A 57,671-nucleotide genomic window follows, 5' to 3' on the forward strand; every position below is an offset into this window, starting at 1 on the left:
TCTCTTTCAAATGGGCGCGTTTGTTCCAGCGAAATCCGCTCGGCTTCCGATCGTGGATAAACTGTTCACGAGAATCGGCGCAGGGGACAATCTCACAGCGGGAGAATCCACCTTCTTTGTGGAGATGAAGGAAACCGCGAACATTCTCAATCATTATACGGAAGATTCCTTGATTCTGTTCGACGAGGTTGGACGTGGAACATCGACATACGACGGGATGAGCATCGCCTGGTCGATTCTCGAATATCTTTCCTCGTTGCCGATAAGACCGAAGACGATCTTTGCGACCCACTATCACGAACTTACGGAACTTTCCCGTCTTGCGGGAATTTTCAATTTGTATTTGGAAACCTTGGAAAAGGACGACAAGGTTCTTTTTTTGAGAAAGGTAAAGATCGGTAAGGCCAAAAAATCATTCGGGATTTACGTGGCAAAGATCGCGGGAGTTCCCGAACCGATCGTAAAAAGAGCGGCCGAACTTTTAACGGATTTAGAATCCAAAAAGAAAGAGATCCGAATCCAGGAAGCGCAACCTTCCCTTTTTGCGGAGCCGGAAACAAAGAACGCGCCTTCCGTTACGGAAGAATCCATTCTTAAATTGAAACTGGAAGAGATGACTCCGATCGAAGCCTTAAAGACTTTGGAAGAATTTCAAAAGAAATTAAGAAAACAAAAATAAAAGAGAATCCATCGGAGCGAAATCGACCCAATTTAAGATCAGCTTTTTTAAACCTTCTTTCGCGTGAAAGCCGATTCCGATTCCCGCTTCGTTTAACATAAGCGAGTCGTTTGCTCCGTCTCCTACGGCGACCACTTGAGAAGAGGAAATTCCTTCCCGATCGCGGATCATCTTTAAGTATTCGAGCTTTTTATTTTTATCGACGACGTCTCCGACTACGTTTCCGGAAAGACGATCGTTCTCCCTTTCCAAAACGTTCGCATAAACTTCGTCGATTCCGTATCTTCTTTGAAAGATTTCGAGAATGTCGATAAACCCGCCCGAAAACACGGCGGTTCTACTCCCGTTTTCTTTCAGACCTTTGAGAAGATTTTCAACTCCGATGTTTAAGGAAAGTTTCGGATAAAGATCGGTAAAGATGGAAGAGGAAAGTCCCTTTAGATGGGCGCATCTTTTTTTCAAGGCCTCGTGAAAGTCCAGGTTTCCTTCCATCGCTTCCTTGGTTACGGACGCAACTTCTTCGTAAACGCCCGCAAGTCGCGCAAGTTCGTCGATCACTTCCTGTTGGATCAAAGTGGAATCCATATCGAATGCGAAAAAACTTTTCTTTTTCGCATCCAAAAGTTGACCCACTTGCAGAAGATCCGAATTCCTTTTTGCAAACGTTTCTCGTATGGAAAGAAGTTCCGATCGATCCAGTTTCCTTGGAATCTTCCATTCGATACAACTCCAAAGTCCTTGTGTGCGGACGGAAGCGGAAGAAAGCAAAAATCTTTCCTCGGGCTTTAAGGAAACGAAACTTCCCATTCCTAATAGGATTTCTTTTCGAATTTCTTCGGGGTTTTGAGTAAGAATTAAGAGCAAGAGAACCTTTAGAGATAGGGTAAAAGAATCGGTTTTAACTTATCGACCCAGATCTTATACGCGTTTTCGTTAAGATGGATCTTATCTTGTTCCAACCAAAATTCGGGGCGCAAAGCCGGTCGATCCTTTTCCCTGAGCCATTGCCAGTTGTCCAAAAAGACCACATTCTTATAGGATTGTGCGATCGAAACCCAGGTAAGATTGATCACCGGGGAAATACTATTTAAACTCTGCGTACGAACGGGTGGAATTCCCAAAATAACGATCTTCGTATTCGGAAGAGATTTATTGAGTTTATCCAGAATACGAACCAGATTGTTTTCGATCAGATAAAGACATTTTCCGTGAATCAGATCGTTTCCTCCGATCTCCAAAACGATCGCCTTCGGGTTCAAAACGACAACGTCTTCTTCCAATCTTTCCAGAAGAAGTTCTGTCATATCCCCGCCGATTCCACGATTGACCGCGCCCGGAAATTCCTTGGAAAGAATCTCGTTCGGAAATAACTGAATTAGGGAATTTCCTACGAAAACGACGTTTGCCGTTTTGATTCTCTGATTCTCTTCTCGATAGATCTTTCGCATCGTCGACCAGAGATTTCTGTATTGTTCGAATTTTTCGGAGGATCGATAACCGACCCCAGCCCAACATTCGAAGTTGGAGCTGGTATAATCCGTGTATGATTTTTTAATCAGGTAGGAACAGGAAGAGAAAAGAAAAAGCAAAGAAAGCGAAAAGAAATACTTTGCCAAAGACCTTTTACTGCTCCTGCGGTTCTTTCATGTGAAAACGTTTGTGCCAATCCGCGATCTGCGCTTGCAGATAATCTTCCGAGTCGCAAATTCTGAACTCGATCGGATTGTTGGAGGCGGTATCAATCAGCTTGGCTTCTATGTAACCGTTCTTCAGCTTATTGATTTCTATTTTATATTTCATCCATTAAACTCCAGTAATGTCAGATTTTTAGATTGACCCAGGCTTTCAACCGATTCTAAAAAAAACGAAATACCCTTTTTAAGACTCAAAAGAAGAATTTCTAACTCCGACATTTCCATATACTTTTTCAAATTTTTTCTTCGAATTTTCCAAATTGAAAGACGCATAACGTGCATCATCTTGTAAAATCGAAATTTTTATTTTTCGCCTAAGCAGTGTTTGAAACCGAACTCCGTTCTCCAAAATTCCCCCTCGGGACGCTGTCGAATCCGGAATCCGTGTAACAATCTACATTGTCTTCAGACTCAATTTAATAAAAAAAAGTTGCCGGGAAAGCGTAAAAAATACCAAAAACAGGTTTTTTTGGTCGTTTATTCGCACCACAAACTTAAGATTTTTTGAATTTATAGAGCTCCGGGAAATTTTTCTCCGAGTACAGAGAATCGATTTCGGAATCTTCGGGAAGAATTCCCCCGTCCGCGAGCTCCGGAACAAAACCGGCGTCTCGGATCATGGAAATTGTTTCCGTCATCTCCGAACCTTTCACGTTCAGATAACCTGCGGAGAACAAAGAATTTGCCGCAAATAATGCCGTCGCGGAAAGACTTCTGAGATGCCCTTCCCTTCCCGCCGCGATTCTGATTTCCGAGTCCGGATTTACCAAACGGAAAAGACAAAGAATTCTCACACAAAGTTCCGGCGTCAAGACGCTCGGGTTTTTGATCGCGTGTCCTTTTACGGGAATAAAAAAGTTCACCGGAATTGAAATCACTCGAAAGGATTTGAGTTCAAAGGCGACGTCCACGATGTCGCGCAGCGTTTCTCCCATTCCTACGATTACACCGCTACACATTCCGATTCCGGCCTTGGAAACGGAACCGAGCGTTTCCGCTCTTTGAGAATACGTATGTGTGTCGCAGATTTCGGGATAATGATTTTCCGAAGTGTTGAGATTGTGATTGTATCGATCGAGCCCGGCCGCTTTTAAAAGCTGAGCCTTGTCCTCGTCCAGAAGTCCCGCGGAAAGACAGACCTTCATTCCGAGTTCGTTCGTGATTCTTTGAATCGTAGAAGCGAGTTTTTCGGTGGTGGGTCGATTGGGTCCGGTTCCCGAAGTGACCATACAAAAACGATACGCGCCGTTTTCTTTCGCCTTCACGGCGTCTTCGAAGATTTCGGTTTCGGACTTCATCGGATATTCCTGAACACCGGAGTTCGCGTTCTTTCTTTGAGCGCAGTATCCGCAATCTTCCGGGCAGTACCCGTTTTTGATATTGTCTAAAATATGAATTCTTACTTTATTCTCGAAGTACCGATTTCTTTCCTGAAAGGCCTTGTCCAAACAAGTCGTTAACGGAACGGAACCGTTTAGAATCTCGAGGCCTTCTTCTCTTGTGACGACGCTCGGAACTTCGGAGAATATTTTTTCGGCTGTTTTTACTGTTGTGGACATTCTTCAGACAGGTTCAAGCGAGGGAGTTTTCTTGAAAAGTCTATTTCCCAAGGGAAATTTCGGACAGGGTTTCCCGGATCGCCGAAAAGATTTTTTCCAGGGAGGAATCTCGGATGATATACGGAGGGGTCAGATAAATCACATTCCCTAAGGGCCGAAGCACCACGCCCTTTTCCAAAAACTTTTTCTTAAGAATTTTATTTCCCGGATAACTATAACCGCTTTGGTTTCCGACCTCCAACTCGAGAACGCCGACCGCTCCCAAAACCCTACAATCACGAACCGCATTCGGAAATTCTTCCGCGATCTTTTTTAAACCGACTTTGAGTTTTGTTTCGAGTTTTGCGATTTGTTCGAGCCGATTCTCCCTAAAGAAAAGATCAATGGACGCAAGCGCCGCGGAACACGCGATCGGATTTCCGGTCATCGTATGTCCGTGATAAAAACCTTTTTCCGGGTCAGGCGTTACGAACGCGGAATGAATTTTTTCGGTCGTTAAGGTCACCGCGACGGTCGCCGCGCCCGCGCTCAAACCCTTTGCCATCGCCACAAAGTCCGGTTGGATCTTCGCCTTTTGATACGCAAAGAGAGAACCCGTTCTTCCGAAGCCTGTAAAAACCTCGTCCACCAAAAGTAAGGCTCCGTATTTTTTGGCGATCGCTTCCAATCTTTGGAGAACTTCCTCTTTGTAAAAGATCATTCCTCCCGAACCCAAGATCAACGGTTCGAGTACGATTCCGGCGACCGATTTCGGATTTTTTGCAAAGAAGGTTTCGATCTCTTCCACACATTCCACTTTGCAGGTCGACGGCTTTTTTCCAACCGGACAAAAACTGCAGTTCGGTGTTTGAAATTCTTCGGTGGGAAACATCAATCCTTCAAAGACTCGGTTGAACACGGAATTTCCGCCCACGCTCATGGTTCCGATCGTATCGCCGTGATAAGACGTATTAAACTTTATGAATATTTTGCGTTCGGTTTCTCCGATATTTTGAAAATACTGATACGCGAGTTTGATCATGATTTCGACTGCGGTCGAACCGTTGTCCGAATAAAGAACGTGAGAATACTTTCCTTCCGTGAGTTTTAAAAGTTCCGCCGCGAGATTTTCGGCCGGATCGTGCGTAAAACCCGCAAGAAGGACGTGGTCGAGTTTGTCCAATTGGTCTTTTACGGCCCCGATAATTTGCGGGTGATTGTGTCCGTGAATGCTGACCCACCAGGAAGAAATCGCGTCTATATAAGAATTTCCGAATGTGTCATACAAAAATTCTTCCTTGGCTCTTTCGATTCTTAAGGGAGAATCGGGTTCGTGTTGAAGCGTAAACGGATACCAGATCATACGAGTATTTTTTTGATCGTTTCCTCGGGATCAAACCGGAAAAGACATTCGTTTTGAAAACGTTCTCGGCCCATTCTTTCCCGAGAATTCAGAGTAAACATTCCCAAAGAATTGACCCCGCTCCATTCGGTGATGGTTCGAATATTGTCTTCCGTGGTTTTATCGGGAACGCCGATAAAGAATATTCCTTTCAAATCGATCTTTCTGCTTTGAATCGCTTCGATGGAAAGAAGGGTGTGATTGATGGCGCCCAAGGAAACGGGAGCAACTAAGATCATCGGGATTTCGGATTGTCGAATCAGTTCCGCAGTAAGAAAGTTTCGAGTCAGAGGAACGAGCAAACCGCCCGCCGCTTCGACGACGATCTTTTGATCCCGAATGCTGTAGAGATGTCTCGAAAGTTCGTCCGTATCGATCCTTGCTCCTTCGAGTTCGGCGGAATAATGAGGAGAACCCGCAAACGCGAAAGAATAATAATTCTTAAGAAAAAAAGTTTCGTGAAGTCCGCTCAGATTCATCACGGTTACACGGTCGCTGTCGTCTCCGGTTTGGATTGGTTTGAAATACTTCAGCCCCAAAGACTTTCCGTATTTGCAAAGAATCAAAGAACTCAAAATGGTTTTTCCGACGTCGGTTCCCGTTGCGCCAATAAAGATCGCCATTAATACACCGGCAAAAGAGAAATCAATTTTTCTAATATACTTTCGGACGTGTCCGAATGAATGCTGATCCGAAGTCTCGGAACGTTCACCGTCGGCGGGCGAATCGCTTTTACGTAAAGCCCGTTTTTACGACAAAGTTCGGCGGCGTTTAGAACGCTTTCTTCGGACGAAAAAAGAACGGGAACGATTTGAGACGCGGAAGTTGTCTTCGGATAATTTTTGGTTTCGAGCAAACTGCGAAAACGATCGGCCTTTTTAAGGAGATTCTCCCTTTGAGTTTGCATCGACTTTATGATCTCGACGGAAGTGGGAACCGCGTGAGCGATCGCGGGCATGGGAGCCGTGGAATAGATAAAGGTGCGCATCTTATTGATGAGAAAATCTTTTCCGGTCCCCGAGGTTCCGATCCAAGCGCCTTCGAGTCCCAAAGACTTTCCTGCGGTATATGTGATAAAATCGACTTCTTTGATTTTATCGGGACCGAGTAATTGTGAAACTCTTCCTTCTCCCTTTTGTCCGAAAACTCCGATTCCGTGCGCGTCGTCGAGTAGCAACGTAGCGTCGTATTTTTTCTTGAGATACAAAAGATCCTCGATCGGCGCGAGATCACCGTCCATGCTGAAGACCGTTTCGGATACGATGAGCTTTTCCTTTCGTTTCGATTTTTGAAGAAGCTCCTCGAGATGATTTAAGTTTAGATGTTTATAATACGTTTTTTCAGCGCCGGAAAGTCGAACTCCGTCGAGAATCGAAGCGTGATTGAGTCGGTCCGTGAAGATTTCCGTCTTCGCGTTCGCAATGCAGGAGACAAGTCCGAGGTTGGCCGCATAACCGTTCGCGACCCAAAGTGCTGTTTCCGTTCCGGTCCATTCCGCACAAGTGCGTTCCGCAATTTCAAAAGAATCCCTATGACCGCTCACCAAACGGGAAGCGCCGGAACCGGAACCGTATAGATCCAGACCTTCTTTTAAACTTTCTATTATCTTGGGATGTTTTGTAAGAGCGAGGTAATCGTTGGAAGAGAGATCGACCCCCGAAGGAATTTCCAGGGATCGAAATAAGAAATCCTTTTGCAGGGATTTCAAAACGAACGAGGCTTTCTGAAGAAACGTTGAAGGATTCAGATTCAAAAAACCTCGATCCGGTTTTAGAGCATTTCCTTCACTTCGTTTCTTTCGGAAACGAGTTCGTCGTGAGTGATTTTGAACTTCTCTTTTGCGAAGTCGTTCAAAGGAAGACCTTGGATGATCTCCACTTTCTTTCCGTCGGATTTCAATGGGAATCCGAAGATCAGACCCTTCTCGGCTCCATAAGAACCGTCGGAAACGATCGCAGCGGAGAAAGCATCACCGGGTGCGGTAGGAGTGATGATTCCACGAACGGTGTCCACAACTCCGTTTGCCGCACTCGCCGCAGAAGAAGCTCCTCTTGCTTTGATGATTTCGGCTCCTCTTTGTTGAACGTTCTTAATGAAATCTCCCTTTAACCATTCTTGGTCGGAGATCACATCGGTTACCGGTTTTCCGGAAATCTTCGCGTTGTAAAAATCCGGATATTGTGTGGAAGAGTGATTTCCCCAGATTCCCAAGTGAGTCACTTCTTTAACCGGAACTCCGGCCTTGCCAGCGAGTTGAGACTTCGCTCTGTTTTCGTCGAGTTTTGTCATCGCGAACCAACGATCCTGAGGAACGCCTTTCGCGTTGTTCATCGCGATCAAGCAGTTCGTGTTACAAGGATTTCCTACGACGAGAACTCTTACGTCGGAAGCCGCGTTCTTTTCGATCGCCTTTCCCTGATTTACGAAGATTCCGCCATTAATTTTAAGAAGATCCCCTCTTTCCATTCCCGCTTTTCTAGGAACGGAACCGACTAACAACGCCCAGTTGATGTCCTTAAAAGCCGTGTCCAAATCGGAAGAGACTGTCACTTTCTGAAGAAGAGGAAACGCACAATCCTCTAATTCCATAATTACGCCTTTTGCCGCTGGAAGCGCCGCTTCCAATTCAAGCATCTGGATTTCCACCGCAGTGTCCGCGCCGAACATTTGTCCGGAAGCGATTCTAAAAAGTAGAGAATACCCAATTTGTCCTGCAGCGCCTGTAACAGCGACCTTCACTGTCTTACTCATATTTGGCCGACTCCTAATTTCTAATTTTAATTTTTAAGTTCCTGATCGATCACTTTGGTAAACGCTTCTATGGGTTGAGCGCCTTCCACCATAATACCGTTGATGAAGAAAGCCGGGGTACCGCTGACTCCATATTTCTCGCCTTCCGCCATATCCGCTTCCACTTCTTTACGAACCTCGGAATCGTTCACACACTGACTGAAAGTTTTCATATCCAGACCGGCGCCTCTTGCGAGATCCAAAACTCTTTCTTTCGGAAGATTTCCGGAGTTGTCAAAAAGGACTTTGAAAAAATCCCAATACTTACCTTGAGGAGCCGCGCAGTTTGCGGCGATATGAGCGAACATCGCGTTCGGATGAAAAGAAAGCGGATAATCCCGGAACACCCAACGAATCTGATCCTTATACTTGGCTCTCAGTTGAACGTTTACGTCCTGACTTCTTTTGCAAAAAGGACATTCGAAATCGGAGAATTCCACGATCGTAACCTTTGCTTTTTCCGGACCGATGGAAGGATTGTTCCCTGTGAGAATCGTATCGTCGCGAAGCGGAGGAAGTTCCTTCACCTTTACAGAAATGTTATATTCACTACGAAGTTGTCCGAAGAGAGAATTTCTAAGTTCCTCTTTCTTTTGGGAAGTAAGATGGTTTTCAATTTCATTCTTCACCTGATCGAAAGACTTTCCTTTAAGCGCGGGGGAATTCTTATACTGATCGTAGATGGCCCGCATTTCTTCGAGGCTCGGAGCGGGAACGTTCGGTTCCATCAATTCCTTTTCGGAAACGTTACGCTCCTTTGCGGCAAGAGCCAAAACCTTCTTGCTTGCAAACTCGGAAAGAATTCGATACAAACGATCGTTAGTTTCCGCGTAGAATTTGCGCGCGATTCTCGGACTTTCTTTTTCAACGTCCTTGATCGTATAAGTCTTACCTTTGATCTCGGCGACTCCGTCCGGCGTGAAATAGGAAACGAGCGGAAGAATGGTAAATGCGATATAGATGATAAATGCGGCGGAAAGAATGAGCAGAGGTCTGGATTCCTTTGCTTTCAATTTCTCGATTATGTCTTGCATGGAAATATTGCTCCCGATGGCTTGAAAAACGGCGACTGGTTTCCCTTACTTGCCAGCTTAGAAAGGTCGGGTCCTCTGGCAAACGATAAATTCCGACCGTATTCTTGCGTTTGTATGAAATTCAAGATTCTTTACAAACCTGGGAAAATTTCGAAAAACCGGAGGCTCTTTGTAAAAAAATCCGAAAAAAAACTAAAGTGAATCCCCTATTACCGATAGTTTTAATAGAGATACTTTCGGATTGAAATCGAATCCGAAAGCCGATTTTAAAGGAGGTTCGGGTTTATGAATGTTTCCGGATTAACGATCCCATCTTTTTCGTTTTCCTGGCCCCAGACAAAAGAAGCAGAGCCGACTACGATACAAACACAAAACGCCCCCAAAGACGTAAGAATTTCGGATTCGATTCCGCAGACAAAAACAAAGCCGGAAAAGAACGAAATCAAACCGGAAGAGCTTGTCATGAAACCTTCTCCGGTATCCTTTGAAGAAAGAATGAATCAGGTCATCAGTCCAGAACAGATGAAAAATCTTCTTTCCATGATGGTACGTTCCCGTATGAGTGAAAACCCTACCGACCACAAAATCGATGTAAGACGATAGAGAAGAATTTTGTTTTTGATTCTCGCTCTTATCTACACGGTCGGTCTCGACATTCTTTTGATCTTCGCGGGCCTCGGTGCGTTCTCGGGTCTTGCCTTTTTATTTTTCCAGGAAGTCATTTATCCCGCGCTTAAAAAAGGAAGCGCCGGAGCCGGAACCCCTCCCGAAGAAGGAGACCGTTTCGTTCTTGTGGTTTCAGAAAGCCAGAGAAACGTGCGGTTCAGCGTGGGTCAAACCTCGGGCGATATCCGCACCTATTGCAACGCGATTTCGGACAATCATCTCGTATTCAACGTAAAAAAGGCGAAGGACACGGAAGATTACGAAATTCAAATATTACGAAATTCTCCCGTACTTTTCAAACCTCCCGCAATGCCGACCTTCTCCAAAATGGAATCCGCGGAAAAACTGGATAGTTACGAGGTCATCGGTAAAAAGGCCGATTTCCGGATTTCGGATAAGGTGGTTAAGGAAAGGATGACTCAGTATTTCGAGATCAGCCTTTCTTCGGAATTTTTTATCAACAACTTCGGAAAGGAAAGAATGAGGTTTATCTTTACGGTGACAAAAATTCATCCGGGTCTCAACCGAAGAACGCCGATCAAAAAGGGACTCTACGCTTTCGGAAAAGAAGAAAGAAGCGGCGGAGACGAGGAAGAATAAAAATTCTTCCTTTTCGTTAAACGAATCCGCTAACTCGTAGACGATCGAAATCCGTCGCGGATCAGACGTCGCTGTGAAAAATCTAAATCAGCGACACAAACTTTAGGAAATCTTAATATCTTTTACGGATTCGAAAATTCCGTCCTCTTCCACCTTGAGCGAAAGAATCTGACAATTAAAATGAGTTTTCTGGATGAACTCGGCGAGTTTTTCCTTGAGAATCTTTTCCGCACGAACCGCCTTGTTTCGTTCGGAAAATAAAAGAACCGAAGGACCGCTTCCCGAAAGAGAATAACCGATCAAAGATTTTTCCACCTGCGCTAGAAACGGATTCAGTTCGAACTCGGAATGCATTCGATACGGAGTATGAACCCGATCTTCTAAAGCGAGTTTCAAAAGAGAAACCTTTCCTGAATCCAAGAACTCCATCCAAGTCGCGATCCGACTCATGTTAAAAATCACGTCCTCTGTGGAATAAGAGCCCGGAAGAGTTTTACGAGATTGATGCGTGGAAGTTTCCAGATCGGGTACGATCAGAAAACAACGAACCTTCTTTGGAAATTTCTTTTTGACGTATTCGAGACGGTTTCCGTTGAAATACGCGAATACGAAACCGCCCAGATACGCGGGGATCGTATTGTCCGGATGACCTTCGATTTGACCCAAGTGAAACAAAAATTCGTTTTCGCTCGGAAGGGAAATTCTCGGATAAAAATTCTTATGCGCGAATCTCGCGGCGCAAACCCCGGCCACGGCCGCGCTCGCACTGGAACCGAGTCCGCCTTTCATCGGAAGATTCAAATCCATGACCAAGGAATACGGAAGCGCCGTAATCCCCGGAAGAAATTTTTGAAAATAAGATTGATACGAAGAAAGAACCAGATCTTCGTCCGGACCGAAGGGCAAAACGTCCATTCCCTTAACGGAGGTTTGAAATCCCTTTCCCGGAATAAACTGAAATTGAAACTGATTGTAAATTCGAAACGCGAGCCCGAACAAATCGAAACCCGGTCCTAAATTGGCCGAGGTTCCGGGAACCCGAATGGAATACTGTCGAATCGAAGTCATAACGTTAAAGCGAAACTTCCGCGCCGAAGTTCGCAAAAGTTACGACCAAGATTTCTCTCCAAATCAAATCGTCATTTGATTTTCGATTCCGGGGTTTTGATTTTAGAAAATCAAGGGGCGATTTTATAATTCCGAATTCTTTCTTTCGCGGAATTCTTGTGAACCGAATCGCGCCTTTGAAAAAGAGTTTTCCCGATCCTACAACGGTGAATTCTGCCTGATTATGCACTTTTCGTTTCTAGATTTGATCGTTCTGCTTTTATATGTGGCACTGGTTCTTTTTTCGGGATGGTTTACTTCTAGAAAAAAAGACAAGGATTCTTCCTCGTATTTTCTGGCAGGACGGGAACTTTCCTGGATTCCGCTCAGCTTTTCCATCGTCGCGACGGAAACTTCCACTCTTACGTTTTTAAACATACCGGGCCTCAGTTATTCCGGGAATCTTACGTTTCTCGGTCTCGGTTTGGGTTTTGTTCTCGGGAGAATTCTCGTGGCGGAACTTTTTATTCCGATGTATTATCAATCGGGTTTTATTTCCGTCTATGAATGGGTGGGAATCCGTTACGGAAAAGTTTCCCAGAAAACGGTCACCTTTTTGTTCAAGCTCACTCGGATCTTAGGAGACGGGGTGAGAATGTACGCGTCCGCGATTCCGGTTGCGATTCTTCTCGAAGTCTTTTTAAAACAATACGGTTCTTTTGAAACTTCCACGTTGCAAATCGAAATCTTAAGTCTTCTTCTCATTTCCGGAATCACCATTCTTTACACCGTTCAAGGCGGATTTCGTTCCGTCGTTTGGGTCGACTCGATTCAATTTTTGATCTACGTCGCGGGCGGAATCTTTTCTCTTTTTTATCTGGGTTCTCTTTTGTTCGAAAGAGGTTTCGACTTTGCGCTTCTCTTTCAAAAAGCGAACGAAACCAATAAGTTAAGAATTTTTGAATGGAGCGACGTTTCCTCCGCGTATTTTCTGCCGACCGCGATCATCGGGGGAATTCTTTTGACACTCGGAACCCACGGAGTCGACCAGATGTTCGTACAAAGAGTTCTCGCCTGCAGATCCGAAGCGGACGCGAAAAAAGCGATGATCTCCTCGGGAATCTTCGTGTTCTTTCAGTTCGTTTTGTTTCTCAGCATCGGGCTTCTATTATATTTTTATTATGAAGGTTCTTCGATTCCGAAAGACAAGGTTTTTTCCAAATTCATTTTGGAAGAGGTTCCTTCTCCGATTACCGGATTTTTGTTGGCAGCAATTTTGGCTTCCGCGATGTCCACTCTTTCCAGTTCGATCAACTCCCTTTCGTTGACTACAAAGGTGGATTTGAAAATCGAAAGATTCGGTTCGGGAACGTTGAGTCTTTTCTGGGGAATGATTCTTCTTTTAAGTTCGCTTCTTCCCTTATTTTTGACCACGGGTAAAACGGGTCTTGTGGAACTCGGACTTTCGATCGCTTCTTATACGGTCGGTCCGATCATCGCGATTTTCTTAAGCGGAAGAATACAATGGTTTTCTTATATGCAAAGTTTGAGGGATTCGTTCGCGTCTTTGGCGATCGGACTTACTCCGGTTTTGACGCTCGTTTTCGGAAAATGGACGGGGTTCGGGTTTACGCTGCTCGTTCCTTTCGGAATCGGAACCTGTTTTTTACTCGGACTCAGTCTATTGCAAATTCAGAATCGTCTGACTTCTCAAAGATAGATTCCATAATTCTTCGGAATTCGGGCGCCTTGGTGAAGTGCATGTAGTGATCCCCGTCCGGAATTCCGTAGAACTTAGAGTTTGGGAAAAAACTTTTTGCGATCGGCGTATCCTCTTTGTGAAAGAATTCCGAAACGCCCCCGACGATAAAATACGTCTGACCCGGATACGGCTTTGTCGTATATCTTCCGAAAAAGTCCTGCAACAATCGGGGTGAACCCGCGATTCCTTCCACGTTGAGTTTCCAACGATACGAACCGGTTTCCGTCCGTTCCAGATTCATTTCTAAAAAGTTTCTGATAAATGCGTTCGGAAGAATTTTCGTCAAGGCCGCGTCGATTTCCAGTCTGGATTTAAAACCCGAGACGTCCGTTCGCAAACAAGCGAGTTCGCCTTCGTAGTGAAACGGATAATCTTTCGGAGCGATATCCTCGATAAACAATAAGGATGGAATATTCGGATTTTTTAATGCGAATCCCATCGATACGAGCCCGCCCATGGAATGTCCGAGAATCACAGGATTCGATATCTTATTTTTCGAAATCCATACTTCCAGATCCTCCACCATCGAAGCGAGAGAATGTTCGGAAGAATGCGGAGAATCTCCGTGGTTTCTCAGATCCATCAGACATACGTCAGAGTATCTGCTTAAAAAATCCCCCACGCTCAGCCAGTTTTTGGAAGAGCCGAAAAGTCCGTGTAAAACGAGAATCGGTCCGCAAATCGGCGACAAAAACTTTTCCGAATTAAAATCGATCTTTCGAGAACTGAGGTCTACTGCAGACATTCTTTTTGAATCAACTTTAGAAAATTATGATATTTTTTACCGTATCGATACGGCAGGGATTGTAAATCCTTCCGAAAGGATTCGTAGATTTCTTTTTTGGATTCCGTTTTTCCGCACGGAATGGTTTCGGAATCCTTGGTCCACGTTTCCAGCTTTTTGGAAATCTGATTGGCGAATACGCTCGCATAATTTCCGTTCGGATTGAGCTGAAGATAACGGATTCTTCTTTTTCTTTCGTCGTTTAGAAAACAAAAGACGTCCCGTTTGCAATTCGTTTCGGGAGTGTGTTTCACCCCGAGAAACGCGGCAAAGTCTCCCGGGCCCTTGTCCTTAAATTCTTCCCCGATCTTCCAGAAAACTTCGGGATTGATTCTTGCAGGTTTTCCGCGTTCACCGGGAATGATTTCGCCCGGATTTTTGGAAAGATAGTCCGAAAGTTTGGATTCCTTTCGCTTGCTTTCGCCTTCTTGCAGAATTTCTAATATTCTCACCAAGACGACCGCTCTTCTGATTTTCAGATAAAGATATTCCTCTCCGTGATAAATCCCGTTCTCCTCCAAAGAGGAAAGATATTGATAAACGGATTCGAGTTCGGTAAGCCCCGTATTCGTGGAGTACAACATACGGTCGATGGAACGAAGGATCACCTTATAAGCCCCGCGCTCTTCCATGTCGAAAAGAACGGCGGTTTCTGCCCAGCCGCTTAAACCCGAAGAATCGGAAACGAATCGAAAGTTACGATCGTTTTGTTTTTCGTTTTTGCTTTGAACCACTTCTCCGAAACCGAGACGGCGGAGAATTTCGGATTTTTTATCGGGAAATAAATAAAGGGGAGAATTCGGCTTTAACACCAACCGATCTCCTCCCCAAAGTTGCGGGACTATCGTACAAAAGAATAGGATCAGAACGATCCGCTTCATCGATTACTTGCTCAGATCCCGGATCATTTCCGCGAGTCTTTCGACTCCGCGTTTGATGTCGTTTTCCCCCATCGGATAAGAAAGTCTAAGAGCCGCATCTTCCCCGAAAGCGATTCCGGGAACCGCGGCTACTTTATACTTTTCTAATAGAACGTTGCAGAAAATTTTGCTGAGCGAGGTCTCCGAAGATTCTTTTTTCAATCTTTCAAAACCCGGAGTTTTATAAACGTCGGTGAGATATGGGAAAACGTAAAACGCTCCTTGGGGATTGTTGCATTTTACGCCGGGAATCTCGTTCAAAAGGGAAACGATGAGATTTCTTCTTTTTTCAAAAGCCTTTCTCATTTCCTCCACACAAGCCTGATCCCCCGAAAGAGCCGCTTCCGCGGCCGCTTGAGAAATCGAAGACGCGTTGGAAGTGGATTGGCTTTGAATCGTTTCCATATTCTTGACGATGCTTAAATCCCCCGCTCCGTAACCGATTCGCCAACCGGTCATGGAATAAGTTTTGGAAACCCCGTTGATCACGAAGGTTTGTTTCTTAAGCTCGGGTGAAATCATCGCGAGATTGGAAAACGTAAAACCGTCGTAGACGATCTTTTCGTAGATATCGTCGCTCATCACTTGAATTCCAGCGGAAAGAACGATTTCGCCCAACGCTTCGAGATCCTTTTTGGAATAACCCGCGCCGGTCGGATTCGACGGAGAATTGAGGATCAAACATTTGGTTTTAGGCGTGATCACCTTCTTCAATTGTTCGGGAGTGATTTGAAAATTACTTTCGGGAGTTGTGGTCACGATTACGGGAACGCCTTCCGCCAAACGGACGATGTCCGCATAACTCACCCAATACGGAGCGGGAATGATCACCTCGTCCCCCGCGTTCAGAGTCGCTAAGAAATAATTGTAGATAACCTGTTTTCCGCCGGTTCCGATGATGACTTGGCTTTTATCGTAATCGAGACCGTTGTCTCTTTTAAACTTGGTGACGATCGCTTCTTTGAGTTCAACCGTGCCGGAAACAGCCGTGTAACGCGTCATTCCCTTATCGATCGCCTTTTTAGCGGCGTCTCGGATATGGGCCGGAGTTTCGAAATCCGGTTCACCGGCCCCGAAACTTACAATGTCTTCCCCTTTTTTTTTCAGCTCGTTCGCCTTTGCGGTGATTACGAGAGTCGGAGAAGGTTCGATGACGTTCAGCCTTTTTGCGCTGAGATCCATGCGGTTCCTCTTTTCATGTTTAACTTTGTGTTTATCTCCGAATGAAATTCAGAAGAAGCTAAGATCAGACGTTGTTCAGTTGTAACTGAGCTAATTCCTCTTGAGCCTCTCTGAATTGATCCAAAGTATAAATTTCGTATTCGTATCCTTGTTCGGTGAGGAACAACTGACGATTCTGACCGAAACGCTCCTCGTTCGTATCTCTCGAAATGAGAGAATAGAATACGGCCGTGTTATCGTGTCCTTTCGGTCTTAAGATACGCCCCAATCTTTGAGCCTCTTCCTGTCTGGAACCGAAGGTTCCCGAAACCTGAATCGCGATGTTCGCGTCCGGAAGGTCGATCGAAAAGTTCGCGACCTTACTCACGACGAGGGACTTGATCTTACCCGAACGGAACGCGTCATACAACGTTTGTCTTTCCGGAAGCGGGGTTTTTCCCGTAATCAAAGGAATATTAAATTTCTTTGATATTTCTTCCAGCTGATTGATGTATTGACCGATCACGAGAAGATGCGACTCGGAATGTTTTTTCATGATGAGATCGATCGCTTTCATCTTTTCCGGATTTTCGGAAGCGAGTCTGAACTTTTCACGATCGTCCGCGATGGAATACTTCAAACGAAGATCGTCGTCCATGTTGACGCGGATTTCCTTACACTTCGCTTCGGCGATCCAAGACTTGCTTTCGAGTTCCTTCCAAGGAACGTCGTATTTTTTGGGTCCGATCAGGGAGAATACGTCCTCTTCCAAACCGTCCTCGCGCACGAGGGTTGCGGTAAGACCGAGTCTTCTTTTTGCCTGAAGTTCCGACGTCATACGGAAAACCGGAGCGGGAAGTAAGTGAACCTCGTCATACACGATCAAACCCCAGTTGTTCGCGCTGAAAAGATGGAAGTGGGTAAAATCCCCTCCCTTTTTCTTTCTGTGAGTGAGAATATTGTAAGTAGCGATCGTAATCGGACGAATCTCTTTGACCTCGCCGGAATATTCGCCGATGTCCTCGGGCGGAATGTCCGTTTTATCGAGAATTTCGTTTCTCCACTGACGGATGGAAAGAGTGTTCGTAACGAGAATCAGGGTTTCGGCGCCGACGATCTGCATCACGCCGATTCCCACGATGGTTTTCCCCGCACCGCAAGGAAGGACCACGACGCCGGAACCGCCTTCGTTCCCGCCGCCCGCGTGAAACACTTCCACACAAGCCCTTTGGTAGTCGCGCATTCCGAACTTTTTACCGCTGATGCTCTCGGGTCTTAAGTTGAATCCGTATTTGTTTCCTTCGTCGTATCCGGCGAGGTCTTCCACGGGAAAACCGATTTTGATCAGAGCTTGTTTGATATGACCGCGGTATTCTTTTTTGATATAAATTTTATCGGGGAAAGTCGTTTCGATAAACGGTTGAACCGCTCTGTGATTCCCGATTTCTTGAAGAAATCCTTTTTCATTCGAGATGATTGCGAGTTCTCCGGATTCTTCTTTAACGAGTTTTACCTTTCCGTAACGACTGATCTGTTCACGGATTTCGTTTACGATGTTTTTTGGAACGGAGTATCGGGAGAATTTTTCCAAACATTCCACGATTTCGTCGGCGGTCATCTTGATCGACGCGGCGTTCCAAAGCGAAAGTGGGGAAATTCTATATGTGTGAAGGTATTCCGGACTTTTTTCTAATTCAGCAAATTTGGAAACGATGCTCTGACAGGCTTCAAACTCGGGGTTATCTACCTCCAAAAGCATGGTTTTATCACTCTGAACGATTAAGGGTTTGCTCATTTGTGTCTGGTTTCCTGTTTGTTTAGACTGAAAATCGACCCCTTTCTGTCAAGAAGAATGCGGATGTAAGGCTCTTTTCGTTGCATCGGGCAAAAACCGCAGAACAAAAGAATACGAAAAGGCGATTCTTCGCGAAGTTCATACTGAGTTTTACAACTCGGAGAGCAGAATTTGAAAACTTCCGCTCTTTTCTTCCTCCGGTAGAAGAGTCGTCAATGAAAAACCGTTCAGAACAGCGTTCCCCGGAGCGCTCATCGGTTCGATCGCGATGGAATTTTCGGAAAAGTCCGTATAGATTTGAAAATACGAAAGTCGAATCTCGTCGCCGCTCGATGCGTTCGCACGAAGAAGGACTTGGTAAGAATCATCCGGAACTTCCAAACGCACCCAAGCTTCTTTTCCGTAAAACAAAGAATCGAGATCGGGAACGTCTTCCAAAGTAAACCGATCCGTTTCGATTCCGTAAATGGGATACGTCGGCGTCAGATCTTCTTGTAAAGGAATCTGTTTCTCAAGGTTAGACCGAAGAACACAAGGTTGTCGCGAGGAATTCATTCTAAAATAAGGATGATAACCGTAACAAAACCGGAATGAAAAATCGTTTTCGTTGAAAAAGGAGGTTCTCAGCGTTAAGACCTCTTCTTCCAATATTCTCTGAATGGAATATGTTTCCCGAACTCTGATTTTTCCTAGGGAAGAATTTCGAACCTTTTCATCGGGAATCAATTCGAATACGATCGAATGATTTTCTTTTTCGATGATCTTTCGTTTCCAAGAATACGCAAGTCCATGACACGCGTAACGATTCGAGTCCTTGGTTCCGAGATCGTCCAAGGAAATCCATTCTTCCCCGAGACGAATCCGATCGTCCGTATGACGATTGACCCAAGGATACATGAGATACGAACCCGAAGAGAAAAAAGGTTTTTTCTCATCGTAACCGGATACGATTTCCAATTCCTTTTTTGTGATCGGATGTTTCCAATTCCAGGAAAGAATTTGTTCTCCGTTGTCCGTAAATCGAAGTCGGGAACGATCGCTAAAAATTTCCAACACGCACGCAAACTTTTCGGAAAACCCGATTCCTTTCCATTCATTTTAGTCCTTTTTTAAAACTCGGTGGGTCTTAGGAAAGGAATTGAAAGCCTGCTTTAGCGGAGGAAACTGACCATTCCATAGGAGAATTTCTTTGAAACACTCGATTCTAACTTGGGCCACGACTCTTTTTCTGGGAGCCTTTCTTGCGAACTGTTATATTCCGGTAAACGCAAACCTAGGCGGAGGAACCGGCAAGACCGCGGAACTGAGAGAAAAACTTCTTTCCGGTAGAAACGAGGACAAGATCCTCATCATCCCGATCGACGGAATCATCAGCGACGAAGGCGAAAAAACGTTTTTCGGCGGCCAAGAAGATTCGATTTTAGCGGGTGTTAAAAAACAACTCGAACTCGCGGAACTTGATCCCGAAATCAAAGCGGTTATCTTAAAAATCAATTCTCCCGGCGGCTCCGTAACCGCGAGCGACATTCTCTACCGAGAAGTTCTACAATTCAAAGCCAAGAAAAAGATCCCGGTCGTTTCCCTCTTTATGGATACGGCGGCGAGCGGCGCGTATTATATTTCCATGGCGAGCGATCTCGTGATCGCACATCCCACTTCCGTAACCGGTTCGATCGGAGTGATTCTTTCCGGCGTCAACGTAAAGGAAGGACTCGATAAACTCGGGATCAAGGATCAATCGATCCGTTCCGGCGGAAACAAAACGATCGGTTCTCCTTTGGAAGATCTTTCTCCGGAACAAAGAAAACTGCTTCAATCCATCGTGGACGATCTGTTTGAAAAGTTTTTCGAAGTCGTTAAAAACGGAAGACCGGGAAAAAATCCGGCCGAACTTCGCAAGATCGCGGACGGAAGAATTTTTACGGCGACGCAAGCCTTGCAACACGGTTTGATCGATAAGATCGGTTACTTCGACAACGCGATTCAAGAAACGATGTCTCTTCCGAATTACAGAAAAACTCCGGGGAACACAAGCCCGAGAATCATCTACTATTCTCAGAGCGCGGAAAAAAGAGCGAACTTCTATCAGGTTCAATCTCCCGAGCTGAGACCCGATTCCGCGATTTCGAAAATTTTAGGAACGGGAAGACAGGTTCGTTTTCTATATCTCTGGTCTTACTAAGGTCCATTAGAAATTTAGAATCTATTTTCCGGTACATCGATGTTATTCAATTCCTTACCTTTTCTTTTCCTATTCTTAATCACGTATCTGATCTACTGGAACGTGAACGGACCGACCAAAAAGAAGGTCCTTCTCGTTTCTTCGATCGTTTTCTACGGTTATTCGCACATAGCGTTTCTGATTCACTTCCTGCTCGTGATCGGAATCAACTATTACTTCTCTCTCGAGCTCTGGGATAAAAAGGAAAAGGGAGAATCCACAAGCGCCCTTTTGAAATGGGTGATCGTTCTGAACGCGATCAACCTGGCCTTTTTCAAATATTACTATTTCGTAATGGACTCTATGAGTTCGATCACCGGAATGGAACTCTGGCAAAAACTCGGAACTTCGGTGGAAATTCTTCTTCCGTTGGCGATCAGCTTTTATACGTTTCAGTTGATCGCGCTTCAAGTGGATATTCACAGGGATCTGATCCCGAAACGGATCGGTTCGAGCGATTACTTTTTGTTCATCCTGTTCTTTCCTCAGTTGATCGCCGGTCCGATCATGAGATCCACGGACTTTTTACCGAAACTCGATCATCCCGAAATCGACAAACACAGAATGAAACAAGGGATCTTTCTTTTGATCTTCGGTTTGTTTAAAAAATCGGTGCTCGCGGATTCCATCGCCGGAATCATTTCTCCTCTTTATCTCGAACCGGGTCAATACCACGCCGCCTCGATTTATATCGCGATGTTCGGTTTCGCTTGTCAGGTTTATTGCGACTTTTCCGGTTATACGGATATCGCACGCGGTTCCGCATTCTTACTCGGATACGATATCCCCGAGAACTTCAGAGGTCCTTTCTTGTCCTTTTCCTTCCGCGAATTTTGGGGGAGATGGCACGTAACGTTATCGACTTGGTTGCGAGACTACATATATATCCCTCTCGGCGGTAGCAGAAAGGGAGAATTCAGATCCCAGTGGAACATGTTTCTTACGATGTGTCTCGGAGGACTTTGGCACGGTGCCAATATCGCCTTCGTGCTCTGGGGCGCGTATTTGGGTTTGATTCTCGCGGTGGAAAGAATTTTAGAACCGAGACCGGCTCCCGGTGCGGCCAATGTCGGGCCTTCCAAAACGGTTCGTATTTTAAGAAACGTTCTGACTCTCAATCTATTCGTATTTTCCGGGCTCTTTTTCCGGGGCGGTTCGGCCGGTAAAAACTCGGTTCCGTTCATGCTCGACCTTCTCAGCGGATTCAAGAATTTATTAACCGGTAAAATTCTCCCCCGTTGGGAAGAACTTCTGCTTTTCATTTTGTTGACCTTGGGACTGAACATGTTTCAATACTTTCCGCAGACCATGGAAAAAGTCGAAAAACGTTCTATGATTCTGATCCCTCTACTCAGCGTTATACTCCTATTGCTCTTGGGAGTTTTCGGAGACGGCGGTGGAGAATTTATTTACTTTCAGTTTTAAAACCCTCCGATAAAAAAGGAGGATCGGAAACGAAAAGGAGGGACTTACGTTGAATCAGAAAAGACTCTCTGAAAACGTTTCGAGATTCCTCCTTTCCGTTTTTCTTGTATGCTCGGGATGTTCTTCTCCCGAATGGATTCGAGAACTTCCCAAAGATTCCGTCCAAAACGCGGATACGATTCGGATTCCCAGCGGAATGTATATCCGAAACCGTCCCGAACGATCGCATCGAAACACCCTATTCTACAAAAACACGGTTCAGGAAAGAATTTTCCTCAACGGTGAAGACGGAACGTTCGAAAAGTCCATGAGAAGGGAAGTCAAAGACGTGAACGAATACACGACGCATATCGTAAGCGGCAAGGGAAAGTATATCGTCGCCGGTAACTGGGTTCTGCTCGAAACCCTCGAAAAAGGGGAAACTTTATTTCAGGGAAACGGGGAAGCCTTCCAAATCGAGTATGCTCCCTTCAGTCATAAATTGTTGTATCACTACGATTCTTCCTCGAAAACTCTCGTCCCATTATTGTATGAATCGGGTTATCGGGAAAAGACATACGGACTTTTGGACGGGGTCAGCAAACCCTATTTAGAGGATAAATACTTTCAGATCGCGAGACGGAACTTTCTCAAAAAGGAATTCCAGTTCCACGCGTATTTTTACAAACCATGAATCTATCGGGTTATATCAAAAGCTACTTTCAAAGAGTCGGATGGCTTTTGCCCGTTTTCAACCTCGTTTGTATCTCCGTATCCGTAATTTTTCTTCAGAACTCCTCCTTTTCCACCAAGGAAAGAATCGTTCTTTACTTCACCGTCGCCGGAGTTCTTTATTTAGTAAATTATGTTTCCTTTATATTGTTTCTGACTAAGAAAATTCTTCCCGGAGAGGAAATCCGCGGAAAGATGATGAAACGTTACCGAAAAGGCGACGATAGAATGCAGAGTTATCTGTTTCCGTTGTCGATCGACGACGAGAACTACGAAATTTTCGGAAGAACCCTCACCTACAATCCGATCGGAGGGGACTTTTACAATTTTCTCACCGATCCCGAGGGAAACTATTGGATCGGAATCGGAGATTCCGTCGGACACGGTTATCTGGCGGGAATTTTCAGCATGATGATCTTTCAAAAGATGGCCCTCCTCGTTCGAAAAGAATCGGATCCGTACGAAGTCATCGAACGGATCAACGAGGAACTTCTCAAAAGAACCGAACAGAATCCCACGATCAATCCTAGTTTATACGCGACCTTTCTTCTCATCAAAGCGGACAAAAACGGCAACGTCGAACATTCCGGTTTGCATCCGAGTTTTGTAGTCTATCAAAAAAACGAGGGCAAAAACAAAATCGTCGAAACCGACGGTAAGTTCATCTCGACCACGATGAACGCGAGTTTGAAAAACGTACAAGGAAGAAACTCCTTTCGATTGGAATCGGGAGACATCGTATTTTGCTTTACAGACGGCCTCTACGAACAGAAAAATAACGGAAACCTGTATTTCGGAGAAAGTCTGTTTCGTTTTTTAGAGGAAGTTCCCAAGAACGATCTGAAAAAAATCGCGGACAGTCTTTTCGAGGAAATCCTAAAACATACGGGCGGAAGAATCCAAGACGACATGACCATTCTCATGATTCGCAAAAAATGATATGTTAGAACTGACGCAACTCGAAATCAAAATCCTCAATCTGATTCCCTTGGACGAAAGAGACGCCCGCAAACTCGGAAGAATTCTTCACGACGTCACCTTGATTACGGGACTGACCGAGGACGAGATCATCGAGTTCATCCCTTTCGGATTGGAAGAGGAAATTCATATTCTAAAAGTTGAATATAATTTCAACGATTTCAAAAAATCCCTCGTTTCCAAACTGACCAAAAGAAACCACAGTTCACCCGCGCTTTCCGCGCCGATCCCGGATACGATTCGCCCTTCCTTTTAAAGAGGATCTGTGCCCTTAGAAGAAGGTCGGAATTACTTTTTCGTTCTGGCAAATCCGGACGCGGTCGTCCGTTTCAAATCCAAAGCCGAACCTTTTTACGATTTTAATCCCAAGGACATAGAGGAACTTCCGTTTCTGTTCGCGTCATACGCTCTTGTTCCCCGTTTTTTATATTCCGTCGATTGGAACCGAGTTTCCTTTTCTTCCAAATCCATAGATTCCCGTTCTTATCTGAGTTACGAGGACGGAAAAATTTTTTCCAAAAGCGAACGTTTCCCCGATCCGTCCTTTGAGATTTCGGATAACGTTGAATTCCCGATCCGACAAAATCCGTATCGCCCCGTCGGGTCCTCTCCGTTTCGAATTTCCAGGGGCGAATCGGATCTAACGTATGTCGGAACGATGCAAACCGGCAGTTTCACTCTGTTTCGTCAGAGAAGAAATAAGATGATTTCGACGCGTTATCTTTCATTGAAGGATATCGTAAATCCGGAACTTTCGGAAGCCGAGGTGGAAAAAAAGATAGAATCTCTTTATTTCAACGCAAAGGAAAAATCGTATCTATTCCGTCTTGTGAAGATTCTTTTTGCGGGAACTCCTTCGGAGGAACAAACGATCGTTTCCAATCTTTTTTCCCACGAACCCGAGTTCGCGGTTTTTCTGAGAGATCAGATCTTTCGGATCGAAATTCTCCCGTTAATCCACGGACCGTTTTTAAACCGAATTCTAACCGCTCTGGACGAACGGATCGTTCGATTCTCCTATCCAAAATTATCTCCTCCCGTAAAGGCGATGATCGAAAGGAACATTTCCAAAAATAAGTTGAAGTCGATCCTAAGTTCTCCGATCAAAAAACCAGAAGCGGGAGAATCCTTGGAAGAAACGATCGAAAAGGAAATCTTCAAAAACTTTTCGAGAAAGATATATTATGAAAACGGAATATTTCCGATTTACAGGGAAAACTTAGAAGATTCCAAAACCGATCCGAGCCAAAACATCGAAACGAACTTTCAAAGCGTTCCCGTAACTTCGAAATTCAATCTTCAGATTTCGGGAAAAAGAGCGATCGAATTGTATGCCGTTACGGAAAAAACGATTCTTTTTAAAATCCTGGAATGGATCGAAATCGTTCGAATGGATACATTGATTTCGAAGAGGGAAAGGGACGAACAATTCTTTTTGAAAATTCCGCCGGGAAGAATTTTGGAAATCCCTTTCTTTCCGGAGTTCCGAATCCTATGCGGGGCCGGAATCACGACGGAAAGAAAGACATTCGAATTTTGTTTATTAGGTTTTGATTATTGATTGGTTCGGATTCTTTTCACCGAATCCTTCCAGATCTGAATCTCTTTTTCCCTTTGCGCGGATTTCATCTGAGGGGAAAATTCCTTACTCGCCTTTAACTTTTTCTTTAAGTCGGCGACCGATGGAAAAAATCCGCGTTCGAGTCCGGCTAAAAACGCCGCCCCGAGTACGGTCGTATCCACGTTGGAAGGACGAATGACGCGTTTTCCTAAGATATCGGATTGATACTGCATCAACCAGGAATTTCCGGTCGCCCCTCCGTCCACTTTCAAAACTTTCAACTTGGAACCGGTATCATTCTCCATCGCTTCCACGAGTTCGTAAGACTGAAGCGCGATCGACTTCAGCGCCGCTCTTGTGATCTGTTCCGCGGTCGTATCTCTGGTTAATCCGAGAATGGCCCCTCTTGCGTTCATATCCCAGTATGGAGCGCCTAACCCCGCAAAGGCGGGAACAAAAACGACCTCGTCTTCCTTTTTTACGGAAGAAGCGAGTTTTTCCGAAACCTTGGATTCTTTAAAGAATTTCAGGTTGTCTCTTAAGAATTGAACGACCGCCCCTCCGATAAAAACCGAACCTTCGAGACAATAAACGGTCTTTCCTTCCGGTCCGCATCCAAGCGTGGTCAATAGATTGTTTTTTGAGATTTGAAAGTTATTTCCGGTGTTGAACAAAAGAAAACATCCGGTTCCGTACGTATTCTTCGCTTCTCCCGGTTCCGTACAAAGCTGACCGAACAAGGCTCCTTGTTGATCTCCTACGAGGGAAGAAATCGGAATTCCGTCGGGAATTCCTTTTACTTTTTCGGTTCTTCCGAACAAGGAACTGGAGTTATGTGCTTCGGGAAGAATCGCGTCCGGAATCCCCAGAATCTGAGTGAGTTCCTTATCCCATTCTTTCTTTTCGATATTGTAGATCAGAGTTCTGCTTGCGTTGGTATGATCGGTCTTATGCGATTTTCCGTTGGTCAGTCGATAGAGTAAATACGTGTCGATGGTTCCGAAAAGAACCTTTCCTTTTTCGGCTCTCGCCTTTACGCCCTTTACGTTTTCGAGAATCCAGTTGATTTTGGTTCCGCTGAAATACGCATCGAGGACCAATCCCGTCTTTTTGCGAAAGGTCGGTTCCAATCCTTTCGACTTGAGATCCATACAAGTTTCGGAGGTTCTTCTGCACTGCCATACGATCGCGTTGTACACTGGTTTACCGGTGTCTTTGTCGAACAACACGGTGGTTTCTCTTTGATTCGTAATTCCGATCGCGACCGCTTTTGTCGGACTCAACTTTCCGTTCTTGATCGCCTTTGCGATGAGCTTTTCGGTCTTCACCCAGATTTCTTCCGCGTCGTGTTCCACCCAACCCGGTTTCGGATAGTGTTGTTTAAATTCAGAATAAGCGCTGGAAATCACGTTTCCGGATTTGTTAAAACAGAAGATTCGAATCCCGGTCGTTCCCGCGTCGATTCCGATGATATACTCACTCATGAAAGATTCTCCCCAAGGTTGAATGAAAGATTGAATTCGGTCGAATAGATTAGAAAAACTGCAAGTTATACTTCCAGTTCCAGACCTTCGTACGCCATGACGATCTGAAGCTGATTGTCCGGATCAAACATTTCCTTATATTTCAAAGCCCGCAGAAAAACGGCGTCGAGCTTCTCGTCGTCGTAGGACGGATCGTGATGGAACATCACGAGTTTTTTTACGTTCGCACGTAAGGCGATATCGGTCGCCATCGAAGCGGAACTATGACCCCAATCGATCTTTTGAAGGGATTCTTCGAACGTATATTGAGTGTCGAACACGAGAACGTCCGCGCCTCGGAAGTAATTTAAGTAATCCTGAATATTCTCCATTTCGTCGAGGTTGAACTCCGCGTCCGATGCGAAGATGAGAGACTTGCCGTCCTCTTCGAAACGATAGGAAAAACTTCCGCCCGGATGTCGCACCGATTTGGAAATTGCGGAAATGGATTCGGTTACGGGAAACGCTTTTCCCTCGGGGATGAATTTAAAATTTTTCGTGGCGCGAAAACCGTCATACGGAACCGGAAAGTGCGTGAAGCTGTGTTGATACTTGAGTCGTTCTTCGAGATTGTCCACGGAACTCAAAAACTCGAACACATTTCCCGGAGAATACAACGGAACAAAAAACGGAATCCCCTGGATATGATCCCAATGTGTGTGGGTGAAAATCCATTTCGCCTTTCCCTTACCTTCCAGAAAGCCCTCGTGCAGAATGGAATTCCCGAGTTCTCGCAAACCGGTTCCTCCATCCACGATGATTAAGTTGTCTTTTTTATCCCGGATTTCGATGCAAGTCGTATTTCCGCCGTAGGTGCTCCAACTGGACAAAGAAAGAGAATCCAAAAAGGTATCGATCGCGTCCGGGCTTTGTATGTCTGCGGGAGTCGCTAAGCTGAGAATTTTCTGTACTTTATTTCGGATCAATTCTCCTCGAACCGAGGAAGATATCGAACCGCGTACACCCCAAAATTTTATGCGCAAAATTTAAAAAAACAGATCCTAAAAGCAGAGGATTTTTCAGGAAAATGTTGTCTAAAATTATCTATTCCATCAGGATTTCCAGCTAATTCTTTTTTATTTATGAAAAATTTCTTATGACTCAGATGGTTGGAAAAAAATTTTGTTTACCGAGTACGTCGATCGAATAGGATTCATAACAGGTTCCGAGCAAAGCAAACGTGGAAAACTTCAACACAGAGATCCTCACAGAGGGCACAACTTGCACCATACGGATTCAAGGGAGTATCAGCCTTAAAAACGCATTCGCTCTCAAAGAACTCATTATCAAAAAACACGGAGAAGGTTTTACCGATATCGTCCTCGATTTCTCGGGGGACGCGTATCTGGATTCTTCCGGAATCGGAGCGATCTTCAACTCCCAAAAATACGTAACGGAACGCAACGGTTCCCTAAAACTCAAAAACATCAGCCGAGACGTCATGACGATTTTGAAAATCGCCAATCTCGACAAACATTTGGATATCATCCGTTAGGTCTTTTTCTGGAAATCTTTCGGATCTACACAAACAGTCCTCTTCGCAACTTCACATACGTTCTCAGAAACCCGGCGACTTCCGAAACGCTTTCCATCGATCCGTACGATTCGGAACAGATCGAAACCTTTTTGGACGAGAAAGGTTGGAAACTCGACTTCGTATTAAACACACACGAACATCCCGATCATACTTCGGGAAACGCGGGTTTGGTGAAACGATACGGTTGCGCGGTTTACAGCCATCCAGGAGGAATCGGAAAAATTCCGCACGCCGCTCATCCTTTGAAAAAGGGAGATCGCATTCTTTCCTCCGAAAAAGAATATCTCGAAATTCTGGATACGCCCGGTCATACGTTTTGTCATGTTTGTATTCTCCTTGTGGAGAATCAAAAGCCGACCGCAATCTTTACCGGAGATACTCTCTTCAACGCGGGAGTCGGAAATTGTCACCGAGGAGGAGAACCTCAGGTTCTTGCAAAGACAGTTCTGGAACAATTCTATCCGATGGCCGGAGAGATTCTTTTGTATCCCGGTCATGATTATATGGAAACGAACTTGAAATTTACCCTTTCTTTGGATCCGTCCAACTCGGATGCGATTTCCACTTTGGAAGAATGTTCGCATCTTACGAAAGACGTCGAATTCCTTACGACGGATCTTGCGAAGGAAAAAAAGATCAATGCGTTTCTTCAATGCGACAAACCCTCTTCGACTCTCAGAGAAAACGTTTCGAAAAAAATTTCACCGAAAACCTTGGGACCTTCCCCCGAAGATTTATTCGTTTCGCTCCGTTCCTTACGCGATCAATGGTGAATTTGTTCTAGAAATCGTTTGCCCTTCTAAGCCCCGATCCGGAATCTGTAACCAAGGCGGTTCTTTTTTGTGAAAGAATATGACATCATCGTAATCGGCACCGGTGGAGGAACCAAACTCGTCACGCCTCCTTCTAAAATCGGTTATAAGGTCGCCGTCATCGAAAAGGAATCGCCCGGCGGAACCTGTCTCAACCGAGGATGTATTCCCTCCAAGATGTTGATCTATCCCGCGGAAATTCTTACCCTCGCCAAGAACTCGAAAAAATTCCAGATCGAATTTCCGGGCAAACCCGAGGTCGACTTTAAAACCTTGGTGGAACGGGTTTCCCAAACCGTAGACGAGGAATCCGCTTCGATTCTCCCCGCTTACGATAAGAATCCGAATATAACCTATATTCAAGGAACTGCAAGTTTCGTTTCGGATAAGGTCATCGAAGTCAACGGGGAACGATTGACCGCAGAAAGAATTTTTATCGCGTCGGGAGCCAGACCGACCATCCCGGCAATTCCAGGACTTGCGGGAACTCCCTATATGACCAGCCGGGAAGCGTTGCGAAGAACAGAACTTCCTAAGTCCACGATCGTGATCGGAGGCGGTTTTATCGCCTTGGAACTCGGATTCGCCTATTCCGCGTTTGGAAGCGAGGTCACGTTTTTAGTCCGCGATCGAATGCTCAAAAACGAGGACGGAGACGTCGTCGACGAATTCGAACGCGTTTTCACCAAAGAACACAAGGTGTATCTTCACAGCGACATTCAAAAAGTGGAATATAAGGAGAATTTGTTTTACGTCGAAGTCGTCAGCGAAGGAAAAACGATTCAACTCAAAGCAGAAGCCCTTTTGGTCGCGACGGGAGTTCAACCTAATACGGATCTTTTGAACCTATCGAACACGAAGATCAAAACCGACTCGAAGGGTTATGTCGTAGTCGACGAATACCTGGAAACGACCTCTCCCGGAGTGTATGCGCTCGGCGATATCACCGGAAAATACTTTTACAGACATTCCGTAAATTTCGAGGGAGAATTTTTATTCCGCACTTTGTATCAGGAAAAGAAAAAATCCCCGATCGATTATCCACCCGTTCCGCACGCGGTGTTTACACATCCTCAGGTCGCCAAGGTCGGGAAAACCGAGGAACAACTTCGAAAGGAAGGAATCGATTATATCGCGGCCAAAAATCCGTACAGTTCCAGCGCGACCGGAATGGCCCGGCTTTCGGATTCCGGATTCGTGAAAATTCTCGTGGATAAAAAATCCAGAAAGGTCCTCGGAGCACACGCGATCGGAGACGAGGCCTCGAACGTGATTCATATGTTCATTCTTCTGATGACGATGCACGGCACCTTGGACGATCTCTTGAGAATGATCTACATACATCCCGCTTTACCCGAAATCGCACGGAACGCGGCGCGAAAAGCGAACGAACTTTTACAAACAAAAGAATGATGGGAATATTCAAAATCTATGAAATTTGCTCTGCAAATTGAGAATTTAGTCAAAACGTATTCGGGCGGCGTTACCGCCCTCAAGGGAATCACTCTGAACGTGGAAAGCGGGGATTTTTTCGCGCTTCTCGGTCCGAACGGAGCCGGAAAATCGACGACGATCGGAATTCTAAGTTCGCTCGTAAACAAAACCTCGGGAAACGTCCGTATCTTCGACGCGGACTTGGACAAGGATCTTGCTAAAGCGAAATCGTATATCGGCGTGGTTCCCCAGGAATTCAACTTCAACATCTTCGAAAGAGTCGATCAGATCGTAATCAACCAAGGCGGTTATTACGGAATGGATCGAAAGATCGCCACCGAAAACGCGCACGCTTATTTGCAACAACTCGGTCTTTACGAAAAAAGAACGGAAGCAGCGGGAAGACTTTCGGGCGGAATGAAACGAAGGTTGATGATCGCAAGAGCGCTGATTCACAATCCGAAAATTCTTATCTTGGACGAGCCGACCGCGGGCGTCGACATCGAACTTAGAAGATCTCTTTGGGAGTTTCTTCAGAAGTTAAACGCGTCCGGAATCACGGTCATTCTCACCACTCACTATTTGGAAGAAGCGGAAAGCCTTTGCAGAAACATAGCGATCATCGATCAGGGAAAGATCGTGGAGAATACTTCCATGAAGGATCTTCTTCAGAAACTCGATCACGAAACGTTCCTCTTGGACTTTACGGGGCATCTCAATTCTCATAAACCGGTCCCCGGCGTGGAAATCAAACAGATCGACGCGACAACGCTCGAAGCCTCCATCTACGGAGACGCTTCCTTAAACGATCTATTCAAAATACTGGAACAAAACGGAATCAAGATCAGCAGTATGAGAAACAAGTCCAACCGTTTGGAAGAACTCTTCCTCAAATTGGTGGAGAAAAAACTATGAACCTTCTGGAAAAATACAACGCATTCAAGACGATCGTCATCAAAGAAACGGTTCGAATCCTTAGAATTTGGATTCAAACGATCATTCCTCCCGGAATCACGATTACTCTTTACTTCATCATCTTCGGGAAGTTAGTCGGTTCGCAGATTGGGAACATCGGAGACCATACCTACATACAGTTTATCGTTCCGGGTCTTGTGATGATGTCCGTAATCATCAATTCGTATAACAACGTGGTTTCCTCCTTTTTCGGAGCGAAGTTTCAAAAGAACATCGAGGAACTTCTCGTTTCTCCCACGCCTCCTTCTTTGATCGTCTTGGGTTATACGATCGGCGGCGTGATTCGAGGAATGCTCGTTGGAATTTTAGTGATCGCAATTTCGCTTTTTTTTACGGAACTACAAGTGTATCACTTTCCGATGTTGATCGCCACGGTTTTCCTAAGTTCCCTTTTGTTTTCTCTCGGCGGATTTTTAAACGCGCTCTACGCAAAGAAGTTCGACGACGTTACGATCATTCCCACGTTTATCCTAACTCCGCTCACGTATTTAGGCGGCGTGTTTTATTCGATTCAGATGCTTCCCGCGTTTTGGCAAAACGTATCGAGGCTCAATCCGATTCTTTACATGGTAAACGCGTTCCGCTACGGATTTTTAGGAATCAGCGACATTCATCCCGGGTTTGCGCTTTCGATGATCGCGATCGCCACGTTAAGTTTATATCTGATCTCCGTATATCTTTTGAAAAAAGGAATCGGAATCCGAAATTGATCCGAGTCGATCGAATTCGGTTTAAAAATTAATGAGCACGCAAGAAGAGATTCGTTCCGCCTTATATTCTTCCTTGAATCCGACAAGATTGGAAGTGGAGGATTTCAGCGCGGAACACGCGGGCCACGCCGGAAATCCAGAAAATAAACCGGAAGGAACCCACGTAAGAATCGTTTTGGTTTCCCCGCTCTTTCAAAACAAATCCGCAGTGGAACAACATAGAATGGTGTATTCCGTTCTCAAACCTTGGATCGACAAGGGTCTGCACGCGATTACTTTAGAAACGAAGGATCGGGACTAAATTTGGGATTGTAACAAAAACGGGATTCGAAATTGTAAAACTAAGGTCTTTCTAAAAAGGAAAACCGGTTCAGATTTAAGTCTAAAGAAAGAACGATGACAATCGACGAAATAAAAAATAAGATAGAATCCGGTCTCCCCGATTCGAAGGTGACGATCTTAGATCCTTATCGGGACGGAGTTCATATCAAGGCAGTCGTGATTTACAAAGGATTTGAAGGTAAATCCGTTTTGGAACAACATAGAATGGTCTATGAAACTCTAAAAGAAGAACTAAAACAAGAAGTGCACGCGCTTGCACTGGAAACGAGGATACAAGAATGAACGAAGAAGTAAAACAAAAGATAGACAGTCTGATCGGAGCCAACAAGGTTTTCCTTTTTATGAAAGGAACCCCCGAAGCGCCGATGTGCGGATTTTCCGCCGGTGTGTCTAACGTCTTAAAAAGTTTAGGAATTTCCTTCGGATCTTTTAACGTCCTTTCCGACGAAACGATGCGCCAAGGAATCAAAGATTACGCGAACTGGCCGACCATTCCCCAATTGTATGTGAACGGAGAATTTATCGGCGGTCACGATATCGTAGTCGAAATGGCAAAGACCGGAGATCTTCAAAAGAAAGTGGGCATCGTCAGCGCATGATGAAGTTGTATCACTTCCAATCCTGTCCTTACTGCGCGTATGTGCGGGACGAGTTTCAGAAAATGGGACTCGTCGAAGGAAAGGATTATGAACTCGTGGAAGCGAGCCGAGGAACCGCGGGCAGAGAAGAAGTCGTTCGACTCGGCGGACTCAGCCAGGTTCCTTTTTTGGTGGACGGAGAAACTCGGATGTACGAATCCAGAGACATCGTAAAATACGTTCAGTTCAAAAAAGCTTCTTAAAAACCGAGTAGATCCAAAATCTTATTTCCGACATCCCTGTTTTTACCTTCGTAAGGATAATTATGAATGTATAAAACGGGGTTGAAGTTCAACTCGAGAATTCTATAATCCCCTTTCTTTTCCAAATCCTTTAGAATAATATCCACACCGCAGATCTTGGCTCCCACGGACGCGGCCGCTTTGACCGCGAGTTCCTTGTAATACGGATGTGCGAGATCGGTGACGTCCAAAGAATCTCCGCCCGTACTGATGTTCGAATTCTTTCTTAAAAAAACCTTTTGATCCTTGGAAGGAATCGAATCTTTCCGAAAACCGGATTGATGAAGAACGTCCAACTCCGTATCCGCCAACTGAATCTTTTCCAAAGGAGTCACGTGACCGACTCCCCTCCTTGGATCCTCGTTTTTGATCGAAACGAGTTCCTCGATCGTATGAATTCCGTCGCCCGTAACGTTAGCCGGAATCCGATTGCAAACCGCTATGCTCTCGTTTCCGATCACCAAGAATCGGTATTCGTTTCCTTCCGCGAATTCTTCCACGATGACGGACTCGGAATGATTGAAAGCGATTTTGATCGCTTTTTTTGCGTCCTCTTCGGAGGCGCGGGGAGCCAAGATGGTGATTCCGATTCCGAAGTTGGTCGTTACGGGTTTAACCACCATTTTTCGATCGGAATTCTTTTGCCAAAAGGAAAACGCGGCGTCCGCTTCGGCGAAACTGTCTCCCGGCGGAACGTCCAGACCGGATTCGTACATTACGATTTTTGAAATCGTTTTGTTTTCCATCACAAGAAAGGACATGTAAGAATCGAGAGCCGTCTTAGAAGCCTCTTTGACGTATTGAACGTTTCCCTTGGAATCCTTGAGTCTTAAAAAATGATTCTTACGATCGAGAACTTCCACTTCGAGTCCTCGATTGAGCGCGTCTCGGATCACGATCTGCGTGGAAATTTCCAGATCCTCGAAATCTTTCAAAATGAAATTTTCATGAGATAAAAATTCTCCCGATTTCAATTTCAGTGATTGCATAGTTTCACTGTGGGGAAACAGGTTTTCGTTTCCGCCTTTTCCAGTTCTTCTTTTTCTTGAAAGGAACGCACGGATTCCTTTTCGATCTTCATCAGGGTTCCCGGAGAATATTCCAAATACGAAAGAGTTCTTCGATTCTCGCGGGCCAATTCCATTCCCTTATCGCGAAATTCTATATTCCGTTTTAATATTTCGCAAAGAAGTTTACCCGAAGGTGTCTTATCGGGGTTCCTCCATTTTTTGATCTGAAAGTCGATCGCTTCCTGATACGTTCTTCTGCCGGAATGAAGATCCAAAATTTTCGCGTAGTGTCTAAGCGATTCCGAATATTCTGCGCCTTGAGTTTGAAAATTCTTTTTGCTTCCGTTTACGTCGATGTTCAATTCCGGATTTCTTCCTTCCCAGATCACCGAGTTTAGATTTCCTTTGAGGATCGCGTTCTCTTCCTCCGAAATCGAAGGAGAAGGACTGAGCAAAGAATCCAAAAGAATCAACTGAGTGAACATCAGATTCATTCTGCAAACGCCAACGGGAGAATACGGATCGATGTCCAAAGAACGGATTTCTATGTATTCGATTCCTCGTTTGAGAAGAGCGTCTAACGGACGTTCGTCGCCTTTCGGAACCTGCTTCGGACGGACCGGAGAATAAAACTCGTTTTCAATCTGGAGATAATTCGGATTGAGTTGCGCGTCCTTCTCTTTTGAAAAAGGAACGTAACCCGGATACGGAGTGGAAACCGCGTAACGCATACGGTCCGCGTATTCTTCCAAAGAATTATAATGAATTCCTAACGTATCCTGAACCTTGCTCGTGTAACCGATCTCGCTCATTCGAAGAGAAGTCGCATACGGAGAATACAAAGTAAAATTCTTATGTTTTACGAATTCGAGGTTTCCCGGGTTCGGTAAAAATGTGGAATCGAAAACCGTGGAGGATCCCGTGAGATACGTGAGATAGTGAACCCTTCTCATAAAATTCCGGATCACGTGCAGATACAAAGAGGAGATTTCGTCCTTGGTGAAGTTCGAAACTTCTTTTCCCAGAAACTGTCTTAGAAAAACGTTCGAAAAGGAAAAGTTATAATGAACTCCCGATATCGTCTGCATTCTTCTTCCGTAACGAAGACCGAGCCCGTGACGATAGACCGTTTTCCATTTGCCCGAATGCGACGTTCCGTATTGACCCAAAGGAATTTCGTTTTCGTCCTCGGGAAGAATCGGAGGCATACTAAAAGGCCAAATGAGTTCGTTGTCCAGTTTGCGGATCGTATATATATGCAAATCTTGTAATTCTCGGATGTTCGCTTCGATCTTAGGACGTGGATGCGTCGCGTATTCCAGTTGAGGTTCCGCGAAATCGGTTTTGATATAATGATTGGTAAGACTGGATCCGAGATGTTCCGGATGCGGAGTGCGCGCGAGAGTTCCGTTCGGAGTCACGCGCATACTTTCTTTTTCAAGGCCGTGTTTCGCCTTTACGGCGTGTCTAAGAAGAATTTCGAGGGAAACTTCCTCGATATTCGCCTGAATATTTTCTTTTGTTTTCAAAGTCCGCCTGTGGCCCCTTCTCCACGTGGATCGGAAGCCCCGTAGAGCATTCCATTCTCTCTTTTGACCGAGAATAGTTTCGCAAAGTTCGGAGCGATTCGAATATCGTGCTTCCGGGAAGAAAGACCGTCAAAGACGTTTCTTTCGTTTACGGATTTTTCGATAAAGACCGCGTCCGGAAAAAATTGATGATGAACCCTTCCGCGCGCAACGGATTCGTATAAGGTAAGATTCAAATCCAAATTGTAGATCAAGGATTGTAAGACCGCGTTGACGATGTAAGAACCTCCCGGCGCGCCCGTCGCTAAAAAGGGTTCCTTCCCTTTAAAGACGATCGTAGGCGACATGCTACTCAAAGGAGTTTTCTTAGGAAGAATGGAATTGGCTTCCGCACCGATCAAACCGTATACGTTCGGTTCTCCGGGCGCTCGGCTGAAATCGTCCATCGTATCGTTGAGAACGATTCCCGTACCCGGCGCCATCACCGAAGCTCCGAAACGAAAGTTGATCGATTGAGTCGTAGAAACGGAATTTCCTTCCCGATCCATCACGGAAATGTGCGTGGTCTGCGGAGATTCCAAACCGAAGTTCAAGGTTTTTAAAAAGGAGGAACTGCTCGAAGCCGCTTTCGGATCGAAATCCGAAATTTTTTCTTCCGCATATTTTTTCGAAAGAAGACGATCGATAGGAATCTGAGTGAACGCAGGATCTCCTCCGAGAATCGCACGATCCGCATAACCCCTGCGCATCACCTCCGTTAGAAAATGATAATAGAGAACCGGATCTTTTTCGTAGGTTTCCTTTAAGGGTTTTGTTTCCACCATGGACAACATGGTGAGAAGATGAACCCCCGAGGAAGGAGGAGGCATCGTATAGATCGTATAACCGCGATAAGACGTTTTTAAGGTTTTCTTTTCGATCACCTTAAACCCGCTCAAATCCTGAGAGGTAACGAGACCTCCGTTCGCTTTCATCGCGGTTGTGATCGCGTTTGCGATCTTTCCGTGATAAAATTCCTTTTCACCGGATTCGGAAATGAGTCTTAAGGAATTCGCCAAATCTTTTTGAACCAAAAGGCTCTTTAACTCGGGAACCTTTCCTCCGGGAAGAAAGATCGATTTCATCTCGTCGTCCATATCCTTGGAGGATTTTTGAATCGCGGAATGAAGATCTGCATAAATCGGAAACCCGTTCTCGGCCAGACGAATCGCAGGCCCGATCACCGTTTTTAAGGAAAGTTTTCCGTATCGTTTTTGGATTTGGACCAAACCAGCCACGTTACCCGGAACACCCACCGCTCTAAACCCGAGCAGGGAATCCTCTTTCGGTTTCCGTTTATACATGTTTCGAGAAGCCGCGTTAGGCGCTTTTTCCCTAAAATCGAACGCGATCGGTTCCGGAAATTCCTTTAAATAAAGAACCAGAAATCCGCCGCCACCGAGTCCGGTCGAATGCGGTCTTGTCACCGAGATCGCGAAGGAAGCGGCGACCACCACATCCACCACGTTCCCGCCTAACTTACCCACTTCGATCCCGGCTTGGGTCGCTTCGGGAGAATCGGTGGCGATCATTAGATTCTTACTTTCGCTGAAGTAATCGGTGTGTTTTCTAAGATGGGACGGGGTTACGAGTAAATCCGTGGAAATACTTTTTCCTTCCACGGTAAGAGGAGCTTCTCTGCAAGAGAAAAGAAAAAGTATCAGAACGATACGAAGTGTGATTTGTTTCATCGGATCCTAGTCGAATCGTTTCAGGATTTTTTTCCGGCGGAGAATTCCATTTCGATTCCCTTTTCGCCGGCGATCAGTTTCGCCTTACCGCCCGACTTCAAAGTTCCGAAAAGAATCTCTTCTGAGATTCGTTTCGATATATTCGTGTCGATCCATCGTTGAACGGGTCTTGCGCCGAACTCGGGCGTATAAGCCTGATCCGCGATGTAAACCAGAACATCTTCCTGAAACTCTAGTTCAATTTGTTTAGAATTCAATCGTTCCTGCAAGAGAGCAAGCTGTTTTGCAACCACTTTAGTTACATTTTCTTGGTTCAAGGAAGAGAACTCGATGACCGCGGTTAAACGATTTCGAAACTCGGGAGAAAATTGTTTTTCAATAGCTTTGAGACTTCGATCTTCCAATACGTCGTTTGCAAAACCGACCGGATTTGTGGAACGTTCTCGAGCGCCCGTGTTTGTCGTCATCACGAGAATCACCTGACGGAAATCGGATCTTCTTCCGTTGTTGTCCGTCAAGGTCGCGTGATCCATGATCTGCAAAAGAATATTATAAATATCCTCGTGCGCTTTTTCGATCTCATCAAGTAAAAGAACACAATGAGGATTTCTATAGATCGCGTCCGTAAGTTGTCCGCCTTGTTCAAAGCCCACATAACCCGGAGGAGAACCGATCAAACGGGACACCGTATGCTTTTCCATATACTCGCTCATATCAAAACGAACGAGTTCCACACCGAGAATTTCCGCGAGTTTCCGAGTGAGTTCCGTTTTACCGACGCCGGTCGGGCCTGCAAAAAGAAAAGAACCGACGGGTTTTCCCGGTTCGGAAAGTCCGCTTCTGGAAAGTCGAATCGACTGAACGAGTTGATCGATCGCCGTATCTTGTCCGTAAATCTTCGCCTTCAATTCTTGATCGAGGTTTTTGAGTTTCTCGCGATCGTCGGCTTTTACCGTAACCGAAGGAACCTTTGCGATCTTGGAAACCAAGTCCTCGATTTCACGAACCGTAACCGTTTTTTTACCGCCTTCTCTAAGACGAACGCGCGCGCCCGCCTCGTCCAAAAGATCGATCGCCTTATCGGGAAGTTTTCGATCGAGAATGTATCGAGCGGATAACTCGGCGGCTTGTTCCACGGCCGAAACGGAATACTTCACCTTATGAAAGGATTCGTATTTATCCAAAAGACCTTTTAGAATTTCCACCGTTTCGGAGATGGAAGGTTCGCCCACTTCCACCTTTTGGAATCTTCTAGAAAGTGCATGATCTTTTTCGAATATAGTTTTGAACTCTTTGTAAGTGGTCGTTCCGATACAACGCAATTCTCCGCTGGAAAGAGCCGGTTTTAAAAGATTGGAAGCGTCCAAAGAACCGCCCGAAACCGCGCCCGCACCGATGATCGTATGAATCTCGTCTATGAACAAAACATGATCGTCTTCGGCCGTGATCTGTGTGACCACGTTCTTCAATCTTTCCTCGAATTCTCCCCGAAACTTGGTTCCCGCGAGTAAAAGACCCATATCCAGAGAATATACTTTCAAATTTCGTAATGGTTCCGGAACTTTGCCGTCGACAACCCTTTGTGCAAGACCTTCGACGATCGAGGTTTTCCCCACGCCCGCTTCTCCTACGAAGATCGGGTTGTTCTTTCTTCTTCTGCAAAGAATGTGAATCGTCCGATCGAGTTCGTCTTCCCGGCCGACCATAGGATCGAGTTTTCCTTCTTTGGCCTTTGCGGTAAGATCCACACAAAAGGCTTTGAGAGGATCGGAAACTTTTTCACCGTCTTCTCCGAGGATTTCCTTATCTCTGTTTTTGGAATCCTTTCGAATTCCGTGAGAGATATAACGAACGATATCGAGTCTGGAAATATCCTGAGATCCTAAAAAGTAAACCGCATTGGATTGATCTTCGCGAAAGAGCGCGGCGAGAACGTCTCCTCCGTCCATTTTTTTGTTTCTTGTCGATTGAACGTGAAACTCAGCGAGTTGAAGAACGTGTTGTACTCCGATCGTGTAAATCGGATCCACGTCTCCGGAAGATTCGGGAAAGGATTCGAGTTCGCTTTCCAGATAATTCGTTAAGTCCTTACGCAAACGATCTATGTCCGCGCCGCAAGCCTCTAAAACTTCCTTGCCGACGGAATCGTAGGTCAAAGCCAAAAGAATATGTTCCAATGTGATGAATTCGTTTCTTCTTTTTTTGGCTTCTTCCCAAGCCAATCTCAGGGTGCGTTCCATTTCTTCCGTAAGAATCATGATTCCTCCTCTCCTTCCTCCACTTCCATCGTACAATGGAGCGGATATCCGTGTTGTTCCGCCAATTGTTGAACTTGTATGACCTTGGTTCTCGCAACGTCGTGCGAATAAACGCCGCATAACGCTTTCCCCGTTATGTGCGCTTTCAACATGATCTGTTGACTTTCAGCTCTGCTTCTATGAAAGACGACTTGTAAAATCCATACTACGAATTCCATCGGAGTAAAATCGTCGTTGAGAATGATGACTCTGTATTTGGAAGGACGTTTGAGTTTGACCTTCTCTTTGGTGAGGGTTTGCTCCTCTGTATCGAATCGAAAGATATCGCTCATGATTCGCAATTCTCCCGATCCTCGGACGAGGCGCCGAAAGATTTAGAAATTCCGGAAGTCCCGTTTGAAAAAAAAGCGTTTGTTTGAACTTCCTTTAAGGGAGAATGTTCGTTGGTTTCGTGGATCATTTCCTGCATGTGCAGTCTTTCCTCTTTGAGGAAACGTTCAATCGCATTTCTCGCGCCGGCATGAAAAATAAAATGAGAACTGTATGTGGGAACTGCGGGAAAACCTCGCAGAAATTTATGTTCTCCCTGAGCCCCCGCCTCGAAGACGCGGATTTTTTCCCGGATCGCGTAATCGATCAACCGATAAAAACAACATTCAAAATGAAGATGAGAATAGTATTCCACGCAACCCCAATATCTTCCGAATAAAAAATCACCTTTACGAAGATTGAATGTTCCCGCGATCGGATTTCCGTCCCGATACGCGATTACAAGAACGATCCGATCGGAGAACGTTTCGAAGATGGAATCGAAAAAGGCTCGGTTCAAATACGCGGAACCCCATTTCCGAGAATGTGTATCGGAATAGAAATTCCAGATCGCTTTTTTATCGGCGGATGAAATTTCATTCCCTTCCAAAACTCGAATGTCCAATCCGTAACCTCGAACGATTTCCCGTTCCCTTTTGATCTGCATTCTTTTTTTGGATTTCATCGCTCCGAGATAATCGTCGAAGGTGGAATAATCTCCGTTGATCCAATGATATTGGTGCGAAAGCCGCGTTGCAAATCCGTATTCGGAAAGAATTTCGGATTCTTCCTTTTCCAAAAATAAAAAATGGACTCCGGATAAACCTTCCTTCTCGCAGAAGCGAAGCAATTCGGGAACCAGATAGGAACAAACCTCTTTTAACGTTAGACGTTCATCGTGTAGAATTCTTTTCCCCGTGGCGGGCGTAAACGGAACCGCGACCAAACCCTTGGGATAATAATTCAGACCGGACTTCGCGAAGAATTGAGCCCACTGAAAATCGAAGATATATTCTCCGTATGAATCGAACTTTAGAAACAGAGGAATCACCGCACTGAAACGATCCTCTTTCCAAAGAACGCAGTATTTCTGAATCCAAGAAGTGGAAGAACCGATACAACGAGAATTCTCCAACGATCGGAGAAAATCGTATTCTAAAAACGGACTTTTCGGATCGGATATGCGATTCCATTCTTCCTTGGAAATCGAGGAGATGGAATCTAAAAACTCAACTCGGATGCCGGTCGAAGAATGAGAAGACATGCTAATCCTTGGACGATTTTCGTCGCCGTTTTGTCAGAGATCCAGTGAAAAATGCTTTCGAATCTTTTGAACCGCTCGGTGCGTTATGACCTTTATGTTCGATTCGGAAAGACCGGTTCGTTCGGAAACTTCCCGGACGCTCATTCCGTCCAGTTTGAGATGGGTGAGAATCTGCTTTTGCCGTTCGTCCAGAACGTTCAGCCATTCCTTTAAGATTTCCCGGGCCTTTTCCGGTTCCTCCTCTTCGATCGGTTCGGGAGAAGCGAAGAATTCCAAATTGTCCGTAGTAAAGGTGCGGTCCCCGGTTTTCTTTTTACGGAGATAATCGATCGTTTTGTATCGGGCGATCGCAAAAACCCAAGGCGCGGGATGTCGATCGGCTCGGTAAGAATCTCTCGCCTTATGAAGTCCGATTAATATTTCCTGAACCAGGTCCTCTCGGTCCTCGGCGTTGTTGATTCTGGGAACAAGATACGATCTGAGAATTCCCGTTACGAGACGGAGAAACTTTTCATACGATTGCGAATCTCCTTCCCTGGCCTTGCGGATTAAGAGAGAACATTCTTCCCAGATTTCTTTTTTAGCTGACATGTAACTAACTGCTTGGAACCTTCGAATAGATAAGAAACGGTCCTTCGAGTTAGGACGCGTTTGCAAACAAGCTGAAATCGACTCGTTCCAGTTTGAATTGGTAAGAAATTATTGTCCAACCATTCTTGAAAATTGGAAAATTTCCGAAGATAGTGTGCAAAAGATGCCTCGTAAAGAAGATACAACCGAATCCTTGATTCAAAGAATGGCCGAAGAAACTCCGGTTCCAAAATACGATCGGAATTGGTTCGCGATTTTAGGGCCGATCATTACAATTATAGTTTCTTTATATCTTTTTTCCCTATTTCCCTTCACGAACCGTTTGATTCATATTCCGACTTTGTTTCCCGATTTTCTTTGGATCACTTTGATCTCTTTGTATTCGTTTTGGATTTTATCGCAGTTGCGTTTTCCGGAAGAATCCTTTAGCAAAGCCGCGCGTTTTCCTCTTCTTCTCGCGCTTCTTTGGATTCTTTATTCCGTGGGAATGTTCGCCTGGGATCTGATCACGGATCACGAAATCCATACGCATATCGGCAGATGTTGGCTGATTCTTTTTATAACGAGTTTTCTTTTGGCGATGAGCGGAATTTTGATTTTAAGAGCGGGCAAACCGGGGAATCCGATTTTAGCCGCCGCGGTTCTTTCCGTATTCAGTCTTGCGCTTGCCAATTTCTGTTTGAAATTCATTTGCACGGATCAGTCTTCGTTTCACATTCTTATTTCTCACGTATTTTCAAGCCTCGGACTTTTCTTTTTCGGTTTTTTTGTATTTAAGAATATTCTAAAGTGGTGATGAGTTCGTCGGTCGGGGTTCCGACAAGATCATCCGTAAAACCGGCGCCCCACCCTAGTTTTGGGTGGGGGGTGAGGTGGTGGGAATTTCGCGAGAATTTTGTATATCAGGGAATTCTAATCGAGTAAAGCAAAATTCCGATCCACTGTGTTCGTCGGAACTCCGACAAGGCTCCTATGGATCTCAAAATTCCCAAGCTGTTCGAAAAACATCCTCGTCTTCCGCAAAACGAATCAACTTCGATAGAAACGGATCTTCCGACAAAGTGGAACTGTCCCCGATACAAAGCAAAAGATCTCTGGCTCGAGTGATTCCCACGTTGATCCTTCTCGATTCTTTTAAAAATCCGGAACGACCTTCCGAATTGGAACGAACAAAACCCAAAAGAATACAACGATTCTCCCTTCCCTGAAACGAATCGATCGTCGAAATTCCGACCTTTGAAAAACCCGCTTCCTTTAACTTTTCGGAAATCAATCGAACCTGAGCGCGGTATGGTGAAAGAATCGTGATTTCCTCTTGGGGCCAATCGTTCTCTCGTAAAAGAGAACAAAGCTGAATCTGCAGATCCGCTTCGTAAGGATTGGTCAAACTATCATCGACGGAAATTTCTTCGCTGTCCGTTCCCGCGGTGTCGATCCATTGAAACGACTTTGAAAACGGAAAGTTCTCCGGAAAATCCGAAGCTCTTTCGTTTTGAGGACGACCCGGTTTTAAAAGATCGGAATAAAATTCCTTGGACGGAAACGAAGCGATCTCGTCCTTCATTCTATACTGAGTATCGAGCAGAAAAACTCGACCCGAAACGGCGAGACGTTCTGCGGCCTTTTCAAAAAGAGTCAGTTCCAGAGAATTCTTTTCCGAAAACAAAGTCGGCGGCAACTGCTTATGATCTCCCGCAAGAATCACACGATCCGATTTTAAAATCGGAATCCAAGACGCGGGTTCGAGCGCCTGAGAAGATTCGTCTAACACGCAAAAGTCGAATGTCCTTCCTTCCAAAATTCCTCGGGCGGAAGCGACCGGGGTCGAAACGATCACTGGATGGGAAGAAATCAAACTGTCGATCAGACCTTTTTCCATGGAACGGATCGTCTTTTTAAGTTCTTTTACTTCGGCGAAAAGATTCTTTCTTTCCTCTCTTTCCTTCTCGCCGAAATTTCTTTTGAACTTCTTTGCCTGTTTCGAAATTTCGACGACGTCCCTTCTGTATTCGCTTAACAATTTTCCGTCCGGATGATGAAAAAGTTTATAATCCAAGGTAGAATGTAACGCCGATTCGCTGATCCTCGCCGGATGTCCGAGTCTCAAAACGGGAATTCCTTTTTCGGAAATCGATTCCACCAAAAGATCGCAAGCGGAATGTGTGGGAGCGGACACGAGAATTTTTCGATCCTCGGCCACGATTTGACTTACAATTTCGGTTAACGTGGTAGTTTTTCCAGTTCCGGGCGGTCCGTGAATTATGGAAACATCCTCGGAAAGAACACAATGTAGAACCGCGTTTTTCTGAGAATCGTTTAGACTTGCGTTGATTCTTCCCAAAATCCGGGAACGATCCGTTTCCCGAATGTGAATCGGATCGGGTTTTCCGTAACCCAAAAGAAGTTCCCGGTTCACATACAAGCGGGTTCCTTTGGTCGCGGAGGAAACGGCGTCTAACGCGTGAAACATTTCCTTATAGGAGGTTTCGTCCGGCAAAAGATCGAGAAAACATTTTCCCTCTTCGGTCCATTCGGGAACCTCTTCGACGGAGATCCGAATTCTTTCCTTATGAAGCGAAACTAAAACGGCGCGAATCCGATCCTCGCCTTTACCGATCTGAACCGGAGCGCCGGATTGAAACTTTACGGGATATTCTTCCTGGTCCGGAAAACGAAAGGTGAGAATCCAACTTCCTTCCCGGCCGAGAGATTGTTCTTCATAGACTAACGGGTGTAAGGTGATCCCAAGTTTGATCCGATCCTGAAGCGGACGGGACAACCAATCTTTGGAAAAAAGAGAATCTTCTTCCTTCTTTTCCCTTTCGAGTTCGGATCGAACGAATTCCAACTCGGAAATCGAATCGGAGAATTTTTGTTCCTTCAAAACCGATCGGGAGAAAGGACTACGATTCTGTAGACCTGTGATTTTTGATCGTCTCTTGTGGGAAGACTTTCCGCAAATCGAATCGCGCTGGCTAAGGTTGTTCCCGTGGTTTGTCCGGCGAAGATTCCTTCCTTTTGATAGAGATCGGATTGATACAAAAGGGCTTGTTCCCGATCGACTCCGACGTATTCGTCCACGATCTTCGGATCAAAGGACTCGGGAAGATGAATTCCGGATTCGTGTTGTACCATCTTACGAATGAATCTGGATTTCTGGCTGACGCCCATGATGACCCGAACGGAAGACTTTTTGGATTTTAAAAATCTTCCGACGCCGGAAATCGATCCGCCGGAGCCGCCGCCCGCGACGAACGCGTCCACGCTTCCGCTCAGATCTCTCCAGATTTCAGGTCCGGTAAAAAGATAATGTGCGTTCGTGTTCGCCATATCCTTATACTCGTTTAAGATTACGGTATTCTTATCTTTTTCTTTGATCTCTTTGGCTTTTTTTAAAAGAGCGTCGTCCCAATTTCCTTTGGCCTCGGGAACGATGTCCACGTGAGCGCCGAAGGTCTGAAGGTCTTTGATTTTCTGAGGATCGGTATCGCTTGCTACCAAACAACGGAACTTATACTGACGGATCGTACAGATCCAAGCAAGGCTGATCGCCGTTGTGTTGTAACCCGGTTGGATCACTTGTCCACCCGGTTTCAATTCTCCCCTTCTTTCCGAAGAAAGAAGCATGGACAATGCGGTTCTGTCTTTTACGGACCCGGTAGGATTGCAGAATTCGGCTTTGAGATAAAATTCCACATTGGGAATATGGGAACCGATTTGATTCAAGCGAATGAGCGGGGTGTTTCCGATCATCTGCAAGATCGTTTCTTTTACGGGTTTGGCTACGCTGAGCTCCCGTCCAAAAGATTTCTGAATGTTGTTCAGCGCGCCGAGGAAACTGTTTCCAAACTCGTCTATCGAACGGGATATTTCATCAAACATAGGTTTGGGCTAAATTATATAGCGTACAACCAAGGTTCAACTTCTTTCTGCTTTTTTTCAAACTCCCCGATCTTACTTTCCTGTTTCAAGGTCAGCCCGATATCGTCTAGTCCGTTGTAAAGACAGTATTTGCGAAAAGAATCCACTTCGAAGGCGTATACTTTTCCGGTCGGTCCGGTTACGGTTTGTTTGTCGAGATCGACTACGATCTTCGCGCCCACGTTAGCGGAAACGGCTTGGAATAATTCTTCCACCTCTTCCGATTTTAAAACGACCGGAAGCATTCCGTTCTTAAAGCAGTTGTTGAAAAAGATATCCGCGTAAGAAGGAGCGATGATGGATCTAAATCCGTAATCTTCCAGCGCCCAAGGTGCGTGTTCTCTCGAAGATCCGCAACCGAAGTTGTCTCTGGTTAAAAGAACGGAAGCTCCTTTGTATCGTTCCTGATTGAGGGAGAATTCAGGATTCGGTTTTGTTCCCGCGTCGTCCAAATATCTCCAGTCGTGAAAAAGATGAACTCCGAATCCGGTTCTTTCGATTTTGCGGAGGAATTGTTTCGGAATGATCTGATCCGTATCGACGTTCGGTCTGTCGAGTAACGCCGCGATTCCGTTTAATACAGTAAAGGGTTTCATAATATTCTTATATTCCTCTCGATTATTTCCAGTTTCGGATGTCTACGAATCGTCCTTCGATCGCCGCGGCCGCCGCCATTTCCGGTCCGACGAGATGCGTTCTTCCGCCCTTTCCCTGACGACCTTCGAAGTTTCTGTTCGAAGTGGACGCGCAACGATCTCCCGGTTCGAGAACGTCGTCGTTCATCGCGAGACACATGGAACAACCCGGGTTTCTCCATTCAAAACCGGCCGCGGTAAAGATCTTATCCAGACCTTCCTGTTCCGCTTGGCGTTTGACCCTTCCCGATCCGGGGACCACGATCGCTTGCACTTTGGAAGAAACTTGTTTTCCCTTGATCGTCGCGGCCGCCGCTCTCAAGTCTTCGATTCTGGAATTGGTGCAGGAACCGATAAATACCTTATTGATCGTAATGTCTTCGATCTTCTCGCCCGGAGTCAAACCCATGTATTTGAGCGCGGATTCGATTCCGATTTTGTCGATCGCGTCCGTTGCATCGTTCGGACTCGGAACGGTTCCTTTTACGGAAACGACTTGGCTCGGAGAAGTTCCCCAAGTCACCATCGGTGCGATTTCGTCCGCGTGAAGAATTACGGTCGTATCGAACTTCGCGCCTTCGTCGGTCACGTAGTGTTTCCACTTCTTCACCGCGAGATCCCATTCCGCTCCTTTCGGCGCGAAATCTTTTCCTTTGATATAATTGAACGTGATTTCATCCGGAGCGATGAGCCCCGCTCTTGCACCCGCTTCGATCGACATGTTGCAGATCGTCATTCTCGCTTCCATGCTGAGGGCTTGGATCGCGGAGCCGCGATACTCGATCACATAACCGGTCGCGCCCGCGGTTCCGATTTTACCGATGATCGCGAGAATAATGTCCTTTGCGGTCACCTTGTCGGAAAGTTTTCCATCCACGCGAATCTCCATCGTCTTCGCTCTTTTTTGAACGAGGGTCTGAGTCGCGAGAACGTGTTCCACTTCGCTCGTTCCGATTCCGAAAGCGAGAGCGCCGAACGCGCCGTGTGTGGAAGTATGAGAATCTCCGCAAACGATCGTCATACCGGGATGAGTCAGACCCATCTCGGGAGCGATCACGTGAATGATTCCTTGATCCGGATTTTGAAAGTCGTAAAGACGGATTCCGTTTTCGTCGCAGTTCTTTTTTAAGGTCTGCATTTGAATCGCGGAAATCGGATCGGCGAGGCTAAGATCCCGAGTGCGTGTGGAAACGTTATGATCCATTGTGGCGAAAGTCGCCTCGGGACGGCGGACTTTTCTGCCCGCGAGTTTGAGTCCTTCGAATGCCTGGGGGCTTGTAACTTCGTGAATGAGATGACGATCGATATAGATTAGATACGATCCCGCATCCAGTTCTCCAACCAGATGGTCTTCCCAGATTTTTTCGAACATTGTCTTCATTGGATTCTAAATCTCCCCGAAAGAAATTCTTTCGGAATTTGTGGATTGGATTTTTTTCTCGAAATGGAGAAAGGACATCCGTCGTATTTCCATCGTCGGAACATCGGGTCTTTTCGTCTACCCGGATCTATTCTAAGCGAAGTAGAATGAATTTGGAAGAATGAAAATTCTTATCGGGCGCGAAAAACGTAGACCGTTTTCCCGAGGCTGATCTCGTCGAAATCATACAACACGCGCGGCCTGAGAATTTTCTTTCCGTTTAAATAGGTTCCCCCGTCGGAAATCAAATCATACAACACAAAACGGTTTTTGATTTTGCGAATTCTTGCGTGGAGTTTGCTCACTCCCGGATCGGCAACGAGCACGTCCGAAAATTCTCCGTTGCCAAGCGTAGTTTCGGCCTTACGGATCGGAACCTGTTTTCCGGGTGATCTTCCTTCTTTTTGAATCAGAGTCGCAAGATCGTAGGCTTCCGCCGCATCGAATTCGGTTTCGCTCACGGGCAAGGAACGGGAAACATAAACCCCTTCGGGATTTGCGTACGGGGAAGAATGGAACTGATCCCCGTACATTCTTTGATAGACTTCCCGTTCTTCCCCCCGTGCGTGAAATCTTCGCTCGGCTTCTCCTGAGACCGGATCCGGGCTTTCTTCGGATTCTCCCTTTTCGCGTCGGAACAAAAGGATCAATCCGATCAAGGTGAGAATGAGAAGAAATCCGATCGTAGGAAGAAAAACACCGGGACTTAAAAAGACGAATCGAAGTTGTTTGGCGACTCCGGGTTTGTAGGTATAAGTGAATTTTCCGCCCTGGGAAGATTCCCAATCGCCTCGGATAAAATCCCCGTCTCCTTTCCAAAAATCGTTTTGAAAGGGAGAATCATACCGGACTTCCGCCGGATGTTTGTGAAAGTATTCCAAATCCGTTAAGAACTTGGAGAGAAAATCCTGAGACTCGACGTCGTAAAATTCTCCGCCGTAAATCCGAACGAGTTCGAAGTTGGAGAAGTTGCGTCGGCCGATCACTTGTAAGGGCAAACCGCCTGTGGACAATCCTTGTCTGAGTCCGGGCGGAAGTTTGTAATCGTTGTCGGAAACAAGAAGAGAAAGATATGATTCTCTCGTTAAAATCGCATTCACTTTTTGGAATACTAGATCGAGGTTCGTTCCCGTATTTCGATTGCTAAGCGAACCGGGCACTCTCGCTTTTGCGAGCGCGGCTTGTCTGTCCAAATCCTTTTCGACCACGAGAAGATCGTCCGAAAAAAAGATAAAACTGAAATGGTCCTCTTCTCCGGAAGCCTGAACGACTTTTTGCAGGAAACGAGTGTTGAAATTATTCTCTTCGAGCGAGGTTCCCGATTGAACCAAAAAAACGGAATGTACCGGACGACTTCCTTCCTTACGAAGAACGCGAGGTCGTAAAACGGTTCTTGTTTCCGATCCTCTGGATTCTCGGATCAGAAAATTCTCCCTTTCCATCGGAAATTGTTTTTTATCCCGTATGAAAAGTTGTACGCTCGGAAAGGACGAAGAGTCCGCGTCTTCCATCACGAACGGAGACTTCTGCGCAAAAAGCGGAGAACAAAATAAAATCAGTGTTAGGAGAACGGCATAACCCATCGTTGGCACTCGACTATCTTATAGATCAGGTCCCTTGTTCAAACAGTTTTTTTCCGTAGTCGGATCGGAGAATCCACTCGCCCCGAGTCGGTTTTTTAAGAACTTCGGCCCAATCCCCTTGATAGAGGATACTTATAGTATCGGCCAATGCCTTCACGATTGGGATTTCGTGCGTGATAAAAATGAGAGAAAGTCCCTTTTCCTTTCTGAATTTCATCAATAGTTTGAGAACCTCGGCTTCGCTGATGGGATCCAGGGCGGCCGTCGGTTCGTCCGCGACTACGATTCCCGCGCCCGAATACACGGCGAGGAGGATGAGAATTCTTTGCCTTTCTCCTCCGGAAAGACGGCTCGGAAGGGAATCGAACGCTTTTCGCGGATCGGCGATCTGAATCGATTCGAGTAAGGGAAGAATCTTCTTTTTTTCCGCGATCTCCGGGTTTGTTAAGGAAAACGCCTCCACGATCTGAGATCCCGTTTTTCGATACGGATGAAATCCCCAGACCGGATTTTGTGGAACCAAGGCGATTTTTTTTCCGCGCAGGGTTTGCCATTCTCTTTCGGTCAGATAACGGGAATCCTGACCTAACAACGAAAAACGATCGGACCTCTGAAAGAGTTCCTTATCCGTCATTCCCAGAAGACAGGATGCGAACGTGGACTTTCCGCTTCCCGATTCTCCCACGATACAATGAACCTCGCCCGGATTCAGAGTGAAATCGATTCCTTTCAGAATATGATGACCGGGCGTGGAAACCTTGAGATTGGAAATTTCGATTACGGGAGAATTTACCAAAGAAATTTTATTCCATCTTGAAGAGATTGTATTCCACGATGCTACAAAGGATATGTCCGATTAAAATATGAGATTCCTGGATTCTTGCGGTCACATTACTCGGAACGATCACGTCTAAATCGGAAAGATTTTTCATCTTCCCCCCGTCTCCGCCTAACAACGATATGGTTTTTACGCCTCTGGTTTTCGCCTTTTCCAAAGCGAGTAAAACGTTTTTGGAATTTCCGCTCGTGGAAAGTCCGATCAAAAGATCTCCCTTTCTTCCGAACGCCTCGATTTGTCTTGAAAAAACTTCCTCGTAGCCGTAGTCGTTCGAACACGCGGTCAAAACCGCGGAGTCTGCGGAAAGGGAAAGAGCGGGTAACGCTTTTCTTTCGTTTCCGGATTTGTATCGCACCACGAGTTCCGCCGCGATATGAGAAGCGTCGCAGGAAGAACCTCCGTTCCCGCAAAGATAAACCGTGTTCCCGGTTTGTAAAACCTTGGAAACCATTTCCCCCGCTTTGGTAATATCGTCCAAGATAGAATCGATTAATTTCTGTTTGGTGTTAATGGAATCCCGGATCTGACCGAGAGCGATTTCCTTTATATCCATCTTAGTTTGTTCCTCTTTTTTTTCGAATCTGTTCGAGTACTTGAAAAAATTCTTTCTTTGCCTTTTCGAAATCCTGAAGGGAAAGATTCTCCGTGTAAGGAGAATTCTCCTTTTGATTTCCGCTCACGTTTAAAAAATACAACTCGTCGGAGATGATGCTCTTCAATCGTTTCGTAGAGTTAGACTGAAAAAATTGTTCGAACTCGGCTCCCATATATACGAGAAGAATTCCGATGAGACTCGGTTTTAAACGGATAAAGATCTGTTGCTTCCAAAACGGTTCCCAGTTGTAAAAATCCTTCCACGTTTCTTGGGAAGAAGCGGATTCTCCGTATAAAACCTTTAGGTCCTCGTCGATTCCTTCGGGTTGAAATCTGGAAAACACGCTTTTTAAATCGGAATGTTCGTAGGAAAGGATCCGATTGAGTTCGGCCTCGGGAACAAAAACGACTCCGCTGATCTTATCACCTTGCGCGCTCAAAAAATTACCCGTGCTGACCACGAGAGAATATTCCCTTCCCGATTTTTCCTTTCCTTCGAGACGGAACAACTTCGGACCGTTCTTTAGAAGTTTATAATATTTCGTTTCGTGAATGATCCCGCCCGTTTTTTTTCTAGTCACGAAAAAACGATCGGCCTTTTCCCGAAGTTCGGCGAGTTCCCTTTTGTAACCGTAACTTTCCCGGACCGGAGGAGATTCCTCTTCGGGACCTTTTTTTCTTTTTCTTCGTTTAAAATACGAAAAGAACTTTGAGAAAAAAGACTTAACCGCGCCCATAATCCTCTTTTACGTTGGAAGGACGTTCCACCATTCCCTTTTCCAGTTCGTATTGTTTTGCGTCCTTTAGAAAAGTTGAATATGCCGAAGAGACCGCGATCACCCAACCCGGAAATCCGTCCAAAAATCCGAACTTAAAAAAGTACGTTTCCATAAACTTGGAGAACGGTTTGTAAATCGTTCTTAGGCTCGAGAATTTTTTCCCCTTTCTTTGTCTCGTGTAAGCGACGATCGAAGAGAACTGATTGATCGTATTGACCTGATGCGTAAGATCCCGAAAACTATAATGGATGATGTCTCCGTGAATCTTATTTCCCTGTCCTCGAATGCTGATATAATCGTGCGGATTTTCTCCCACCCAAACCGCGCTTCCCTTTCGAAAGATCCGATAACGGTATTGAGGATACCAACCGCCGTAACGGATAAATCTTCCCATATGAAAGGTCAGACGCGAAACTTGAAAACCGTTTACGGCCGGATCGTCCTGTTTTTGTTTGAAGGTAAGAATCGAATTTTTGAGTTCGGGCGAAACCCTTTCATCCGCGTCCAAAGAAAGAATCCAATCGTATTTGCAAAGCGCGATCGCGTCGTTCTTCTGTTCGATATGACCCTTGAATTTCTGTTTAAAAAATTTCACGGAAGGATAGGACTTGGAAATCTTTTCGGTATTGTCCGTGCTGACCGAATCCAAAATCACGATCTCGTCGGCCACGTCCAAACAGGATTCGATGCAGGGACCGATGTTTTTTTCTTCGTTGTATGTTATGATTGCGACCGAAAGTTTGATTCCCGATGTGGAATCGGGGGTTTGCGTTTTTTTTGCTGTCTTCTTTTTCTTGGTTGGAATTGATTTTCCCATCTGTTCGATTGATTCCCGGAACCGGTTCTTTTTTCTAATGGTAGAATGAATTCTTTCTCTGTCATTGGTTTTTTATGGGAAAATCGGACGAACTTCGGGGGATAAAATTGAAAGAACGGATCGTAAACGGACTGGGAACCGCTTCCTTATTTTCTCTCGGTTTATTCTTACTTGCGTTTCCGCAATCGGTGAGCGTATCACAGATCTTCGGGGGACTTACGATCGCAACGACGTATCCCTTGTTTTTTCTGGAGGAAGAATCCAAACGAACTTGGAAACGGGTTCGTGTTCCTTTTTTTCTTTTTTTCGGAATCTACATTCTTCTTTTTGTTTCTTCTTTGATCCACGCGGATCTGTATTCTCCCTTTTTTAAAAAGTTTTTAAAACAATCCGAGTTCGGCGATTTTTGGATGCTTCTTATTTTTCCGGCCGCCTTTCTCGTTGCTTCCAAAGAAAAAAATCAAACGATCTTAAAAAGATTTTTATTCGCTTCCGCTTCGATCGCTATCTTGCTCGGTTGCATCAGTCTTTTTTCCGAGGTTCGGGTCGGAAAGTTCGTTTCCAACGGATTCAAATACGCGCCCGGAGATCGGCTTCAACATTTTTCGGGAAAGATCGGGCCGATCAAACTCTATCTTCCGATCGGAATGATGAATACGCACCTAACGTTCGGTGGTTTGTTGGGTTTGTTTTTGCCGGGACTTTTTGTGGATTGGTTTCAATCCCTAAAGAAAAAAAAGAATTTCGTTTTAATTCTCAAAACCCTTTTGGTATTTGCAGGATTTATCATACTCTTTTTCAATCAAAGCCGTTCGGTTTGGTTGGGGGTTTTTGTGGTTTTTGTTCTGCTGATTTGGAAAGGAACCTTTTCTTTGCGAAAGAATCTTCCCTCCGTTTCTCTGAGAACCAAATTGATCACAGGTTTGACTTTGATCGTTGTTCTTTTCGGAATCGGGTATCTGTTTCGAAACAACTGGCTGATTCAAAGATCGATTTCTCAAATATTCGAAGTTCATAATACGGAAAATCAAAGATATTATATCTACAAAAACACGATTCCTCTCGTAAAGGAACATTGGCTCACCGGAGTCGGCGGAGGAAATTACAAGGATTCTCATTGGAAAGAATCCTCCCAAATGATCGAACGAGAAGAACAACTTTGGTATGAACTTTATATCACGCCGAGAGGACACGCGCACAACGACCTTCTTCATTTTATAAGTACGGGAGGAATTTTTGCGGGAATTTTATTTCTTCTTTTTTGGGGAAGCCTGTTCGTTTCCTTTTTTCAAAAAAACTTCGATTCGACGACGGGCATTCCGATCTTTGCGATCGGAGTTTTGAGTTTATTTCCCGCGGGATTTTTTCAGTGTTATCTTTTGGACGACGAGGTGGTTTTGCCCTTTTTCGCTTTCTGCGGAATTTTTTTGGGCGGAAGATGGAATTCTCTGAACGAAAAGGAGATCGCCGATCCAAACAAGGACGTCCAAACACAAGCAAGCGATTCTGGTTTTCCATTCTACCTTGTCAAAGAAAACGGAAGAATTTTGTGGAAAACGATCGGATCGATTGGGATTCCGATTTTGTTGTATTGGCTTTTTTGGATTCCTCGTCTCAACTTGGAACCTCTGGAAGTGTACAACAGACGAGTTCGTTCGACGGACCTCGCTCTGATCAAAGAAGTACAAAAGAATATTCTAAAATACGAAAGCGATTCCGAGAAAAATTCTTCCTCGAATCAAGAAGGAACGCCGACCCGCGCTGCGGCGGGACTAACGATCGAACAAGCCTCCCTTCCGTTCCAAGTCGAAGGATGTCTAACGCATCTTTATCCGAATCCTCCTCGACCGAGAAAAACTCCGTTTAGTTTTACGATCCTTGTGCCTGAAAATTCTTTGAACCCGCCGAAAACCGCGACGATTACGATCGTATCGCGGGATTCTTTTGATCAGGATCAACTCTATTGGGCGCACGGAGAAAGCGATTTAGGAACGATCTCCATCCATCTTCAGAGAGGAAAAAACGAGATTCTACTTTCGAACTTTCTTTTGGATACATATCCGAAAGAATTTCCGACCGAGGTGTTTTTTAGGGATTATAGAATTCAGTATTCGGGTTATGAAACGGATAAAAATCCAGATTTACCGAAATTGTATTTTGGAAGAGTTTGTGATACCTCGATTCGTCTGACGCGATAAATACGTCCGAGAATCGATGGTACCTGGAGCGAGACTCGAACTCGCACGAGATTGCTCTCACAGGATTTTAAGTCCTGGGTGTCTACCATTCCACCATCCAGGCAGATTCAAAGTGATGAGGCGTCGCCCGGATTCGAACCGGGGATCAAGCTTTTGCAGAGCCATGCCTTACCACTTGGCCACGACGCCGTTATAGGGTATGATTTTAAGGGAAAGATCAGTGTCAATAGAAAAGTCTTTATGAGGCAGAGAAGAACCTATTTTTATCGGCTCGACGGAAGAGGAAGGCTCTTTCACGATTCTTCGGAATTGAAGGATCCGGAGTTTCTGGATTTTTTCAACGAAAGAATCCGTAAAAACGATACGGGAGAATATTCCGAATATCCCTTCCTTTCGGTTTGCAACGGAGAATGGAATTTCATTCAACCCACGACCACCGTTTTTGTTTTTAAAAAATTGGAGAATGGTAAACTCTATTATTCACCGAATCTTTCTGTATTTTTTCAACCCGAGAATTTGAGAATTCATAACGAATCCCTGATTCACCCCGCTCCCCTTGAGGAATGGGGAACTTTTTCTTCCGAATTGCTTCTTGAATTTTCCAAACGAATCGCAAACGTTCAAGGTATACTCGAATTTTCATACGAAAACCGGAGTTATAAACTGTTTGAAAAGTAAATGGCTAATACATTCAGTTTTTAGAATATAAAATCCTTTTTCAAATTTTTAAACTTCGCCGTCTTCGTTTTTTAAAATTTGCGAGAATCGCTTCCACATCTTAGGTTCAATCGCTCTCGCTTTCGGCTTCGAAATTGCAGACTCAATCGCATTCGGTTTTGGGATCGCAAACTCAATCAAATTTAGATTCAAGACTTAACAATCCGTTTGAAACGTAGCTTCGCAAATCTCAAAGAAAACAGATTCGATTTTTATCTCAGCAATTTTTTCTCGCGCATTCCCCAAAAACAAACCTCTTCAGTTTATACCCAACTCACCAGATTTAAACCCTGAACTTCAGAGCGCATGATAGACAATTCATTCATAAATATTAATTTATAAGTATTGAATGTAATTTTCATAACGGGTCGGTTCGTTTTTCCGTTTTTTCTTGCGTTAAATCCTCGTATGTACACTGTGAATCACTTTTTATCGGAGGAAAAATCTAAGATGATCACAGAAGAAGAGATGGGAAATCTCTTAGGACCCTTGTCCATCAGCATAGCCACGCGCGATGGCGAACGAAGACCTCATTTCGCAAGGGGATTTGGAGTTCGTTTGAGCGAAGACCAAAAACGAATGACCGTCTTGTTGCCCCAGGTCGTAGCCTCCCATTGTTTGCAGGACATAGAGGACAATCGTCAAATCGCCACTACGGTCGCGCACATGTCCTCCTTTCAAACCCGACAATTCAAGGGAATGGTATTACAAATCGAAAACTGCACCGAAGAGGACTACGAACTTATGAAAAGCGTTCGAGAGGCCGGAGGAGAAACGAGCACACTATTCTTCGGACCGAAGGCGGGAGAAGGATGGAGAAAATACATTCTGAGCCCCGCGCTTGCAATCACGTTCGAATTGAACGAACTTTTCGATCAATCGCCGGGAGCAAAGGCGGGAGAAAAACTAAAATGATACCAGAAAATCTACAACCCTGTCTGCAAGGAATCGTTCCCAGCATCATGGTGACTTCTTCCACGGAAGGAATTCCGAACGCTACGATCGTGAGCCAAGTGTATCAAGTGGACGATACTCACGTCGCGATATCGAATCAATTCTTCGGCAAAACGCATATCAATTCCGTGGAAAACAAATACGCGATGCTCCAAGTCCTCAATCCGGAAACCTTGGAACCTTGGATCATGGAAATTTATTATCAAAGAACCGAAACCGAAGGCGATCTATTCGACGCGATGGAAATGCAGTTGGACGCGATCGCTTCCATGTCGGGGATGAGCGAAATTTTCAAACTCAAGGCCGCCGATATTTTCGAAGTTCGTTCGGCGCGGATTCTTTCGGAAGCAAAGGAAGAATAACGTGTCAACCGACTTGGAAATCGAAGCATTCAAAAAGCAGTTTATTGAAAACCAAAAAGGAATCGAGGAACTCAACCAAAAGCTGAATCGAAAAACACGGGAAGTGGAAATCATCCAATCGATTTCCACCGAGATTCTCAACACGTTGGACCTGGATCTGATTTTCGAAAGAATCATGAAGGTCATGGACGAGGTTTTCGGGTTCAAACACGCGATGATTCTTATGGGAGAAGAGAATTCGGAACTTCTAAAAGTCGTCGCCAGCCGGGGTTACGAACAAAGCGGGATCGGTGCGACCGTAGAATTCGGAAAAGGAGTGATCGGCGTAGTCGCGAAAAAAAGAAAAATTATGCGTATGGTAGGAATCAGCACGCAGATGCGTTATGCGGAACAGATCGGGCAATCCATGGGAATGGAGGAAAAGAAGATCGAACTTCCCGGACTCAAAGACGCCAAAAGTCAGATCGCGATTCCGCTTCTCGTGAAGGAAAAACTGCTCGGCGTTTTTGCGGTGGAGAGCGAGGAGATCAACGCGTTTAAACTTCTGGACGAAATGATTCTGAGCATAGTCGGAAATCAGATCGCGGTAGCGATCGAAAACGCCGCGGCCTATCACACACAACAACAATTATCCGAAGCTTACAGTCGATTCGTTCCGAAAGAATTTCTTTCCATACTGAGCAAGAAGTCGATTTTAGAAACCCAACTCGCCGATCAAACCGAAGGTTTGATGACCGTTATGTTTTCGGATATTCGCGGATTTACGACCCTTTCCGAAAAGATGACTCCGAACGAAAACTTTCGTTTTATCAACGATTATCTCGGGATGATCGCGCCCTTAATCAAAGAACATTCCGGATTTATCGATAAGTTTATCGGAGACGCGATTATGGCGATCTTTCCGTCGAGGGCCGAAGACGCGGTCGAAGCCTCACTTGCGATGATGCGCGCTCTAAAAAAGTTCAATCGGATGCGGGAAGAACAAGGTCAGGATCCGATCGATATCGGAATCGGAATTCATACGGGTCATCTTATGTTGGGAATCATCGGTCATGAAAATCGTATGGAAGGAACGGTGATCGGAGACAGCGTGAACTTGGCCTCTCGGATCGAAGGTCTGACGAAACAATATCAATGTTCGATCATCGCGAGCGAGGTAACGATCGCTTCCTTGAAGAACC

58 protein-coding genes and 2 tRNA genes (2 of these 60 running past the window's edge) are annotated in these 57,671 nt (G+C 45.3%); 25 read left to right on the forward strand and 35 right to left on the reverse strand.

Annotation, left to right across the window (positions count from 1 at the left end):
• Positions 1–679 carry the end of a DNA mismatch repair protein MutS gene (gene mutS / locus LEP1GSC052_RS05870; protein WP_020986224.1) on the forward strand. Its footprint begins 1,868 nt before the window's first position, so 679 of the gene's 2,547 nt are visible here — the last part of the coding sequence; its start codon lies beyond the left edge, outside the window; its stop codon occupies positions 677–679.
• Here mutS and serB read toward each other — a convergent pair.
• From serB to LEP1GSC052_RS05915, 9 genes are all read right to left on the reverse strand, one after another.
• Positions 662–1,543 (reverse strand): phosphoserine phosphatase SerB, encoded by an 882-nt coding sequence (serB, locus tag LEP1GSC052_RS05875; protein WP_010574880.1) that lies wholly within the window; start codon positions 1,541–1,543, stop codon positions 662–664. The two genes, mutS and serB, sit on opposite strands and share 18 nt — an antisense overlap.
• Positions 1,544–1,551: 8 nt before the next feature.
• A complete protein-coding gene (locus LEP1GSC052_RS05880) occupies positions 1,552–2,295 on the reverse strand; it encodes a GDSL-type esterase/lipase family protein (RefSeq protein ID WP_010574881.1) in 744 nt (247 codons plus the stop codon).
• Between the two features lie 7 nt (positions 2,296–2,302).
• Positions 2,303–2,479, reverse strand: a complete 177-nt coding sequence (locus tag LEP1GSC052_RS21400) for a hypothetical protein (protein WP_000875511.1) — start codon at positions 2,477–2,479, stop codon at positions 2,303–2,305.
• Between the two features lie 388 nt (positions 2,480–2,867).
• Positions 2,868–3,932, reverse strand: coding sequence for a biotin synthase BioB (bioB, locus tag LEP1GSC052_RS05890; protein ID WP_010574882.1), 1,065 nt, complete (start codon positions 3,930–3,932; stop codon positions 2,868–2,870).
• Between the two features lie 40 nt (positions 3,933–3,972).
• The gene (gene bioA, locus LEP1GSC052_RS05895; protein ID WP_010574883.1) at positions 3,973–5,274 is read right to left on the reverse strand and encodes an adenosylmethionine--8-amino-7-oxononanoate transaminase; all 1,302 of its coding nucleotides are present in this window, start codon (positions 5,272–5,274) and stop codon (positions 3,973–3,975) included.
• Positions 5,271–5,936 carry a dethiobiotin synthase gene (gene bioD, locus LEP1GSC052_RS05900; RefSeq protein ID WP_010574884.1) on the reverse strand — a complete coding sequence of 222 codons (666 nt, stop codon included), beginning with the start codon at positions 5,934–5,936 and terminating at the stop codon, positions 5,271–5,273. Before bioD ends, bioA begins: the two co-directional genes overlap by 4 nt.
• Positions 5,936–7,066: an aminotransferase class I/II-fold pyridoxal phosphate-dependent enzyme gene (locus LEP1GSC052_RS05905; protein ID WP_010574885.1), complete on the reverse strand. Its 1,131-nt coding sequence runs from the start codon at positions 7,064–7,066 to the stop codon at positions 5,936–5,938. The genes bioD and LEP1GSC052_RS05905 overlap by 1 nt, the downstream gene beginning before the upstream one ends.
• 17 nt (positions 7,067–7,083) lie before the next feature.
• The gene (locus LEP1GSC052_RS05910; protein ID WP_010574886.1) at positions 7,084–8,064 is read right to left on the reverse strand and encodes a malate dehydrogenase; all 981 of its coding nucleotides are present in this window, start codon (positions 8,062–8,064) and stop codon (positions 7,084–7,086) included.
• Positions 8,065–8,090: 26 nt separating this feature from the next.
• Positions 8,091–9,137 (reverse strand): DsbA family protein, encoded by a 1,047-nt coding sequence (locus tag LEP1GSC052_RS05915; protein ID WP_020986054.1) that lies wholly within the window; start codon positions 9,135–9,137, stop codon positions 8,091–8,093.
• 285 nt (positions 9,138–9,422) lie between these two features.
• Here LEP1GSC052_RS05915 and LEP1GSC052_RS05925 point away from each other — a divergent pair, with 285 nt between their 5' ends.
• On the forward strand, positions 9,423–9,740 hold the full coding sequence (locus LEP1GSC052_RS05925; protein WP_040912876.1) for a hypothetical protein: 318 nt from the start codon (positions 9,423–9,425) through the stop codon (positions 9,738–9,740).
• 15 nt (positions 9,741–9,755) lie between these two features.
• Positions 9,756–10,403, forward strand: a complete 648-nt coding sequence (locus tag LEP1GSC052_RS05930; RefSeq protein WP_100738217.1) for a hypothetical protein — start codon at positions 9,756–9,758, stop codon at positions 10,401–10,403.
• A 102-nt stretch (positions 10,404–10,505) separates the two neighbouring features.
• Here LEP1GSC052_RS05930 and thrB read toward each other — a convergent pair whose 3' ends face one another.
• A complete protein-coding gene (thrB, locus tag LEP1GSC052_RS05935) occupies positions 10,506–11,471 on the reverse strand; it encodes a homoserine kinase (RefSeq protein WP_020986573.1) in 966 nt (321 codons plus the stop codon).
• A 223-nt stretch (positions 11,472–11,694) separates the two neighbouring features.
• On the opposite strand from thrB, the gene LEP1GSC052_RS05945 reads away from it, so the two are divergent.
• Positions 11,695–13,170, forward strand: a complete 1,476-nt coding sequence (locus LEP1GSC052_RS05945) for a sodium:solute symporter family transporter (RefSeq protein ID WP_010574891.1) — start codon at positions 11,695–11,697, stop codon at positions 13,168–13,170.
• Here LEP1GSC052_RS05945 and LEP1GSC052_RS05950 read toward each other — a convergent pair.
• From LEP1GSC052_RS05950 to LEP1GSC052_RS05970, 5 genes are all read right to left on the reverse strand, one after another.
• Positions 13,127–13,957, reverse strand: coding sequence for an alpha/beta fold hydrolase (locus LEP1GSC052_RS05950; protein WP_010574892.1), 831 nt, complete (start codon positions 13,955–13,957; stop codon positions 13,127–13,129). The genes LEP1GSC052_RS05945 and LEP1GSC052_RS05950 overlap by 44 nt on opposite strands.
• A complete protein-coding gene (locus tag LEP1GSC052_RS05955; protein ID WP_010574893.1) occupies positions 13,945–14,877 on the reverse strand; it encodes a hypothetical protein in 933 nt (310 codons plus the stop codon). The genes LEP1GSC052_RS05950 and LEP1GSC052_RS05955 overlap by 13 nt, the downstream gene beginning before the upstream one ends.
• Positions 14,878–14,880: 3 nt before the next feature.
• Positions 14,881–16,098 carry a pyridoxal phosphate-dependent aminotransferase gene (locus LEP1GSC052_RS05960; RefSeq protein WP_010574894.1) on the reverse strand — a complete coding sequence of 406 codons (1,218 nt, stop codon included), beginning with the start codon at positions 16,096–16,098 and terminating at the stop codon, positions 14,881–14,883.
• Positions 16,099–16,162: 64 nt separating this feature from the next.
• Complete coding sequence (locus tag LEP1GSC052_RS05965; protein ID WP_010574895.1) at positions 16,163–17,872, reverse strand: DNA repair helicase XPB; 1,710 nt, start codon at positions 17,870–17,872, stop codon at positions 16,163–16,165.
• 150 nt (positions 17,873–18,022) lie between these two features.
• Entirely contained in the window at positions 18,023–18,928 is a 906-nt protein-coding gene (locus LEP1GSC052_RS05970; protein ID WP_020986450.1) for an aldose 1-epimerase, read from the reverse strand.
• Positions 18,929–19,061: 133 nt separating this feature from the next.
• Here LEP1GSC052_RS05970 and sppA point away from each other — a divergent pair, with 133 nt between their 5' ends.
• The 6 genes from sppA to LEP1GSC052_RS06000 are packed head-to-tail and all read left to right on the forward strand — an operon-like array spanning position 19,062 to position 24,768.
• Positions 19,062–20,054, forward strand: coding sequence for a signal peptide peptidase SppA (gene sppA, locus LEP1GSC052_RS05975; RefSeq protein ID WP_010574897.1), 993 nt, complete (start codon positions 19,062–19,064; stop codon positions 20,052–20,054).
• A 39-nt stretch (positions 20,055–20,093) separates the two neighbouring features.
• On the forward strand, positions 20,094–21,518 hold the full coding sequence (locus LEP1GSC052_RS05980) for an MBOAT family O-acyltransferase (protein WP_010574898.1): 1,425 nt from the start codon (positions 20,094–20,096) through the stop codon (positions 21,516–21,518).
• Positions 21,519–21,567: 49 nt separating this feature from the next.
• Positions 21,568–22,191 (forward strand): BRCT domain-containing protein, encoded by a 624-nt coding sequence (locus LEP1GSC052_RS05985; RefSeq protein ID WP_010574899.1) that lies wholly within the window; start codon positions 21,568–21,570, stop codon positions 22,189–22,191.
• Complete coding sequence (locus LEP1GSC052_RS05990; protein WP_010574900.1) at positions 22,188–23,168, forward strand: PP2C family protein-serine/threonine phosphatase; 981 nt, start codon at positions 22,188–22,190, stop codon at positions 23,166–23,168. The genes LEP1GSC052_RS05985 and LEP1GSC052_RS05990 overlap by 4 nt, the downstream gene beginning before the upstream one ends.
• 1 nt (position 23,169) lies before the next feature.
• The gene (locus LEP1GSC052_RS05995) at positions 23,170–23,463 is read left to right on the forward strand and encodes a hypothetical protein (protein WP_010574901.1); all 294 of its coding nucleotides are present in this window, start codon (positions 23,170–23,172) and stop codon (positions 23,461–23,463) included.
• A gap of 9 nt (positions 23,464–23,472) precedes the next feature.
• Positions 23,473–24,768: a hypothetical protein gene (locus LEP1GSC052_RS06000; RefSeq protein WP_010574902.1), complete on the forward strand. Its 1,296-nt coding sequence runs from the start codon at positions 23,473–23,475 to the stop codon at positions 24,766–24,768.
• On the opposite strand, the gene glpK is transcribed toward LEP1GSC052_RS06000, so the two are convergent.
• Both glpK and LEP1GSC052_RS06010 read right to left on the reverse strand, forming a co-directional pair.
• Positions 24,762–26,252, reverse strand: coding sequence for a glycerol kinase GlpK (gene glpK / locus LEP1GSC052_RS06005; protein ID WP_010574903.1), 1,491 nt, complete (start codon positions 26,250–26,252; stop codon positions 24,762–24,764). The two genes, LEP1GSC052_RS06000 and glpK, sit on opposite strands and share 7 nt — an antisense overlap.
• Before the next feature lie 65 nt (positions 26,253–26,317).
• Positions 26,318–27,274, reverse strand: a complete 957-nt coding sequence (locus tag LEP1GSC052_RS06010) for an MBL fold metallo-hydrolase (protein WP_020986516.1) — start codon at positions 27,272–27,274, stop codon at positions 26,318–26,320.
• A 197-nt stretch (positions 27,275–27,471) separates the two neighbouring features.
• Between LEP1GSC052_RS06010 and LEP1GSC052_RS06015 the strand changes: the two genes are divergently transcribed.
• From LEP1GSC052_RS06015 to LEP1GSC052_RS06055, 9 genes are all read left to right on the forward strand, one after another.
• Positions 27,472–27,786, forward strand: a complete 315-nt coding sequence (locus tag LEP1GSC052_RS06015) for an STAS domain-containing protein (protein WP_010574904.1) — start codon at positions 27,472–27,474, stop codon at positions 27,784–27,786.
• Between the two features lie 131 nt (positions 27,787–27,917).
• Positions 27,918–28,601, forward strand: a complete 684-nt coding sequence (locus tag LEP1GSC052_RS06020; RefSeq protein ID WP_010574905.1) for a hydroxyacylglutathione hydrolase C-terminal domain-containing protein — start codon at positions 27,918–27,920, stop codon at positions 28,599–28,601.
• Positions 28,602–28,670: 69 nt separating this feature from the next.
• Entirely contained in the window at positions 28,671–30,053 is a 1,383-nt protein-coding gene (locus tag LEP1GSC052_RS06025) for a dihydrolipoyl dehydrogenase (protein ID WP_010574906.1), read from the forward strand.
• Between the two features lie 18 nt (positions 30,054–30,071).
• Complete coding sequence (locus LEP1GSC052_RS06030) at positions 30,072–30,989, forward strand: ABC transporter ATP-binding protein (RefSeq protein ID WP_010574907.1); 918 nt, start codon at positions 30,072–30,074, stop codon at positions 30,987–30,989.
• Positions 30,986–31,759, forward strand: coding sequence for an ABC transporter permease (locus LEP1GSC052_RS06035; protein WP_020985650.1), 774 nt, complete (start codon positions 30,986–30,988; stop codon positions 31,757–31,759). The genes LEP1GSC052_RS06030 and LEP1GSC052_RS06035 overlap by 4 nt, the downstream gene beginning before the upstream one ends.
• A 31-nt stretch (positions 31,760–31,790) precedes the next feature.
• The gene (locus LEP1GSC052_RS06040) at positions 31,791–32,060 is read left to right on the forward strand and encodes a BolA family protein (RefSeq protein ID WP_010574908.1); all 270 of its coding nucleotides are present in this window, start codon (positions 31,791–31,793) and stop codon (positions 32,058–32,060) included.
• A gap of 95 nt (positions 32,061–32,155) precedes the next feature.
• A complete protein-coding gene (locus LEP1GSC052_RS06045; protein WP_010574909.1) occupies positions 32,156–32,383 on the forward strand; it encodes a BolA/IbaG family iron-sulfur metabolism protein in 228 nt (75 codons plus the stop codon).
• On the forward strand, positions 32,380–32,700 hold the full coding sequence (gene grxD, locus LEP1GSC052_RS06050; protein ID WP_010574910.1) for a Grx4 family monothiol glutaredoxin: 321 nt from the start codon (positions 32,380–32,382) through the stop codon (positions 32,698–32,700). The genes LEP1GSC052_RS06045 and grxD overlap by 4 nt, the downstream gene beginning before the upstream one ends.
• Entirely contained in the window at positions 32,700–32,942 is a 243-nt protein-coding gene (locus LEP1GSC052_RS06055; protein ID WP_040913316.1) for a glutathione S-transferase N-terminal domain-containing protein, read from the forward strand. Before grxD ends, LEP1GSC052_RS06055 begins: the two co-directional genes overlap by 1 nt.
• On the opposite strand, the gene gshAB is transcribed toward LEP1GSC052_RS06055, so the two are convergent.
• Genes gshAB through LEP1GSC052_RS06090 form a run of 7 tightly spaced genes read right to left on the reverse strand, consistent with a single transcriptional unit; the run spans position 32,939 to position 41,672 of the window.
• Entirely contained in the window at positions 32,939–33,970 is a 1,032-nt protein-coding gene (gshAB, locus tag LEP1GSC052_RS06060) for a bifunctional glutamate--cysteine ligase GshA/glutathione synthetase GshB (protein ID WP_010574912.1), read from the reverse strand. The two genes, LEP1GSC052_RS06055 and gshAB, sit on opposite strands and share 4 nt — an antisense overlap.
• Positions 33,958–35,520 carry a glutamate--cysteine ligase gene (gene gshA / locus LEP1GSC052_RS06065; protein ID WP_010574913.1) on the reverse strand — a complete coding sequence of 521 codons (1,563 nt, stop codon included), beginning with the start codon at positions 35,518–35,520 and terminating at the stop codon, positions 33,958–33,960. The genes gshAB and gshA overlap by 13 nt, the downstream gene beginning before the upstream one ends.
• Complete coding sequence (gene ggt, locus LEP1GSC052_RS06070) at positions 35,517–37,250, reverse strand: gamma-glutamyltransferase (protein WP_010574914.1); 1,734 nt, start codon at positions 37,248–37,250, stop codon at positions 35,517–35,519. Before ggt ends, gshA begins: the two co-directional genes overlap by 4 nt.
• Before the next feature lie 20 nt (positions 37,251–37,270).
• A complete protein-coding gene (gene clpA, locus LEP1GSC052_RS06075; protein WP_010574915.1) occupies positions 37,271–39,508 on the reverse strand; it encodes an ATP-dependent Clp protease ATP-binding subunit ClpA in 2,238 nt (745 codons plus the stop codon).
• Positions 39,505–39,840, reverse strand: coding sequence for an ATP-dependent Clp protease adapter ClpS (gene clpS, locus LEP1GSC052_RS06080; RefSeq protein ID WP_020985550.1), 336 nt, complete (start codon positions 39,838–39,840; stop codon positions 39,505–39,507). Before clpS ends, clpA begins: the two co-directional genes overlap by 4 nt.
• Entirely contained in the window at positions 39,837–41,081 is a 1,245-nt protein-coding gene (locus LEP1GSC052_RS06085) for a GNAT family N-acetyltransferase (RefSeq protein WP_020985920.1), read from the reverse strand. Before LEP1GSC052_RS06085 ends, clpS begins: the two co-directional genes overlap by 4 nt.
• A 33-nt stretch (positions 41,082–41,114) precedes the next feature.
• The gene (locus tag LEP1GSC052_RS06090; RefSeq protein WP_010574918.1) at positions 41,115–41,672 is read right to left on the reverse strand and encodes an RNA polymerase sigma factor; all 558 of its coding nucleotides are present in this window, start codon (positions 41,670–41,672) and stop codon (positions 41,115–41,117) included.
• 163 nt (positions 41,673–41,835) lie between these two features.
• Here LEP1GSC052_RS06090 and LEP1GSC052_RS06095 point away from each other — a divergent pair, with 163 nt between their 5' ends.
• Entirely contained in the window at positions 41,836–42,468 is a 633-nt protein-coding gene (locus LEP1GSC052_RS06095) for an NrsF family protein (RefSeq protein ID WP_040912878.1), read from the forward strand.
• 183 nt (positions 42,469–42,651) lie between these two features.
• On the opposite strand, the gene LEP1GSC052_RS06100 is transcribed toward LEP1GSC052_RS06095, so the two are convergent.
• The 9 genes from LEP1GSC052_RS06100 to LEP1GSC052_RS06140 form a co-directional block, all read right to left on the reverse strand.
• A complete protein-coding gene (locus LEP1GSC052_RS06100; protein ID WP_010574920.1) occupies positions 42,652–44,556 on the reverse strand; it encodes an AAA domain-containing protein in 1,905 nt (634 codons plus the stop codon).
• Positions 44,553–45,554: a PLP-dependent cysteine synthase family protein gene (locus LEP1GSC052_RS06105; protein WP_010574921.1), complete on the reverse strand. Its 1,002-nt coding sequence runs from the start codon at positions 45,552–45,554 to the stop codon at positions 44,553–44,555. The genes LEP1GSC052_RS06100 and LEP1GSC052_RS06105 overlap by 4 nt, the downstream gene beginning before the upstream one ends.
• Before the next feature lie 14 nt (positions 45,555–45,568).
• A complete protein-coding gene (leuD, locus tag LEP1GSC052_RS06110; protein ID WP_020985706.1) occupies positions 45,569–46,189 on the reverse strand; it encodes a 3-isopropylmalate dehydratase small subunit in 621 nt (206 codons plus the stop codon).
• Between the two features lie 22 nt (positions 46,190–46,211).
• A complete protein-coding gene (gene leuC / locus LEP1GSC052_RS06115; RefSeq protein ID WP_040912879.1) occupies positions 46,212–47,609 on the reverse strand; it encodes a 3-isopropylmalate dehydratase large subunit in 1,398 nt (465 codons plus the stop codon).
• A 170-nt stretch (positions 47,610–47,779) separates the two neighbouring features.
• Entirely contained in the window at positions 47,780–49,231 is a 1,452-nt protein-coding gene (locus LEP1GSC052_RS06120) for an FHA domain-containing protein (protein ID WP_010574924.1), read from the reverse strand.
• A 25-nt stretch (positions 49,232–49,256) separates the two neighbouring features.
• A complete protein-coding gene (locus LEP1GSC052_RS06125; RefSeq protein WP_020986060.1) occupies positions 49,257–50,027 on the reverse strand; it encodes an ABC transporter ATP-binding protein in 771 nt (256 codons plus the stop codon).
• 7 nt (positions 50,028–50,034) lie between these two features.
• A complete protein-coding gene (gene gmhA / locus LEP1GSC052_RS06130) occupies positions 50,035–50,622 on the reverse strand; it encodes a D-sedoheptulose 7-phosphate isomerase (RefSeq protein ID WP_010574925.1) in 588 nt (195 codons plus the stop codon).
• Position 50,623: 1 nt separating this feature from the next.
• Positions 50,624–51,400 (reverse strand): LBBP_01157 family protein, encoded by a 777-nt coding sequence (locus LEP1GSC052_RS06135; protein ID WP_020986803.1) that lies wholly within the window; start codon positions 51,398–51,400, stop codon positions 50,624–50,626.
• Positions 51,387–52,259: a glycosyltransferase family 2 protein gene (locus LEP1GSC052_RS06140; RefSeq protein ID WP_020985608.1), complete on the reverse strand. Its 873-nt coding sequence runs from the start codon at positions 52,257–52,259 to the stop codon at positions 51,387–51,389. The genes LEP1GSC052_RS06135 and LEP1GSC052_RS06140 overlap by 14 nt, the downstream gene beginning before the upstream one ends.
• 107 nt (positions 52,260–52,366) lie before the next feature.
• Between LEP1GSC052_RS06140 and LEP1GSC052_RS06145 the strand changes: the two genes are divergently transcribed.
• On the forward strand, positions 52,367–54,457 hold the full coding sequence (locus LEP1GSC052_RS06145) for an O-antigen ligase family protein (RefSeq protein WP_040913318.1): 2,091 nt from the start codon (positions 52,367–52,369) through the stop codon (positions 54,455–54,457).
• Positions 54,458–54,474: 17 nt separating this feature from the next.
• Here the strand turns inward: LEP1GSC052_RS06145 and LEP1GSC052_RS06150 are convergent.
• Positions 54,475–54,560, reverse strand: a tRNA-Leu gene (locus LEP1GSC052_RS06150).
• Between the two features lie 15 nt (positions 54,561–54,575).
• Positions 54,576–54,646, reverse strand: a tRNA-Cys gene (locus LEP1GSC052_RS06155).
• 51 nt (positions 54,647–54,697) lie between these two features.
• Here LEP1GSC052_RS06155 and LEP1GSC052_RS06160 point away from each other — a divergent pair.
• The 4 genes from LEP1GSC052_RS06160 to LEP1GSC052_RS06175 all read left to right on the forward strand — a co-directional run.
• Positions 54,698–55,135, forward strand: a complete 438-nt coding sequence (locus LEP1GSC052_RS06160; protein WP_010574929.1) for a DUF4505 family protein — start codon at positions 54,698–54,700, stop codon at positions 55,133–55,135.
• 489 nt (positions 55,136–55,624) lie between these two features.
• Complete coding sequence (locus LEP1GSC052_RS06165; RefSeq protein ID WP_010574930.1) at positions 55,625–56,089, forward strand: hypothetical protein; 465 nt, start codon at positions 55,625–55,627, stop codon at positions 56,087–56,089.
• Positions 56,086–56,490 (forward strand): pyridoxamine 5'-phosphate oxidase family protein, encoded by a 405-nt coding sequence (locus LEP1GSC052_RS06170; protein WP_010574931.1) that lies wholly within the window; start codon positions 56,086–56,088, stop codon positions 56,488–56,490. Before LEP1GSC052_RS06165 ends, LEP1GSC052_RS06170 begins: the two co-directional genes overlap by 4 nt.
• A 1-nt stretch (position 56,491) precedes the next feature.
• Positions 56,492–57,671, forward strand: the 5' portion of a protein-coding gene (locus LEP1GSC052_RS06175) for an adenylate/guanylate cyclase domain-containing protein (protein ID WP_010574932.1). Its footprint extends 95 nt past the window's final position; only the first 1,180 of its 1,275 coding nucleotides appear in the window; the start codon lies at positions 56,492–56,494; its stop codon lies beyond the right edge, outside the window.

The sequence above is a fragment of the Leptospira kmetyi serovar Malaysia str. Bejo-Iso9 genome (assembly GCF_000243735.2).
Classification (GTDB): Bacteria; Spirochaetota; Leptospiria; order Leptospirales; family Leptospiraceae; genus Leptospira; species Leptospira kmetyi.

Coding starts and splice junctions, on each gene's coding strand:
- LEP1GSC052_RS21400 (WP_000875511.1), bottom strand. CDS start 2,479: ATGAAATATAAAATAGAAATCAATAAGCTGAAGAACGGTTACATAGAA.
- bioB (WP_010574882.1), bottom strand. CDS start 3,932: ATGTCCACAACAGTAAAAACAGCCGAAAAAATATTCTCCGAAGTTCCG.
- bioA (WP_010574883.1), bottom strand. CDS start 5,274: ATGATCTGGTATCCGTTTACGCTTCAACACGAACCCGATTCTCCCTTA.
- bioD (WP_010574884.1), bottom strand. CDS start 5,936: ATGGCGATCTTTATTGGCGCAACGGGAACCGACGTCGGAAAAACCATT.
- LEP1GSC052_RS05910 (WP_010574886.1), bottom strand. CDS start 8,064: ATGAGTAAGACAGTGAAGGTCGCTGTTACAGGCGCTGCAGGACAAATT.
- LEP1GSC052_RS05915 (WP_020986054.1), bottom strand. CDS start 9,137: ATGCAAGACATAATCGAGAAATTGAAAGCAAAGGAATCCAGACCTCTG.
- LEP1GSC052_RS05925 (WP_040912876.1), top strand. CDS start 9,423: ATGAATGTTTCCGGATTAACGATCCCATCTTTTTCGTTTTCCTGGCCC.
- thrB (WP_020986573.1), bottom strand. CDS start 11,471: ATGACTTCGATTCGACAGTATTCCATTCGGGTTCCCGGAACCTCGGCC.
- LEP1GSC052_RS05945 (WP_010574891.1), top strand. CDS start 11,695: ATGCACTTTTCGTTTCTAGATTTGATCGTTCTGCTTTTATATGTGGCA.
- LEP1GSC052_RS05950 (WP_010574892.1), bottom strand. CDS start 13,957: ATGTCTGCAGTAGACCTCAGTTCTCGAAAGATCGATTTTAATTCGGAA.
- LEP1GSC052_RS05955 (WP_010574893.1), bottom strand. CDS start 14,877: ATGAAGCGGATCGTTCTGATCCTATTCTTTTGTACGATAGTCCCGCAA.
- LEP1GSC052_RS05960 (WP_010574894.1), bottom strand. CDS start 16,098: ATGGATCTCAGCGCAAAAAGGCTGAACGTCATCGAACCTTCTCCGACT.
- LEP1GSC052_RS05965 (WP_010574895.1), bottom strand. CDS start 17,872: ATGAGCAAACCCTTAATCGTTCAGAGTGATAAAACCATGCTTTTGGAG.
- LEP1GSC052_RS05980 (WP_010574898.1), top strand. CDS start 20,094: ATGTTATTCAATTCCTTACCTTTTCTTTTCCTATTCTTAATCACGTAT.
- LEP1GSC052_RS05990 (WP_010574900.1), top strand. CDS start 22,188: ATGAATCTATCGGGTTATATCAAAAGCTACTTTCAAAGAGTCGGATGG.
- LEP1GSC052_RS05995 (WP_010574901.1), top strand. CDS start 23,170: ATGTTAGAACTGACGCAACTCGAAATCAAAATCCTCAATCTGATTCCC.
- glpK (WP_010574903.1), bottom strand. CDS start 26,252: ATGAGTGAGTATATCATCGGAATCGACGCGGGAACGACCGGGATTCGA.
- LEP1GSC052_RS06030 (WP_010574907.1), top strand. CDS start 30,072: ATGAAATTTGCTCTGCAAATTGAGAATTTAGTCAAAACGTATTCGGGC.
- LEP1GSC052_RS06035 (WP_020985650.1), top strand. CDS start 30,986: ATGAACCTTCTGGAAAAATACAACGCATTCAAGACGATCGTCATCAAA.
- LEP1GSC052_RS06040 (WP_010574908.1), top strand. CDS start 31,791: ATGAGCACGCAAGAAGAGATTCGTTCCGCCTTATATTCTTCCTTGAAT.
- LEP1GSC052_RS06045 (WP_010574909.1), top strand. CDS start 32,156: ATGACAATCGACGAAATAAAAAATAAGATAGAATCCGGTCTCCCCGAT.
- grxD (WP_010574910.1), top strand. CDS start 32,380: ATGAACGAAGAAGTAAAACAAAAGATAGACAGTCTGATCGGAGCCAAC.
- LEP1GSC052_RS06055 (WP_040913316.1), top strand. CDS start 32,700: ATGAAGTTGTATCACTTCCAATCCTGTCCTTACTGCGCGTATGTGCGG.
- gshAB (WP_010574912.1), bottom strand. CDS start 33,970: ATGCAATCACTGAAATTGAAATCGGGAGAATTTTTATCTCATGAAAAT.
- ggt (WP_010574914.1), bottom strand. CDS start 37,250: ATGAAACAAATCACACTTCGTATCGTTCTGATACTTTTTCTTTTCTCT.
- clpA (WP_010574915.1), bottom strand. CDS start 39,508: ATGATTCTTACGGAAGAAATGGAACGCACCCTGAGATTGGCTTGGGAA.
- clpS (WP_020985550.1), bottom strand. CDS start 39,840: ATGAGCGATATCTTTCGATTCGATACAGAGGAGCAAACCCTCACCAAA.
- LEP1GSC052_RS06085 (WP_020985920.1), bottom strand. CDS start 41,081: ATGTCTTCTCATTCTTCGACCGGCATCCGAGTTGAGTTTTTAGATTCC.
- LEP1GSC052_RS06090 (WP_010574918.1), bottom strand. CDS start 41,672: ATGTCAGCTAAAAAAGAAATCTGGGAAGAATGTTCTCTCTTAATCCGC.
- LEP1GSC052_RS06095 (WP_040912878.1), top strand. CDS start 41,836: ATGCCTCGTAAAGAAGATACAACCGAATCCTTGATTCAAAGAATGGCC.
- LEP1GSC052_RS06105 (WP_010574921.1), bottom strand. CDS start 45,554: ATGTTTGATGAAATATCCCGTTCGATAGACGAGTTTGGAAACAGTTTC.
- leuD (WP_020985706.1), bottom strand. CDS start 46,189: ATGAAACCCTTTACTGTATTAAACGGAATCGCGGCGTTACTCGACAGA.
- leuC (WP_040912879.1), bottom strand. CDS start 47,609: ATGAAGACAATGTTCGAAAAAATCTGGGAAGACCATCTGGTTGGAGAA.
- LEP1GSC052_RS06120 (WP_010574924.1), bottom strand. CDS start 49,231: ATGGGTTATGCCGTTCTCCTAACACTGATTTTATTTTGTTCTCCGCTT.
- gmhA (WP_010574925.1), bottom strand. CDS start 50,622: ATGGATATAAAGGAAATCGCTCTCGGTCAGATCCGGGATTCCATTAAC.
- LEP1GSC052_RS06135 (WP_020986803.1), bottom strand. CDS start 51,400: ATGGGCGCGGTTAAGTCTTTTTTCTCAAAGTTCTTTTCGTATTTTAAA.
- LEP1GSC052_RS06140 (WP_020985608.1), bottom strand. CDS start 52,259: ATGGGAAAATCAATTCCAACCAAGAAAAAGAAGACAGCAAAAAAAACG.
- LEP1GSC052_RS06160 (WP_010574929.1), top strand. CDS start 54,698: ATGAGGCAGAGAAGAACCTATTTTTATCGGCTCGACGGAAGAGGAAGG.
- LEP1GSC052_RS06165 (WP_010574930.1), top strand. CDS start 55,625: ATGATCACAGAAGAAGAGATGGGAAATCTCTTAGGACCCTTGTCCATC.
- LEP1GSC052_RS06170 (WP_010574931.1), top strand. CDS start 56,086: ATGATACCAGAAAATCTACAACCCTGTCTGCAAGGAATCGTTCCCAGC.